Below are 57,671 nucleotides of genomic sequence, written 5' to 3'. Positions count from 1 at the left end.
TACTGCACATCACTGATATGGCTTGGAAGCGCGTTAAGCACCCAAGCGAGATCGTGAATGTCGGTGACGAAATCAATGTTAAAGTCCTGAAGTTTGACCGTGAGCGCACTCGCGTATCATTAGGTCTGAAACAACTGGGCGAAGATCCATGGGTTGCTATCGCTAAACGTTACCCAGAAAGCACCAAGCTGACAGGTCGTGTGACTAACCTGACTGATTACGGCTGCTTCGTAGAAATCGAAGAAGGCGTTGAAGGTCTGGTACACGTTTCTGAAATGGATTGGACCAACAAAAACATCCACCCATCTAAAGTTGTTAACGTAGGTGATGTGGTTGAAGTTATGGTTCTGGACATTGACGAAGAGCGTCGTCGTATTTCCCTGGGTCTGAAGCAATGTAAATCTAACCCGTGGCAGCACTTCGCAGAAACTCACAACAAAGGCGATCGCGTTGAAGGTAAAATCAAGTCAATCACTGACTTTGGTATCTTCATCGGTCTTGACGGTGGAATCGATGGTCTGGTTCACCTGTCTGACATTTCTTGGAACGCAACTGGCGAAGAAGCCGTTCGTGAATACAAGAAAGGCGACGAAATTGCTGCAGTAGTTCTGCAAGTTGATGCTGAGCGTGAGCGTATCTCTTTAGGCGTGAAACAACTGGCTGAAGATCCATTCAACAACTACGTTGCGGTAAACAAGAAAGGCGTTATCGTTAACGGTAAAGTGACTGCAGTCGACGCTAAAGGCGCAACTGTTGAGCTGGCTGATGGTGTTGAAGGTTACTTACGCGCTTCAGAAGCTTCACGTGACCGCGTTGAAGATGCAACTCTGGTTCTGAATGTTGGTGATGACGTTGAAGCGAAATTCACCGGTGTTGATCGTAAAAACCGTGTTGTAACTCTGTCTGTACGTGCTAAAGACGAAGCTGATGAGAAAGATGCTGTTGCTGCTGTGAATAACAAGCAACAAGATGAAGGCAACTTCTCTAACGCAATGGCTGAAGCATTTAAAGCAGCTAAAGGCGAGTAATTGCCGAAAGGAGGGTGGTGACATCCTCCCAACTAGCCAAGGGTGTTTTCACTCTTGGCTTTTTTTAAAACTGTCTTTCTTTACAGGATATTCCCGGAGGATTAATGACTAAATCTGAACTGATTGAACGCCTCGCAGCCCAGCAGACTCAAATCCCTGCAAAAGCTGTTGAAGATGCTGTTAAAGAGATGCTGGAATATATGGCTTCGACCTTAGCGCAGGGAGACCGTATTGAAATACGTGGTTTTGGTAGTTTCTCTTTGCACTACCGTGCCCCACGTGTTGGCCGCAATCCGAAGACCGGCGAAAAAGTGGAGTTAGAGGGCAAGTATGTGCCGCACTTCAAACCCGGTAAAGAGCTTCGCGATAGAGCTAATCTTCCAGGCTAAAAGTACAGTTTTAAAAAAACGATATCTTAAGGTATCGTTTTTTCTTTGAGGCTGGCTCACAAATCGTAGTGAGTTGAGCTATGTACGTTATTCCGCGTTAAGCAGATTATCGTAACTTCTTAATTTTTCTCTTCTCATCATTTCTTGTTCGCGTAATTTCTCCTGCTTTAAGCGGAGAAACAATGCAACTTCTTCCTTATGCCCGACTGGTAATTTTTGCCTGCTTACCGTTACTCTTTTTATCTACACTTATCGATGTCGCCATTCTGTTAATTGGAATACCAGTCGCGATCTACCTTATCCGGGTGAAACAAACGTTTTTTCACTATCTTGGTGTGGTAATACTGCTTTGTGCCGTAAACCAACTTATCGCCCATGCTGCGCTTACCACAATGACACTATGGAGTGAGCGGCCGATTGTCGCTGTCGTAACAGTGAGTGAAGTACAGCCACTAATGGGGAGAATGAAACTCGCGCTTCAACAAGTGAATGGTCAGCTACAATTTCCAGTTTATGAAGCATGGATTTATCAGGAGGAGATCCACGCCTATTGCCCAGGACAGCGTTGGTTAATGGAATTAGCCTTACGGCCTGTACACAGTTTACTCAATGAAGGTGGCTATGACCGTCAGCGTAATGCGTTAGCAAAAGATACGCTCTTTTCAGGAAAAATCTTATCTAAAACGCCCATCACAACGCAGTGTTCATTTCGTTATCAGCTCGAGCAACTTTTTCAAAAAAACAGTGCTTCTTCACCTTGGCAGGGGTTATCACGCGCACTCGTCTTTGGGCTCCGTGACGGTATTTCCCCTTCAGTTAATCAACTTTTTCGCGAAACGGGGACTGGCCACCTTATGGCTATCTCAGGAATGCATATCGGTTTGGTTTTTTTACTCGTAAGCAGAACTATTAGTCTTGTACAGCCACTACTACCTATTGCCTTAGCTCGCCCCCTTGTCGCAGAAATAGGGGGATGGATAGCAAGCGGCTTTTATTGCTACCTTTCAGGGGGGCAACCTTCCGCAATGCGTGCCATTTTTGCCCTGACCTGTTGGTTAATCGCGAAACGCCACGCAATTAATTTTTCGGGTTTCCAAGTTCTTCTACTCTGTATAGCCGGTTTATTACTGATTAACCCATTGATGATATTGTCGGACAGCTTATGGTTATCCGCACTTGCGGTACTGGCTTTACTACTGTGGTACCGATGGTTTCCACTGCCCCCTAAATATCAACAGAGAAAAAGGTACGCACTTATCCGTCTACTGCATCTACAAATCGGCATAATGCTACTTTTACTTCCTGTCCAAGTTTTCTTTTTTAACGGGACTAGTCTGACCGCTCTCGGCGCGAACCTAGTGGCTATTCCCATTATTAGCCTAGGGGCATTACCGCTCTCCTTACTCCTGATGTTGCCGTGGCCTATATTGTTAAGTCGTGGACTACTGGGCATCCATGATGCGATGTACCAACTATTATTTGATGCATTAACCCTACAACGAGGCGGATGGTATGCACTAACAACGGCTCCTCTCTTTGTGTGTGGGGTATGGGGGGGATTACTCTTTATTCGTTTTTACTGGTGGCGGCAATTTCCGCTCAGCTTGGGAACAATACTGCTAACGGTAATAAGTTGGCGTACTCAGCCGTCAGATATCGTATGGCGTGTCGATATGCTGGATGTGGGGCATGGATTAGCCGTTATCATTAGTCAAGGTAAAGAGGGGGTAATTTACGACACAGGTAACCGCTGGCAAGAAGGGGATGCAGGTGAGCGTATTATCACCCCTTGGTTACAATCCCAGCAGATCGTTCCTATAACCGCCATTATTAGCCATCGTCATAGTGACCACATAGGCGGGTTAGAAAGTTTACAAAAGGTATGGCCAAATTTATCCGTGAAGACGGCATTCCCTTATCCTGGCGCACTCCCTTGTCAACGCGGGGAACAGTGGCAGTGGAAGGCGTTAACCTTTCGCGTGTTATTACCTGAAAAAATGGAGACCGCTGGGAAAAATAATGACTCTTGTGTGCTGTATATTAGCGACGGAAAACATCATTTGTTATTAACCGGTGATATAGAAAAAAAAGCCGAACAACGGTTAGTCGAATTAGAAAAATCAGGCCTACCTGTGAGTTGGCTACAAGTGCCTCATCATGGCAGCCGCACGTCTTCTACCTCATTATTTTTACGCAAATTTAACGCCGATGTGGCGTTAGCCTCGGTAGCACGATATAACGCGTGGCGTTTACCGGCCACACCGATTGTAAAACGTTATTACGATCACGGTATTTTTTGGATGGATACGGCACAAGCTGGGCAAATATCGATACGTGTCAGGACTCATCAAGTCGAGCTATTACAATTGCGTGATCAAATTTCACCTCGATGGTACCATCAATGGTTTGGTGTAAAACCGGATTACGGGTAAACTACCCGCCGATGTTAAAAAACGTGAAGAAATAATGCACTTAGATAAAGATCTCTCAACGTGGCAGACGTTTCGTCGCCTTTGGCCAATGATAGCCCCACATAAAGCAGGCCTCTGTATTGCTGCTGTCGCCCTTATTATCAATGCAGCGGGGGATACTTTAATGTTATCACTGCTTAAACCGTTACTAGATGACGGGTTTGGTAAGGCAGATAAATCGGTTCTACTGTGGATGCCATTAGCGGTAATAGGGCTTATGCTTATCCGTGGAGTCACCAGCTATGTTTCCAGTTACTGTATCTCATGGGTATCAGGGAATGTCGTCATGGGTATGCGCCGTAATCTCTTTTCTCATATGATGAGTATGCCGGTCTCTTTTTTCGATCAGCAATCAACCGGTACTCTACTATCAAGAATCACTTATGATTCCGAGCAAGTTGCTTCCTCATCGTCCAGTGCGTTGGTGACGGTAGTGAGAGAGGGGGCATCGATAATCGGCCTGTTTATCATGATGTTCTATTACAGTTGGCAATTATCGTTGATTTTGATCCTACTGGCCCCGATAGTCTCTTTCACTATCCGTCTCGTTTCTAAGCGTTTTCGTAATATTAGTAAAACGATGCAGAATACAATGGGTGAAGTGACGACTAGTGCGGAACAGATGTTAAAAGGCCACAAAGAAGTGTTGATTTTTGGTGGCCAAGAGATCGAATCCCAACGATTTGCTACGGTGAGTAATCGCATGCGTCAGCAGGGCATGAAATTAGTCAGTGCTTCGTCAATTTCTGATCCGATTATTCAATTAATTGCTTCATTAGCCTTAGCTTTTATTCTCTATGCCGCAAGTTTTCCTGCGGTAATGGATACGTTAACCGCTGGAACTATCACCGTCGTATTCTCATCGATGATAGCGCTAATGCGACCGTTAAAGTCGCTGACCAATGTTAATGCCCAATTCCAAAGAGGAATGGCGGCCTGCCAAACTCTATTTAGTATTCTTGATGCAGAGCAGGAAGTGGACGATGGTCAATACACGACCGAGCGGGCGCAAGGTGATATTGAATTTCGTGACGTGACCTTTACCTATCCTGGGCGCGAAACGCCGGCGCTAAAAAATATTAACTTGACCCTGCCTGCGGGTAAGACTGTTGCACTGGTCGGGCGCTCCGGTTCGGGTAAATCCACCCTTGCCAGCTTATTAACGCGTTTTTATGATATTCAATCAGGACAAATTTTGTTGGATGGTCATGAAATCACGGATTATAAACTGCAATCGTTACGTAATCAGGTCGCTTTGGTATCCCAAAATGTTCACTTATTTAACGATACGATTGCTAACAACATTGCATATGCACGTTCAGACCAATATAGCCGCCAAGATATTGAACAAGTCGCTAAAATGGCACATGCCATGGACTTTATCTCGCGCATGGAGAAAGGGCTAGATACCGTTATCGGTGAAAATGGCGTGTTATTGTCCGGGGGGCAACGCCAACGGATTGCGATAGCTCGTGCTCTGTTACGTGACTGTCCTATTTTGATCCTCGATGAAGCTACTTCAGCCTTGGATACGGAGTCTGAACGCGCAATTCAGTCTGCACTGGATGAATTACAACGTAACCGGACTTCGCTAGTCATTGCACACCGCTTATCGACCATCGAAAATGCAGATCTTATTGTTGTGGTCGAAGATGGACAAATCATTGAGCGCGGTACCCACCAAGAACTGTTAGCGCAGGCTGGTGCCTATGCTCAACTTCACCGTATACAGTTTGGACAATGATCAGTCGCTTGTGGAGTGGAGAGTCAGGATGGTGGCGAGCGTTATTGCCACTTTCTTGGCTTTATGGCGCAATAACTGCCAGCATTCGGCTTGCTTATCGCCTTGGTATCAAGAAAAGTTGGAAAGCCCCGATTCCTATAGTCGTGGTGGGGAATCTCACGGCAGGTGGAAATGGTAAAACGCCTGTTGTTATTTGGCTCGTGGAGCAGCTTCGACAACATGGAAGGGTGCCTGCGGTCGTTTCCCGCGGTTATGGAGGGCACGCATCGCAATATCCACTCTTACTTAATACTCAAACCTCTCCCCAACAGGCGGGTGACGAACCTGTTCTGATCTATCAGCGAACGGGCGTACCCGTTGCAGTTGCACCGAAGCGCAGCGAAGCGATTCAGTCTCTGCTCCGCACACACAAAGATATCGATATCGTGATTACCGATGATGGTTTGCAACACTATGCGTTACAGCGTGATGTTGAAATTGTCGTTATTGATGGTGAACGACGCTTTGGTAATGGCTGGTGGCTACCGGCAGGGCCAATGAGAGAGCGTGCATCACGGCTGCGTAAGGTTGATGCGGTGATCACTAATGGTGGGGTCGCACAAGCGGGTGAACTGGCGATGCAACTCATGCCGGGTAAGTTAGTCAATCTTGTTACTGGGCAATCTGTTCCCCTTGCACAGTTCACCGATAAACCTTCAGTCGCACTCGCAGGTATTGGACATCCCCCTCGTTTTTTTTCAACGCTTCGTGCTAACGGTATTCAACCTGTGGCCGAGTATGCATTTCAAGATCATCATGCTTATACTTCAGAAGAGTTAGCGGTACTCGCCAGCGGCGAACAACAGTTACTGATGACAGAAAAAGACGCGGTGAAATGCCAGCCTTTTGCCCAACATAATTGGTGGTATTTACCGGTCGAAGCACAATTGTCGCAGTCCGATACGCAAGCTTTACTGACTAAAATATTAGCTTTACTTCCGACTACTCAATAGGACAACGTCCTGGTAGTCGACGTCGTTTATTCATCTGGAGGTGTTATGGATCATCGTTTAGCAGCAATCGTCGCTTGCCCAGTTTGTCATGGTAAGCTTGACTACCAGCCGCAGACACAAGAATTAATTTGTAAGCTCGATGGGTTAGCCTTCCCTATTCAGGATGGCATCCCTGTGCTATTGGAAAATGAAGCGCGTAATTTAACTGTGGACGAGAATTAACCATGGGTTTTGTTGTTATTATCCCGGCTCGCTATGCTTCCTCTCGGTTACCGGGGAAACCGCTTGCTGATATTCATGGCAAGCCGATGATTATCCATGTGCTTAACCAAGCTCGGGCGGCAGGTGCCGACCGAGTTATTGTCGCGACTGACCATATGGACGTTGCTGCTGCGGTAACTGCCGCTGGCGGTGAAGTTTGTATGACCCGCATTGATCATCAATCGGGCACTGAGCGCCTAGCAGAAGTTATTGAAAAATACCGCTTTGATGACTCGACGATTATCGTGAACGTGCAGGGGGACGAACCACTAATACCCCCATTAATTATTAAGCAAGTTGCTGATAATCTTGCCAGTGCAGAATGTGGAATGGCGACTTTATCCGCTCCAATCACTGATGCGCACGAAGCCTTTAACCCGAATGCGGTAAAAGTGGTGACTGATAAACAGGGTTTTGCACTCTATTTTTCAAGAGCCACCATTCCGTGGGACCGTGATCGCTTTGCCCAATCTCAAGACGCGATTGGTGATCAGTTTCAGCGTCATCTTGGCATTTATGCCTATCGTGCCAGTTTTATCCGTCGCTATATCCGCTGGGAACCTTGTCCCTTAGAACAATGTGAATTGCTTGAGCAACTCCGTGTGCTATGGAACGGTGAAAAGATTCATGTTGCCCAAGCTACGGCAATACCTGCCGTTGGCGTGGATACGCCTGAAGATCTTGAAAGAGTCCGTGACGTATTACGATAACACCCGAACACAACGTTAGCCTTCTTAGTCTAGCGTTGTGTTACCCATTGCCATGCCCTTCCAAGACTCTCATACCATGCTCGTTCACTGTGTCCCAACCAAAAAGAGGAAGGCAATATTCGTTCCCAAAAGTTCAGAGGGGAATGAATAGCGAGTTGGTTAGCCGGAGCGGGGATTGGCGATAGTTGCTCTGCGGTAAAAAAGCGTATAGCCCGAGGTAAATGGTTAGCAGAGGTCACTAAAATAAAGGGCTTATTCCCAATAAGCTGCCTAACTGCTAGCGCTTCTTGATGAGTATCACGAGGTGACGTTAACGTAATGAGCTTATCTTTTGGAACACCGAGTGTTTGTGCCACTTCTGCGGCAACACTGGCACTACTGCGGGAATTATCACTCGCTGCTGCACCGGTAAAAATAAGTTCTGCCGTTGGGTTCATCCGCCATTGCCGTACACCTTCAGCGACTCTCGGTAAACTATTGCCTAACAGGTTAGAACTCGGTGCCCATTCTGGATTGTAGGTATAACCGCCGCCGAGCACGACAATCGCCGCAACCCTCGGGGGATGATTCAGTGTCGGATACTGATTCTCAAAGGGAGTAAGTAGGCCATCTGCCACCGGTTGTAAACTCAGTAGTAGCAGGAGTCCCCATCCGCCAGTGAGGAGGATTTTTGCTAGACGTTGTCGATGACTACACCATAACAATAAAAGCCCAATACCGAGAATAATCAGTGATAGAGGGAGCGGCAGTAGTAGGCCACCTATTATTTTTTTTAATGTAAATAGCATAATACCTACCGAATTGAACGAAAAAACAGCACCCAACACAGGATTATGTCAACGACAGCTCCATTAAGGGGAGAGCTGTGACAAAATAGCATATTTCTTCTGTCGTTTATGCGGAGTATCAGTATGATGGATCGGAATTTTGATGACTTGGCAGAACGTTTTGCACAGAACATCTATGGCACACTTAAAGGACGTATACGTCAAGTTATTCTTTGGGAAGAGTTGGAGGCCATTTTAGCGACTCTACCCAAGACCCCGCTATCAATTCTTGATGCTGGCGGCGGCATAGGTCAAATCTCGGCGGGATTAGCCCAGCGTGGTCATCGTATAACGTTATGTGATGTTTCTGAGCAGATGTTGATACGGGCTAAACAGCATGCACAGGAGCGCGGTGTTGAATCGCAGATGACGTTTATCCAAACGCCGGCACAAGACGTCGGGCGTCAGTTAGACAGCCCGGTTGATGTTGTCTTATTTCATGCCGTGCTGGAGTGGATCGCAGAACCAGAGAAAACACTCGCGGCTTTATTCGACACGCTATCACCAGGCGGCGTGTTATCATTGATGTTTTACAATGTTCATGGTTTAACGCTGCAAAATCTAACGTTAGGGAATTTTGGTTATTTAAAGGCGCACATGAAGAAGCGAAAGAAAAAAACGCTTTCGCCCGATTACCCTCGAGATCCTGCTGAGGTCGAACTATGGTTACGCAACCTCGGTTTTGAAATAGAAAGTAAAGCGGGAATTCGAGTATTCAGTGACCTTATCCGCGATCTTCCGCCTTCTGCAAATGGTGAAGAAGGCATTATAGAAATGGAGCGGCGTTACAGTCGTCAGGAACCTTTTATGAGTTTAGGGCGTTATATACACGTTACGGCGCGTAAGCCTGTAAGAAAGGATGAGCTATGAGCGATTTTACCCAGACCATCCCTGAATTAGTGTCGTGGGCTCGAAAAAGTGATTTTGCAATCTCGCTTCCCGTCGAGCGATTGGCTTTTTTGCTCGCCATTGCGACACTCAACGGTGAACGTACGGAAGGTGAATTGACGGAAAGTGAATTATTGGATGCGTTCAAACATGTGAGTCGCGTTTTTGAACAAAGCCATGAAACGGTCGAGTTACGTGGGAATAATGCCATTAATGATATGGTTAAACAGCGTATTTTGAATCGTTTTACCTCCGAACACGCTGAGGGATATGCTATTTATCGCTTAACGCCTTTAGCGATTGGCATTACCGATTACTATGTTCGACAAAAAGAGTTCTCCACATTACGGTTATCGATGCAATTATCGATTGTTGGTCATGAACTTAAACGTGCTGCTGATGATGCGCATCAAGACGGTGACCAAATTCACTGGCACCGAAATGTTTTTGCGCCTCTTAAATATTCGGTAGCAGAAATCTTCGACAGTATTGACTTGACCCAACGTCAAATGGACGAACAGCAGCAGCAAATTAAACAAGAAATTGCTGACCTACTGAACAAAGATTGGCGTGCGGCGATTTCAAGTTGTGAGCTGCTGCTCTCCGAGACGTCTGGCACTTTACGTGAATTACAAGATACCTTGGAAGCTGCGGGAGATAAGCTGCAAACCCATTTACTTGTGATCCAAGAATCTATCTACAATGTGCCCGATTTAGCCTATCTCGATAAACTCATTTTTGAGCTACAAAATAAATTGGACAGGATTATCAGCTGGGGTCAGCAAGCGATAGATTTGTGGATCGGTTACGATCGTCATGTCCATAAATTTATCCGTACTGCCATCGACTTAGACAAAAATCGAGTCTTCGCCCAGCGATTAAGGCAGTCGGTACAGGGCTACTTTGATGCGCCTTGGGCGCTCACTTATAGCAGTGCTGATCGTTTGTATGATATGCGTGATGACGAAATGACATTACGTAACGATGCAGTGATGGGTGAACTTCCTCCCGAACTGGAATTTGAAGAATTCAGCGAAATTCGTGAGCAGCTTGTTGCAATGATTGAAAAGGCATTGCACGTCTACCGCAATGAAGGGAAAGCGCTCAATCTCGCCGAAGTCATGAAAGAATATCTCGCCGAGTATCCTCGTGCCCGACATTTTGACCTCGCTCGTATTGTGGTCGACCAAGCGGTGATACTGGGAGTTTCTCAAGCTGATTTAGCAGGATTACCTGCTGAGTGGCAAACTATTAATGAATATGGAGCTAAGGTGCAGGCACATGTCATCGACAAATATTGAACAAGTGATGCCAGTTAAATTGGCACAAGCTCTCGCTAACCCGTTATTTCCAGCGTTAGACAGTCAATTGCGCGCCGGTCGCCATATTAGTCTTGAAGATCTTGATCAACATGCCTTATTGATGGATTTTGAGCACGAACTTGCTGAATTTTATGCTCGCTATCATGTGGAACTCGTTCGTGCGCCAGAAGGATTTTTCTACCTTCGTCCACGTTCAACAACGCTTATCGCGCGTTCAGTGCTCTCCGAGCTAGATATGATGGTGGGTAAAATCTTATGCTATCTCTACCTCAGCCCAGAACGATTGGCTAACGAAGGGATTTTTACCTTCCAAGAACTGTATGACGAATTACTCAGCTTGGCTGATGAAAGTAAACTGCTACGTTTTGTGAATCAACGCTCAACGGGTTCAGATATCGATAGAGCAAAGCTCCTCGATAAGGTCCGTGGTTCTTTAAACCGACTACGTCGTTTAGGCATGGTTTGGTTTATGGCGAACGATAGTAGCAAATTTAGAATTAAAGAATCGGTGTTCCGCTTTGGTGCTGAAGTTCGCAGTAGTGATGACCCTCGCGAAGCGCAATTACGCCTGATACGTGAAGGTGAAGCGGTAGATTTAGAAAAAAGCTCAGCCCTGACTGATGATGAAAATGAGAGTGCTCGCGACGAGAGTGTTGAGGAGCAACAAGAAGGTGATGACGCATGATTGAACGTGGAAAGTTTCGTTCGCTTACTTTAGTAAACTGGAATGGATTTTTTGCCCGAACCTTTGACCTTGATGAGTTGGTCACTACGCTATCGGGTGGGAATGGCGCGGGTAAATCGACGACGATGGCGGCCTTTATTACCGCCTTAATTCCAGACTTAACGTTACTTCATTTCCGTAACACCACCGAAGCTGGCGCAACCTCTGGGTCACGTGATAAGGGGTTACATGGCAAGCTGCGTCCGGGCGTCTGCTACGCGGTCTTGGATGTGGTCAATTCACGTGGGCAACGCTCTCTGGTGGGTGTCAGGCTGCAACAAATTGCGGGTCGTGATAAGAAAGTCGATATTAAGCCGTTCAGTATCCACGATCTATCAGAAGATACTTTACCTACTGACTTACTCACTGAAATTGTTAACAGTCGTCAAGCTAAAGTACGTCCTTTGACTGAAGTCAAAGAGCTGCTGGACGCACAACAGCAAATGACGTTTAAAGCCTACAGCTCGGTGACTGATTATCACAGTATGATGTTTGATCATGGTATTGTGCCACGTCGTTTACGAAGTCAAAGCGACCGAAGTAAATTTTATCGATTAATCGAAGCTTCTCTTTATGGTGGGATTTCCAGCACCATCACTCGATCGCTGCGTGATTACTTATTGCCAGAAAACGGTGGTGTGCGTAAGGCCTTCCAAGATATGGAAGGGGCCTTACGTGAAAATAGGATGACTCTTGAGGCAATTCGGGTCACACAGGCTGATCGGAATCTCTTCAAGCATTTGATCACTGAAGCCACAGACTATGTTGCCGCGGATTATATGCGTCATGCGAATGATCGCCGTATTAATTTGGATAGCGCAATTGTACTGCGCCAAGAGCTACTGACAGGTCGTCATCAGCTCAAAACAGATCAATTCCGTCATGTTGAAATGGCGCGTGAATTATCCGAGCATGTCGGCGCAGAAGGGGATTTGGAAAGCGAATATCAGGCTGCTAGCGATCATCTCACGGTGGTACAGAATGCTGTTCGCCAGCAGGAAAAAATTGAGCGTTACGAAAATGAAATCGAAGAGCTCTCTTATCGTTTGGAAGAGCAGCAAGAAGTGGTGGCTGAAGCCCAAGAGATCAACGAAGAGAACCATGCCAATGTTGAAGCCTCTGAGGTAGAAGTTGATGAACTTAAAAGCCAGCTCGCCAACTTCCAACAAGCCCTCGATGTGCAACAAACCCGGGCGATACAATACCAACAAGCCATCAAAGCGTTGCAACGTGCGAAGGACGTATGTAGCCTCGATGAGCTAACTGCTGATAATGCAGGAGAATGGCAGGCATGTTTCCAAGCACGTGAAGAGGAAGCGACCCAATTACTGCTGAATCTGGAGCAAAAGCTTAGTGTTGCGCAAGCCGCGCATGGCCAATTTAATCAAGCTTATGAATTAGTACAGCAGATCAATGGTACGGTAAATCGTGCGGATGCGTGGCAAGTTGGTCGAGAATCCTTACGCCAAGCACAGCAACAACGCCATCTTGCCGAGCAATTACCGGGACTACGCGCACGCCTTTCTGAACTTGAACAACGTTTGCGTGAACAACATGATGCCGAACGTTTACTGGCGGAGTTCTGCAAACGCCAAGGACAGCAGTTCGACGCAGAAATGCTTGAAGAGTTACATCGCGAATACGAAGCGCGTATCGAACAACTGGCGGCGGGGGTAGACGAAGCAAGTGAACAGCGTTTATTGCATCGTCAATCGTTGGATCACATTCGTGAGAAAATAAGTACGCTGACCAATAAAGCACCTCATTGGTTAGCGGCACAAGAGATCTTGATACAACTAAGCGAACAGACAGGGCAAGTCTTTACGCAAAGTAGTCAGGTCACCGAATATATGCAGTATCTGCTAGAGCGTGAGCGTGAAACTACCGTTGAGCGTGATGAGATAGCCAGTCGCAGACGCCAGGTCGAGCAGCAAATTGAACGTTTGAGTCAACCGGGTGGTGCGGAAGATAGTCGTCTTAATCACTTGGCTGAGAAATTCGGGGGAGTATTACTCTCAGAGATTTACGATGATGTCACCCTAGAAGATGCGCCTTACTTCTCGGCGTTATATGGCCCATCGCGTCATGCTATTGTGGTACCTGAACTTGCTCCAATCCAAGCATTATTAGCGGATTTGGAAGAGTGCCCGGAAGATCTTTATTTAATCGAAGGGGATCCACAATCTTTTGACGATAGTGTCTTTACGGTTGAAGAACTGAACAAAGCCGTCGTGGTCAAAATTGCCGAGCGACAATGGCGTTATTCTCGCTTTCCAAAAGTGCCGTTATTTGGCCGTGCTGCAAGGGAAAGTGAGCTTGAGCGACTTTCTCAAGAGCGAGATGCCCTTAGCGAAAAATATGCAACGCTCTCCTTTGACGTTCAGAAAACGCAACGTTTACATCAGTCATTCAGTCGTTTTATTGGTAACCACCTAGCGATTGTATTTGAACAAGATCCTGAGGCGCAGATCCGTCAACTGACCACACGTCGTACCGATATTGAACGTGCGATGGCTAATCATGAGGCGAATACACAGCAGCAACGTCAACAGTTTGAAAGTGCGCGTGAAGGTGTTGCACAGTTGAATCGCTTATTACCGCGAGTCAGTCTATTATTGGACGATACTTTAGCTGACCGTTGCGAAGCGTTACGCGAACAAGTTGAAGAAGCGCAAGATGCGGCACGTTTCCTGCAACAATATGGGCAAAAATTAGCGAAACTTGAACCCATGATCGCTGTGTTACAAAGCGATCCGGAGCAGCATCAGCAACTCGAAGCGGATTATCAAGCGGCTCAGCAACAACAGCGTACCTACCGCCAACAGGCATTTTCTCTGACGGAAGTGGTTCAACGTCGGGCGCATTTTAACTACGCTGAAGCCGAGGGAATGCTCGACGGCAATAGCGATCTGACACAAAAATTACGTCAGCAGTTAGTCCACGCCGAGAATGAACGCGCAGAACTTCGCGAACGTTTACGTCAGCACCAACAACAATTAACACAAAGTAGTCAATTACTTGCATCGTTAAAGAGCTCTTATGATGCAAAACGCGATATGTTAGCTGAACTGCAGCAAGAGATGCAGGCACTCGGTACAAAAGCTGATCCACACGCCGAGTTACAAGCGAAAGAGCTACGAGATTCCTTATATAACCAGTTAAGTCACAACCGTGCTCGTCGTCATCAATTAGAAAAACAGCTCACTTTCTGTGAAGCGGAGATGGATAGTTTACAAAAACGCTTACGCAAGGTAGAGCGTGATTACAGTCAAAGTCGTAGCCAAGTCGTGTCAGCGAAGGCTGGCTGGTGTACAGTTCTGCGTCTAGTTAAAGAAAATGGACTTGAAAGACGTTTACATCGTCGTGAGCTTGCTTACCTAGGCGGCGATGAGCTGCGCTCAATGTCCGATAAGGCTTTAGGCGCATTACGTTTAGCGGTGGCCGATAATGAACATCTGCGTGATGTTTTACGGCTCTCCGAAGATCCCCGTTATCCAGAGCGAAAAATTCGTTTCTTTATCGCGGTTTACCAGCACTTACGTGAACGTATCCGCCAAGATATTATTCGTACGGATGACCCGATCGAAGCTATCGAACAAATGGAAATTGAGCTTAATCGTTTAACCGAAGAGCTGACATCTCGTGAACAAACCCTGGCGATAAGCTCGCGCAGTGCTGCGAATATTATTCGTAAAACGATCCAACGCGAACAAACGCGGATTCGCCAATTGAACCAAGGGTTACAAGCGGTGAAGTTCGGACAAGTGAATAGTGTGCGTCTTAACGTCAATGTCCGTGAAGCACACTCGATCCTCTTGGAGACCTTGGCTCAAGATCATGAACAACATCAAGACCTGTTCAATAGCCAACGATTAACCTTTTCCGAGGCATTAGCAAAATTATATCAACGCCTCAATCCTCATATCGATTTAGGCAGTCGTACGCCGCAAGTGATTGGCGAGGAACTTCTTGATTACCGTAATTATCTGGAAATGGAAGTTGAAGTGAATCGCGGTTCTGATGGTTGGTTACGCGCTGAGAGTGGGGCGCTTTCAACCGGTGAAGCAATCGGTACAGGGATGTCTATTCTCGTTATGGTCGTACAAAGCTGGGAAGATGAGTCGCGTCGACTACGGGGTAAAGATATTTCACCTTGTCGTTTACTCTTCCTAGATGAGGCGGCACGTCTGGATGCACGCTCAATTGCAACGCTTTTTGAGTTATGTGAACGTCTTGAAATGCAATTAGTGATCGCAGCACCAGAAAATATTAGTCCGGAAAAGGGGACTACTTACAAACTGATGCGTAAAGTGGTTAATGACGTTGAACATGTTCATGTTGTTGGATTAAAAGGGTTTTCACCAGAACCATCAATAACACCTCCTCCAGTTCAGCCGACGGCTGACATTAGTTAGATAAAGATAAATTATCAATACTTAAGAATCGAACGACATTTGTTTATAACAAATGTCGTTTTTTCGTTTACACTCAAAGGAAGAAAATAATAAAAAACATTGAACTTTTTGATGCGTGTCTCAACAAGGTAAGGAGTCAGGGATGTTTCTAAAGAGTTTTCAGCTCAAACCGGTAATGCTATTTGGCACAATGTCTTTAGCTATCGGTTTTTCATCGGTAACGGAAGCGGCCGCTGAGCAGTCGAGCTCACCGATCACTCATATTAAAACAGCTAATCAGCGTATCGTCTCGATTTACCAAGCGTTACCTGCAGGCGTCACTCCTTACTATGGCAGTTTGTTAACTTCTGTTTATCGTCAACATCACTCTCTCCCTATGTGGGGCGATGACCAAGCAATTCGTGGCTTTGAACAGCAACTTTCTGAAGTAGCGCTCTCTGGCGTCCAACCGCAATTTGCACGATGGCTTTCACTACTGAGTCGTAACGATTTATCCAGTGATGCCCGCGATGTTATTTTATCCGATGCACTATTAGGTTACCTACAATTTGTAAGTGCAGCGCCAGCACAGGGTGAGTCATGGTTCTATGGCCCGAATGGATTTCACTTAAGCGCGCCAAGCACTGCGTTAATCGATCGCTGGCTTCAAGCTGTCAATCATGGCACAACTCAAAGTTTCATTGATGGGCTAGTCCCGCAACATCCGCAATATCGGTCCATGCAAAAAGCCTTGGTAGTGTTACTGGCTGATAATAAACCTTGGCCAAAACTAGACTTGAGTCGGACGTTACGCCCTGGCGACAGTGATCCTTCTGTACCACAATTAAGGCAGCTATTGGTCCGTGGCGGCTGGCTTAGCGAGGCACAAGCGGCGGTTGCAACAGTACCGACGACAAGTCAACCAGTGGCTCAGCAACCAGCGCCGAGTGAACAACGTATGTTAGCCCCTGCACAGCCGTCAATGCTAACGCCTGCAAGCAGCGGCCCTGCCGAAGATATCTACTCGGATGCATTAGTTTCAGCAGTAAAACGTTTTCAGCATTGGCAGGGACTAACGGATGACGGCGTAATTGGCTTAAAAACCCGTGAATGGCTGAATATCACACCACATCAGCGAGCGACATTATTGGCGCTTAATATGCAACGTCTACGATTGTTACCTGATGATATGCATAACGGTATTATGGTCAACATTGCCAACTATACACTTAACTATTATGTCGATGGTAAGACCATTTTATCGTCGCGTGTGATTGTTGGACGTCCAGACAGGAAAACGCCACTGATGCGTAGCGCGTTAAATAGCGTCGTGCTCAACCCAACGTGGACAGTTCCCAATACGCTAATACGTGAAGATCTTGTACCAAAACTGCGTAGAGATCCAAGTTACTTAGAAAAACATAACTTCACGCTCTATTCTGGATGGGGGGCTAATGCAACAGCTGTTAATCCTTCAAGTGTCAATTGGCAAACCGTCTCAGCGACAGCGTTCCCTTATCGTGTACAACAGTCGCCTGGCCCACAAAATGCGTTAGGGCGTTATAAGTTTAATATGCCGAGCTCCGATGCAATCTATTTGCATGACACACCCAATCACGGGCTTTTCGAGCAGGATATTCGTGCCATTAGTTCTGGTTGCGTACGGATCAACAAAGCGGCACAACTTGCGGGAATTCTCTTGAAAGATGTCGGCTGGGATCAGAGTCGCATAGCATCGACGATAGACAGTCGCGTTACACGTCCAATTGCTATCCGTCATCGTATTCCGGTGAATTTGTATTATCTCACGGCTTGGATTAGTGATGATGGCCAAGCACAATTTAGAACTGATATTTACAGTTATGACCAGCTAGCGAGAGGAGGCTGGAGTTCATTGGCTAATGCAGAAAAATTCTTGTTATAGGATGATCCTTCAGCTGGCGATTCTGCCAGCTGATTTTCTTTCAAACTGTAATTAAGTTGACTGTTATCATGTCTGCGTCTTGACGAAGCACAACAGTGTGGGTATGGTTCCCCTGTTGTTTTTTTGCCCTTCTGTCTCGCGGATGCTATGCCCATGGAAAAAATTGATTCTCATCGACGTAAACTACTTTTATTAGGTTCAGTTGCAGCGGGATTATCGTGCTTACCGCAGTTTGCTCAAGCCTCGTTATCGACCTCTCGTCCCAAGATCTTGACACTGAATAACATCCATACCGGGGAAAGTTTAAAAGCAGAGTTTTTCAACGGTAAAACGTATAATCCAAGTGAACTCGTACGACTTAACCATTTCTTCCGCGATTATCGCGCCGATAAAATTCATGCGATTGATCCTCATCTTTTTGAACATATCTACCGTTTGCAAGTTATGCTTGAAACGAAAAAACCTATCCAGCTAGTGTCTGGTTTTCGCAGTATTGCGACAAATGATGAATTGCGTAGTCGCAGCGCGCGTAGTGGGGTCGCTAAACATAGCTATCATACGTTAGGGCAGGCGATGGATTTTCATATCGAAGGTATTGCATTGAATAACGTGCGTAAAGCTGCTCTAAAAATGAATGCGGGTGGCGTAGGTTATTATCCGAAAAGCAATTTTGTTCATATTGATACTGGACCGGTTCGGCATTGGTCATAAGGTTACACATGGATTCCCTCACTTACCAACTGATTCCGGTAACTGCGTTTACGCAGAATTGTAGCTTAGTGATCTGTAATAAGACGATGAAAGCCGTTCTCATTGATCCCGGTGGCGACGCGCAAAAAATTATTCAAATTGTTGCTCAGCAACCGATTCAAATTGAGAAGATTTTGCTGACTCATGGTCATCTCGATCATGTCGGGGCAGCGAATGTGTTAGCCGAGCATTATCGAGTACCGATGATTGGTCCCCACCAAGACGATCGCTTTTTGTTCGATAGCTTGCCTGAGCAAAGTGCGATGTTCGGTTTCCCACCTTGCCCAGTATTTTATCCCGATAAGTGGTTAGCGGAAGGTGATTACGTTAGCGTGGGTGCTTGCGAGTTTGAAGTATTACATTGTCCAGGTCATACCCCCGGGCATATTGTTTTTTATTATGCTGAGCAACGTCTACTTTTTTCTGGTGATGTGATCTTTAAAGGCGGTGTGGGACGCACAGATTTCCCTCGCGGGAATGCACAACACTTAATAACGTCTATCGAACAAAAATTATTACCGTTGGGGGATGACGTTACTTTTATTCCTGGCCATGGTCCCCGTTCGACATTAGGCCACGAACGAGTCACTAATCCATTTCTACGTTAATATTTTGCCCGGCGATTGCCGGGCAAAAAGGTCAACGCGTAACCGTAATGATCGACTCACACAGGCGGGACATATTTTCTGGCGTCATCCCAGCAATATTGATTCGTCCTGAAGCCACTGCGTAAATCGCAAATTCTTCACGTAACCGTGTCACTTGCTCTTTAGTTAAGCCACTAAACGAAAACATGCCGTTTTGCCTGTTGATAAAGGAAAAGTCCTGAGTAGCACCTTTTTCTTGCAGGGTTTGTACAAAGAGTTGACGCATACGTTGGATCCGCTGGCGAACCTCTAAGAGTTCTTGTTCCCAAATAGTTCTTAAAGTCTGGTCATTGAGAATGGTTGCTACTACCGCTGCCCCGTGTGACGGCGGGTTCGAGTAGTTGGCCCGGATCACCGCTTTCACTTGGCTAAATGCATCGCTAGCTGCTTGCGGTGTGGCTGCCCGTAAAGTAAATGCTCCTGTACGTTCATTATATAATCCAAAGTTTTTAGAGTATGAACTGCAGACGATAAATTCTTGATGGGATTCAGCAAATAGGCGTAAACCTTGTGCATCTTCGTCCAGGCCTTGGCCAAGACCTTGATAAGCGAAATCAAAGAGAGGTAAAAGAGATTTACGTTGAATAAACGCCGAAAGTTGCTGCCACTGTTCAGGGGTAGGGTCAATGCCAGTTGGGTTATGGCAGCAGCCATGTAAAACCACAACATCACCTGCTTTTGCCGACTCCAGAGCTGCTAACATCGCTGCGATATCAAAGGTGTGTGTCTCTGGCTGATAATAAGTATAAGTCGCGACTTCTAATCCACTGGCTGCGAAAATATTGTGATGATTCGGCCACGTTGGGTTACTGACCCACACACGTCTAGTCGTAGTGTGTTGGGCAAGAAAGTCAGCCGCAACACGTAATGCACCCGTACCGCCAGGCGTTTGTGCGGTATAGAGACATTGGCTGTCAAGTAGCGGATTTTCTGTACCCAAAAGCAAACGTTGACTTGCTTGCGCGTAGGATGCATAGCCTTCAATACTGAGATAATTTTTACTTGTTTCAGTTTCTAATAACTGCTGTTCAGCTTTTTTAACGCTGATCATGACAGGGGTGAGCCCCGTTTCATCTTTGTAAACACCTATACCTAAGTTAATTTTATTTGGGCGAAGGTCACTTTTATACAGATCAGCGAGTCCTAAAATAGGATCAGCCGGTGCAGCAGGAATTGATTCAAACATAATAAAATCCGAATTGAAGTATCGTAGGCTTAGGGTAGCGATATGCTAAAGTCGGTACAACCGTTAAAGAATAAAATTATGATTATTTAGACTTAAGAATGAGGTGCTACTGAGCGGTATTCACGCATCAGTAGCTGCCTCGTAATGCCTTAGAATTGGTAAACAAGACCTGTCGCAATAACATTACTATTACTGTTACCCAGTTTGTTATCACTTCCTAACTGGTTAATACGGTAATCAATATACGTCGACATATTTTTATTGAAGTAGTAGCTAGTACCGACTTCAATATATTTAACTAGGTTAACATCGCCAATACCTTCAACATCTTTAGCTTTGGATTGTATAAAGGCCAGTGAAGGACGCAGACCGAAATCAAATTGATACTGCGCGATAGCTTCAAAGTTTTGTGTTTTGTTAGCAAAACCGACTTTAGAAACACCATTAATATCGCTACTAATACGTGTTGCATTTTGGCCTTCAGCATAGGTTACCGCAACATAGTAGGGGCTTTTATCAAACTTAATTCCCGCACCCCAGACACTAGCCGTATCACCACGTCCGTAACTGAGGTTGTTTTGGCTAGCTAATCGGTTTTGCTGTTGGTATGCCCCAGTAATACCAAAGCCATAGGGTAGGGAATAGCTTGTGGAAACGCCCCAACCATCACCGTTTGAAAGCTGCGTGTCAGTACGTTCATTTTTGCCTTGATACTGAACCGCTACATTCAATCCTTCCACTAATCCAAAGAAACCGGCATTACGGTAAGTGGCAACCCCAGTGGTCCGTCCTGTCATGGAGTCCGTGTAGCTAAAATTCCCTCCAAATTCTGGCAACATATCGGTATAGCTCAATACATCGTAAGCCACCGCATAGTTACGGCCATAATCAATTGAACCATATTGATTGAAACGTAACCCAGCAAAGCCTAGGCGGGTAGTATTACCATTTTGTGCATCACTCCCTTCGCTGTTGTTCGCCTGAACGTTGTATTCCCATTGACCATACCCCGTAAGGCTATCATTGATTTGCGTTTCGCCTTTAAAGCCGAAACGCACATAGGAAAAATCGCCATTATTACTGCTATCATCTGAAAAATAATGCAGCCCAACAGCTTTACCGTATAAATCTAAGGTATTACCATCTTTGTTATAAATTTCAGCAGCTTGTGCTGATGATATCGCTAAGAGACCTGGCATGAGTAGAGAAAGAATTTTACGCTTCATCATTAATACCCTCGTTGGCATTATTAATATATTTATTATGTTTTTAGATTTAAAAGACCCTTACGGGGTTGTATTGAACAGCAATAAGTACACGCCGTACAAATGTGTCGTAACGAAATGAAGATAGATATCACATTTGTAATGGTATCAAAAAGTAACATAGAGTTACTTTTCATTTTGCACAATGATCTCAATCAATGAGCAAAAAAAAATCCGCCGAAGCGGATTTTTTTGTGTTGAGATATTTAGAAGTTTGCACTGCGAGGCGTTCGGGGAAAGGCAATCACATCACGGACGTTTTGCACGCCGGTCACATAGGAGACAAGGCGCTCAAAGCCTAGTCCAAAGCCTGAGTGGGGCACGGTACCGTAGCGACGTAAGTCGCGATACCACCAATAATCTTCTTTGTTAAGCCCCATCTCTGCTAAACGTTGGTCAAGGACATCTAAACGCTCTTCACGCTGTGAACCACCGATAATTTCACCAATACCTGGTGCGAGGACATCCATAGCGGCAACAGTTTTACCATCATCGTTTAAACGCATATAGAAAGCTTTAATATCTTTCGGATAGTTTTTAACAACTACGGGGGCAGCAAAATGTTTCTCTGCTAAGTAACGTTCATGCTCAGAAGAGAGATCAATTCCCCATTCAACAGGGTTTTCAAAGGCTTGACCTGATTTGAGTAGAATATCAATCGCATCGGTATAGTCTATTTGCGCGAAATCACTGCTGACGAATTTTTCTAAACGGGTAATAGCATCTTTATCGACACGTTCTGCAAAGAACGCAAGATCGTCTCCCCGTTCTTTTAATACGGCATTAAAGCAGTATTTTAACATTGCTTCGGCTAAGGCTGCTGCATCATCTAAATGTGCGAAAGCAACTTCAGGTTCAACCATCCAGAATTCAGCTAAGTGACGACTGGTGTTTGAGTTCTCGGCACGAAACGTCGGACCAAAAGTATATATTTTAGAGAGTGCGCTTGCGTAGGTTTCGCCGTTTAACTGACCTGAAACGGTTAAAAATGCCTCTTTACCAAAGAAGTCTTGGCTATAGTCAACTTTGCCTTGATCGTTACGTGGCAAGTTTTCCAGATCTAATGTAGAAACACGAAATAGTTCACCAGCACCTTCAGTATCCGATGCAGTGATCAGTGGGGTCGATACCCAAAAGTACCCTTGTTCGTTAAAGAAACGATGAATAGCTTGGGCAAGGGTATTACGCACACGAGCAACCGCACCGATAAGGTTTGTGCGTGGGCGTAGATGCGCGACTTCACGAAGATATTCAATACTATGGCGTTTGGCTGCCATCGGGTAACTATCGGGATCTTCTACCCAACCCACAACGTTAACGTGGGTAGCTTGTAATTCAAAGGATTGGCCCTGTCCAGGCGATGCCACAACCGTTCCAGTAATTTCAACTGAACAGCCAGTGGTCAAATGTAAAACTTCGTTTTGATAATTAGGAAGCGAATTATTAACGACCGCCTGAACGGGATTAAAGCAGGAGCCATCGTAAATGGCGATAAAGGAAATACCGGCTTTGGAATCTCTACGGGTACGTACCCAGCCGCGTACTGTAACTTCTGACTCTACAGCTACACGGCCGTCTAGCACGTCCACGACAGGCACTATGCTCATAATTATCTCTCTGTTTGATGGAATCACTATTGAATTATATAGGATATGTTACACAGACAGACTAAGTAAAGAAGCAAATTGATAGAAAAAAACAGATGGGGCCAGATTAACTCTGGCCATAGGCTAGCCGGTACAATTAATCTTCGGTAAGTCGAAGGCTTTTTCAAGAGCTTTGACAAACGAGACGTCTTGGCAAATGGTCTTTCCTGGGCTGTCGGATAATTTTGCTACAGGTTTACCGTCACAGCTGGTTAATTTAATGACGATATTCAGTGGATTGACGCCAGGAAGATCACAGGTTAAGCGGGTGCCTACACCAAAAATGATATTAATACGGGGATCAAAATGACGGTAAAGTTCCAAAGCTTTCTCTAAAGTCAAACTGTCTGAGAAGACTAACGTTTTATCCCGTGGGTCGATACCTAATGAATGATAATGCTTGATGATTTTCTCACCCCATATTATCGGATCCCCCGAGTCGTGACGAACACCTTGGTAACGGTTAGCAAAATTAAAACCAAAATCACGTAAAAATGCATCGGTAGCGATACAGTCGGTGAGCGCGATACCTAACATATCGTTATATTCTTCAAGCCAAGCCTGAAGCGCTGCTCGTTGGCTATGGGCTAACTCGGAGCTAATTTGCTGATGCGCTTGGAACCATTCATGGGCTTGGGTACCTACCGGTGCAAGTTGGTGACGACGGGCAATATCATAATTACTCGTCCCTACTAGCCAAGGTACTTGCCCGATTAAATCTGCGACCACTGCATCTTGGACTGAGCGTGAAAAGCGTCTGCGCGTGCCAAAATCCATTAACTTAAAACGTGACATATCTAAGTCAGCGGAATCGGCTTTAAATTGAGCGAGTTTGGTATTAAGCAGTGCAAGAGCGTCAGCCGCAGTCACTTTAGGAGAACGGTGACGATGAACGATTTCAGATATCAGGGCTAGCAGAGGGACTTCCCAAAGAATAACTTCTACCCACGGGCCTGAAATAGTTAATACCAATTTTCCTCGTTGATCACTTACCGTGACTTGATGAGGATTAAAACGAAAGTTTTTTAGCCAGTTAAGATAATCAATAGTAAAAAAGGGTAGTGAGGCTAAATAACGATATTCTTCGTCAGTTAACACCAGTTGTTCCATTAGCGCGATCTGCGTGTTGATTTCCTCAGCATAAATACCGAGTAACTCATCGCCCCGGCAACGAAATTCGGCGGTAACGGATAAATGTCGATAGCGATGAAACACAGCTTGCTGCATATGCAGTTTATACGCATCAGTATCAAGCAGTGTGGTCAATATCGGAGAAGCAAGTGGTTTCATAGTGCTTATCAGCATCCTTTAAACAGTATCACTCTGCAGCCCGGCAGAAAAAGGTGTTGTTCAGGCAATAGTATAACGTGTCGCACTGAAAAGTGAATTGAATCACACCATAGATCATTCTCTAAATCGAGATTAATTCGTGCTAATTGTTAAAATTATGTTTGTCCTGATAATCACTTGCTGCTAGGGACTGGAATCTGTTATAGAGAGCGCCTAGACTTTGTCTTATCACTCTATTCATTCATACGGACATTGCATGACACAGCAACCACAAGTTAAGTATCGTAAAGATTATACGGCACCCGAATTTACCATTACCGATATTGATTTAACGTTTCATTTGGATGAAAAAGCCACCAAGGTATTGGCAATAAGTCAAGTGAAGCGTTGTGAAGCGTCTGCGAAAGACTTGCTTCTTCAAGGTGAAGATCTCACGCTGATCAGTGTGAAAATTAATGGATCCGTATGGCAGGACTATTCTATAGAAGAGGGCAACTTACTGCTGCGTGGTGTCCCTGATCTGTTTGAACTTGAGATTGAAAATACCATTCACCCTGATCAAAATACTGCTTTGGAAGGCCTTTATAAATCAGGTGAGGCGCTTTGTACACAATGTGAAGCAGAGGGTTTTCATCACATTACTTGGTATTTAGACCGCCCGGATGTCTTGGCTCGTTTTACAACGACCATTTATGCCGATAAACATCAGTACCCCTACCTACTTTCAAACGGTAACCGGATTGACGGAGGAGATCTTGACAATGGCCAACATTGGATAAAATGGCAAGATCCGTTCCCTAAACCGTGCTATCTGTTTGCATTGGTTGCCGGGGAATTCGACGTACTCCGTGACGTCTTTACAACAAAATCTGGACGTCAGGTGGCGCTCGAAATCTTTGTTGATCAAGGTAATCTCGACCGTGCAGAATGGGCAATGACTTCACTTAAGCAAAGTATGAAGTGGGACGAGCAACGTTTTAATCTTGAGTATGACCTCGATATATTCATGATTGTGGCTGTCGATTTCTTTAATATGGGGGCGATGGAGAATAAAGGGTTAAATATTTTTAACTCCAAATATGTGTTAGCCAAACCCGAAACCGCCACCGATAAAGATTATTTGAACATTGAAGCCGTGATCGGTCATGAATATTTCCATAACTGGAGTGGTAACCGCGTTACCTGCCGAGATTGGTTTCAGCTTAGTCTAAAAGAGGGATTAACAGTCTTTCGTGACCAAGAGTTTAGCTCTGATTTAGGGTCACGCGCCGTTAACCGTATCGATAATGTCCGTGTGATGCGCGGCGCGCAATTTGCAGAAGATGCAAGCCCAATGGCTCACCCAATCCGTCCAGAGCAAGTGATGGAAATGAACAATTTTTACACGTTGACCGTGTATGAAAAAGGGTCAGAAGTCATCCGGATGATGCATACTTTGTTGGGCGAAGAAAAATTTCAAGCCGGTATTGCTCTCTATTTCCAACGTCATGACGGCAGCGCATCGACCTGTGAAGATTTTGTTAAAGCCATGGAAGATGCTTCTGGTATTGACTTAACACAATTCCGTCAGTGGTATCGTCAATCCGGTACCCCCATTCTGACGGTTGAGGACGATTACGATCCCAATACAGAAACCTATACACTCACGGTAACGCAAGAGACTCCGGCAACAGCCGATCAAGCGGAGAAAAAACCGCTCCACATTCCATTATCTATTGAATTGTATGATAACGAAGGGCAGGTTATCCCTCTACAATATAAAGGAGAAGCGATCGATCCCGTTCTCAATGTGACGGAGTCTACACAGATTTTTGTTTTTGATAAGGTCTGGTTTCAACCAACTCCTGCGTTATTGTGTGAATTTTCTGCGCCAGTAAAACTGCATTATCAATGGAGCGACTCACAGCTCACTTTCCTTATGCAACATGCCCGCAATGCCTTTTCACGCTGGGATGCGGCACAAAGTTTATTAGCCATCTATCTTAAATTGAATATTTCACGTTTTGCTCAGCAGCAGGCACTTTCTGTACCTCGTCATGTGGTTGATGCGTTCAGCGCCGTATTGACGGATGAGATGATCGACCCTGCACTCAAGGCTCAAATTTTCACACTGCCTTCTGAAAATGAAATTGCTGAGTGGTTTGAAGTGATTAATCCTACTGCAATTGCGGCAGTGAGAGCCTCTCTGCAACAACTGCTTGCGACGGCACTCGCAGATGAATTAAAGGCGGCTTATCAACAGAATCAATGTGAACATTATCAAGTAACAGAAGAGGACATTGGCAAGCGCGCATTGAAAAATGTCGCACTGTCATACTTAGTTTTTTCCGATCCCCAACTTGGTGAGCAACTGACCGTCACACAATATCATAACGCTAACAATATGACTGACGCGCTGGCAGCAATTAGCAGCGCAGTTGCTGCACAGCTTCCTGCCGCAGAGCAGCTATTGACGGAATGGGATGAGCGTTGGCATCAAGATGGATTGGTTATGGATAAGTGGTTTATTTTACAAGCGACACGCCCTGATCCACAGGTATTAGATCTTGTACGTCAGCTTTTGAACCATCGCTCGTTCACCATGAAGAATCCAAATCGTGTGCGTTCGTTGATTGGCGCTTTCTGTTCAGCGAATCCCGCAGCTTTCCATGCAGAAGATGGCTCCGGTTATCAGTTCCTTGTCGAAATGCTGACGGATCTCAATCATCGTAACCCCCAAATTGCCGCAAGGATGATTGAGCCTTTAATTAGACTGAAACGTTATGATGAACATCGTCAAAAATTAATGCGTAATGCGTTAGAACAGTTACTAAAACTTGAACATCTATCACGTGATTTATATGAGAAAATTACCAAAGCTCTAGCGGCTTAATAGGCCTCTGAACACGCGCTGGGCATCATGCCTGGCGCGTATCTTACCTACCCATGCAAGTAAAATTTACTTTCTGTGTAAAACTGCTACCATCCCCCCCTGACTGAAGTCTGTTGCTATCACTATTGTCAGCCATTTTGGAGGGGAAATGTTGTATCCATTAATTCGTTCTGCACTGTTCCAGTTTGATGCCGAGAAAGTGCACGAACAAACCATACATGCGTTAAAAAAAATAAGTGGAACACCTCTCGAAACGCTGATCACTCAACGTTTAATCAGCAAACCTGTGCAATCGATGGGAATCACCTTCCCCAATCCTGTGGGATTAGCGGCAGGATTAGATAAAAATGGTGAATGTATCGATGCTTTTGCCGCAATGGGCTTTGGTTTTATTGAAATTGGAACGGTGACGCCACGTGCACAGGCCGGAAATGACAAGCCAAGATTGTTCCGCCTTGAGCAAGCTGAAGGAATTATTAATCGTATGGGATTTAATAATCACGGCGTCGACCAGCTTGTTGAGAATGTAAAAAAAGCGCGTTACCGTGGAATCTTGGGCATTAATATTGGTAAAAATAAAGATACACCGGTGGAGCAAGGCAGTGATGATTATTTGCTCTGTATGGAAAAAGTCTATGCACACGCCAGCTATATTACGGTCAATATTTCTTCACCAAATACGCCGGGATTACGTTCACTACAATATGGGGCGGCCCTTGATGAATTACTGGCAGCCATTAAAAATAAGCAGCGTGACCTTCAACAACGCCATTTAAAATATGTCCCCATAGCGGTAAAAATTGCGCCAGATCTTACTATTGAAGAATTGATTCAAGTGGCTGACAGTTTAGTCCGACATAATATAGACGGTGTGATTGCCACTAATACCACTCTCGACCGTTCCTTGGTTACCGGCTTGCCGCATGCCAATGAAGCGGGGGGGTTAAGTGGGCGTCCGGTACAACAGAAATCGACAGAAATTATTACTCGTCTACATAGCGAATTGAACGGAGCCTTACCGATTATCGGCGTTGGTGGCATTGACTCGCTGATTGCGGCAAAAGAAAAACAAGCTGCTGGGGCAACTTTATTACAAGTTTATTCCGGATTTATTTATCACGGCCCAAAACTTATTAAAACTATCGTGTCGGGAATTTAATCAATATTGAGCCCGCACAGAAATAATGGTTTATTTTTTGTGCGGTGTCGTTTATATTTCATTCATGTTTTTAATAGATAAATAAATTAGGTCGAATATATCTATTTAATCTCAATAATATTTAGGGGTAATCAATGCATTTTATACCCGATGACTGCTGGCAATGGCAATACGATAAAGAACAAGATGCAGTGATCTTGGATTTTAATAATGGAAGTACTTTTACCTCTCGTTTTTCATCTAAGATGTTGATTCCAGATGCTTTTTCATCTCATCCTTTTTGCGTGGATGACGCGGCGCTCTTCTATCAATTCAAAGAAACTTGCCGAAGTATTGAGCTTGACGATGAACAAGCGCAACAACTGATTATCAATAGCTTAATTGCTTATCGTTTCCTCAAACCGCAAATGCCTAAGAGTTGGCACTTCACTCCGCGCCAACGCTCATTTCAGCCAACAACCGGTGAGCTAGTCTTAACGGAACTCACCAGTAATAATAAGCAAGCGTTACTACTGGTGGTAGAGAGCAACCCACAGGCTTCTTTATGTATCGTCGCACAACCTGAGCTACTGTTAAACAGTGGGAAATCCTTATACTTAGGCGATGCGATCAAAATTATGAATGACCGTTTAATGGCTTGGCAGCCCGAGCAATCTCTTTTGTTGGAAAAGGTGGGATAATTTAGTCGAGTTCGAGTCGTAACGGGCCACTGGCCGGAATACAGCTGCAACTTAGGATCTGTGATGCAGAACTTGCCTGAGCGTTTAGGGCTTTCACTTCACCAGTGATTTTTGTCAAACGGCAGCTTCCACAGCTTCCTACTCGACAGGAGTAGGGAATAGAAAACCCCTGAAGTTCGAGTTGCTCTAATAAAATTTGTTGGTTGTTACCCATAAACCGTTGCCCAGAAAATTCAATTTCTACGTTTTTTTCCGGGGGAAGCGTGGCGACTTCACTATCAGCTAACGGCGTCTTTTCGGCATAGAGCCGTGGAGATTTTGTTTGCAATACGCTCATTTCATCGCCGACACGAATAATCCCGCTGTTTCGCGCAATCAAATTCAATCCAAAATCGATGGCTCCCGTTCCATCAGCCGCTTCCCTAAATTGTGCTAATGTTCGCATTGGTTCGCCATTTGGGTGTTTACGAGCGGTTTTGCTATTGACCGTCGTGAGAATACAGCGACTACAAGGCTTTGCAACCTCGAAAACAATATCCCCAATACGGATTATCGACCAATGATCCTCTTGCCAAGGAAGGGCTCCGGTGACGATGATATTCGCTCTAAACTGGTCGATATGAACGCCCGCTGAACAGCGATTTTGTAAATCGGCTAACGAACTTTCATTGACTAATAAAAAAGGGTAGCCATCGGCAAATGAGAGTGGATATTCAGGGCGTTTAGAGATCTTGCGCTGGGGTTTTTCGCCTATCCAACGGAGTTGTACAGGATGAGGAAAATAGCCACTCAACCATGTATTGATTGCTTGGGGCGCAATTTTTGCGTCGAAACGATTCCCCCATACTTCGGTAGGGAAGTCAGCCGATAAGAAATCGTTCACCGTTATCCAAGCATGTTGTTGGTCTGGGGCAACGAGGTAGAGACCATCTCGCGTTATAGTCGGTGTAAAACGGAGCATTTCAGGATATTTACGGGCGGTAATAAAGGTGCCATCTTCTAATGTCAGCATAAAATTACGATCCCACGTCAACCCAGTGGCCTCCACCAGTGCGTGCGAAAGCTGTGTTCCTTGCATTGACTTGACAGGGTAAGTGAACAATTTAGAGAGGGTAATCATTAAAAGGTGTCTCTTTCAGTCGTATCCATTGCAGTAACTTTATGACATAGCGCCGCGATTCGCTATACTAAGCACAAATTTTCCGAATTAAAGATATTATTATGAATTCTCTTTTTGCCAGCACCGGTCGTGGACTGGAAGAACTTTTAAAAACAGAACTTGAGGGCTTCGGTGCTCAAGAATTACGACTGGTACCAGGAGGTGTTCACTACACTGGCAACGATGAAGTGATGTACCGTAGTCTCCTATGGAGCCGTATTGCTTCTCGTATCATGTTACCGCTGGGAGAATTCAACGTTTTTAGTGACCTTGACCTCTACGTCGGCGCCCAATCTATTGCGTGGGATGAAATCTTCGACGCAGAATCCTCATTTGTTATCCACTTCCAAGGTACGAATGATGAAATCCGTAACAGCCAGTTTGGTGCCCTACGGATTAAAGACGCCATTGTTGATAGTTTTACGCGTAAAAATCTACCTCGCCCTAACGTAGATCGGGACTATCCTCATATCCGGATCAATGCATGGTTACATCGTGATAAGGTCAGTATCTCTCTCGATTTAAGCGGTGATGCCTTGCATCAACGTAACTATCGTCACGCGACCGGACAAGCCCCGTTAAAAGAAACCTTAGCTGCGGCAATCATTATGCGTTCGGGCTGGAAAGCCGGTACACCGATGGTTGATCCGATGTGTGGTTCAGGCACCTTACTAATTGAAGCAGCGATGATGGCGGCTGATAGAGCTCCTGGTTTATTACGTGACCACTGGGGCTTCTACGCATGGAAAAAATTCAATCAGGCGGAATGGGATAAGTTAATTGCTGAAGCGCAGCAACGCGCAAACCTAGGGATGCAAGGGAAGCAAATCCGTTTCTTCGGTTATGATAATGATGGACAAGTCATCGAACGCGCACAGGCCAATGCCCGACGTGCAGGCGTTGCACCTTTCATTAGCTTTAAACGTCAAGATGCCTTGCAACTGAAAAACCCTCAAGCCGAGGGGGAAGCCGGCACGGTCATCAGTAACCCACCTTACGGTGAACGTTTAGAAAATGAGCCTGCGTTAATCGCGTTACATAGTCAATTAGGTCGGATTCTTAAGGCCCAATTTGGAGGGTGGAATCTCTCAATATTTAGCGGTTCGCCGGAACTCCTTGATTGTTTACAATTGCGTGCTGACCGTCAATTTAAGGCGAAAAATGGCCCACTTGATTGTATACAAAAGAATTACAAATTACGGGCGATGGTTGAAGGACAGACTGTCGGAGAGTTGGCACCGGACTTTGCTAACCGTCTACGGAAAAATATTAAAAAATTAGACAAATGGGCTAAGCAAGAGGGTATCGAATGTTATCGTATCTATGATGCAGACTTGCCCGACTATAATATCGCCATTGACCGCTATGCAGATTGTGTTGTCGTACAAGAGTATGCTCCTCCGAAAACTATCGATATGCAAAAGGCCCGTCAACGTCTATTTGACGTGATTAGCGTGACCCTACAAGTGCTGTCGTTACCGGCGAATAAGCTAGTGCTCAAGACGCGTGAGCGCCAAAAAGGCACTCAGCAATACCAAAAACTGGCGACGAAAAATGATTTTTTTGAAGTCAGTGAATTTAATGCGCGTTTTTGGGTGAACTTGACCGATTATCTCGACACGGGATTATTTATTGACCACCGCTTGGCTCGTAAAATGTTAGGTGCGATGAGCCATAATAAAGATTTTCTTAATCTTTTCGCCTATACCGGTACCGCAAGTGTTCATGCAGCCTTAGGCGGCGCGCGCTCGACAACGACAGTCGATATGTCACGGACTTACTTAGAATGGGCTGAGCGTAACTTTCAACTGAATAATATTTCTGGGCAATCACATCGTTTAATCCAGGCGGATTGTTTGAGCTGGATTAAAGAGTCGCGTGAAACCTTTGATGTTATCTTTATCGATCCGCCAACGTTCTCGAATTCAAAGCGGATGGAAGAGAGTTTTGATGTTCAACGTGACCATTTGTCGTTGCTGACCGATCTACAATATTTGCTGCGTACAAACGGTACCATCATGTTCTCTAATAATAAACGTGGTTTTCGCATGGATCACGACGGCTTACAGGCGGTCGGTTTACAAGCACGCGATATTACTGCGAAAACACAATCTGAAGATTTTTCTCGTAACAAACACATTCACAATTGCTGGTTAGTCACGCGTGTGGGTGAGGAATCATAACTATGTCATTAATTAGTATTCATGGTGCTTGGCTATCTTACAGCGATGCACCTTTGCTTGATAACGCTGAATTACATATTGAAGAAAATGAGCGTGTTTGTCTCGTTGGCCGTAATGGGGCGGGAAAATCGACGTTAATGAAAATCATCAATCAGGAAGTTCCGCTTGATGATGGACGTATCGTTTACGAACAAGATTTAGTCATTGCCCGTTTACAACAAGATCCGCCTCGTAATATTGCCGGATCAGTTTATGATTTTGTTGCAGAGGGTGTAGCGGAACAGGCGCAACATTTAAAAGCTTACCACGCAATTTCTCATGTTGTGATGCAAGATCCGAGTGAAAAAAATCTGAATGAGATGGCCCGCCTACAAGCGGTACTCGATCACCAAAATCTCTGGCAGCTCGAAAATCGCATCAACGATGTGCTATTAAAAATTGGTTTAGATGCAGATACTGAACTCTCTTCACTATCGGGAGGATGGTTACGTAAAGCAGCGCTAGGACGTGCGCTTGTGTCAAACCCTAAAGTGCTGATGCTCGATGAACCGACCAACCACCTGGATATTGAAACCATACATTGGTTAGAAAACTTCCTTAAAACCTTCAACGGTAGCATTATCTTTATTTCGCATGATCGGTCATTCATTCGCAATATGGCCACGCGAATTGTAGACCTCGATCGCGGAAAATTAGTGTCATGGCCGGGAGACTATGATCAATATCTAGTGGGTAAAGAGGAAGCTCTGCGCGTTGAAGACCTACAAAATGCCGAATTTGACCGGAAATTGGCACAAGAAGAGGTGTGGATTCGTCAGGGTATTAAAGCACGAAGAACACGTAATGAAGGACGCGTAAGGGCGCTTAAAGTTCTACGTCGCGAGCGTTCTGAACGTCGCGAAGTGATGGGCAAAGCCAATATGCAAGTGGGTGAAGCCAGCCGTTCAGGCAAAATTGTCTTTGAATTGGAAGATGTGGTTTATCATGCGGGCGGTAAAACGCTGGTGGATCAATTCTCTGTACAAGTACAGCGGGGGGATAAGATTGCCCTGATTGGATCGAACGGCTGTGGTAAAACAACACTGCTTCGTTTGATGCTCGGACAACTTAACCCTGAGCAAGGTCGCGTCCATATTGGTACAAAATTAGAAGTGGCTTATTTTGATCAACACCGCGCCGAATTAGATCCTGACCGCACAGTGATGGATAACCTCGCTGAAGGTAAGCAAGAGGTTATGGTGAATGGTAAACCACGTCATGTATTAGGTTACCTTCAAGACTTTTTATTCCACCCTAAACGAGCAATGACACCCGTACGCGCATTATCTGGCGGGGAACGTAACCGTTTATTACTGGCTAAATTATTTCTCAAACCCAGCAACTTATTAATTCTGGATGAACCAACCAATGACTTGGACGTTGAAACACTTGAGTTACTGGAAGAATTAATTGACGGCTACCAAGGTTCTGTACTGCTGGTCAGCCACGATCGTCAATTCGTTGACAACACCGTCACTGAGTGTTGGATTTTTGAAGGTCACGGTGAAATTGGACGTTATGTCGGTGGCTACCACGACGCGCAGCATCAGCGTAGCACTTCACGCGGGACGCAGCGTAAGTCAGCATCTACCGTGACGGTCACAGAAACCGCGGTTAAACCCGCTGTAAATAAAAAAGCACCGACTAAACTAAGCTATAATTTGATTCGTGAGTTGGAACAGCTTCCGCAAAAAATGGAAAGTTTAGAAACTGAGATCGCTCAGCTACAAAATACTATGGCTGATACCGCATTCTTTAGCCGCCCTCATGCAGAGACTCAACCGATAATTGACAAGTTAGCCGCGGTTGAAGAAGCGTTTAACACTGCTTTTGAACGGTGGGAATACTTGGAAAATCTCAAAAACGGTGAATAACTAATCGGTGCCCTATGAGTGATCACTCTCATCACAACACGACGCATAGGTGGGTGCTTTGCCCTCACTGTGATATGACCACTCAGCTACCCAGCCTTGTGCTGGGTACGCGAGCAACTTGTATGCGTTGTGAAACAACACTCGCGACCGCCTGGCACGAGCCGTTACGACGGCCTATGGCTTATGCATTCTCTGCATTGGTCATGCTGATAATGGCAAACCTATTCCCCTTTATCAGCATTAGTGTAATGGGTTTGACTAACCAAATTTCTCTTTTAAAAATCCCACAGGCAATGGTGGACGACCAATATCAATTTTTGGCGACCATTTTCCTGCTTTTTGTACAAATCATTCCCGCAGTCTGTTTGGTGAGTATTTTATTGCTCACCATGAAATACCGTATACCGAATGGACTGGCTATCCCATTAGCTAAAGGACTATTTTACTTAAAGAATTGGGGGATGGCAGAGATCTTTCTCGCCGGTGTATTGGTCAGTTTTGTCAAACTGATGGCCTATGGAAAAATTGGGCTTGAGATTGGTTTTTGGCCATGGTGTTTATTCTGCCTTTGCCAATTACGGGCATTTCAATGTTTAGAACGCCATAACATTTGGCAGCGAATTAGCCCAGCCCCTGCTTTAGCGAGCAGTCCACAAGCCGGGATAACAGGATTAGCTCAGAACCTACGAAGCTGTCCTTGTTGTTCTGCGATCGTCCCCGCAGAGGATGTGTATTGCCCACGATGCCATCAGCGCGGTTATGCCCGTAAACCACGTAGCTTACAGTGGACGCTATCGCTATTGATAACGTCAATTCTATTATATGTTCCCGCGAATATTATGCCGATTATGGTTACTGATGCATTAGGCAGTCAGTCAGGCTCGAACATCATTGCGGGGGTTATTTTCTTATGGAACGAAGGGTCTTGGCCGATAGCAATGATTATCTTCATTGCCAGTATTTTAGTACCAAGCATGAAGATTTTAGCGATTGGATGGTTAAGTTGGAATGCCGGTGGATACGGTTCGAGAGATAATCACCGTATGCAGATCATCTATGAAGTTGTAGAGTTTGTTGGCCGTTGGTCAATGGTCGATGTCTTTGTGATTGCGGTCTTATCTGCATTAGTCAGGATGGGAACGTTGATGAACGTCTATCCTGCTAGTGGAGCGTTACTTTTTTGTTTAGTGGTCATATTAACGATGTTCTCAGCACAATCTTTTGATCCACGTTTGTTGTGGGATCGAGAAATTATAAAAAATAATGAGGGAGAATCCATTGAGTAATAATCATTTTGGTGAAGCGAATATAAAGCAAATTAAACGCTGGTCGCCAGTGTGGATCGTACCCATTATTACTATCCTGATAGGTTCGTGGATCATCTATTATCATTTTGCACATCAAGGCCCAGAGGTATTATTAACGACAGCGAATGCTGATGGCATTGTTCCCGGAAAAACAACGATAAAAAGTCGTAGCGTCGATATTGGTATGGTAGAGAGCGCTAAATTAAGTGACGATTTACAACATGTGGAAATCCGCGCGCGTTTGAATACCGGAACCGAAAAAATGCTGCATCAAGATAGCGTTTTTTGGACGGTTAAACCGCAAATAGGTCGTGAAGGGGTTACAGGATTAGGCACACTGTTATCAGGTTCTTATATTGAATTACAGGCGGGTACGAAAGGCAGCGTAGCCACCGAGTATAAACTTTTGGATTCGCCGCCCTTGGCATCACCGGACGCTAAGGGAATCCGTATTCGCCTTAATAGCGATCAAGCTGGGCAGCTCAATGCAGGCGATCCGGTGTTGTTTAGAGGCTTTCGCGTTGGATCTGTAGAGATGAGCCGTTTTGATGCCGACCAGCGTCAAATGGAATACCAATTATTTATTCAAGCACCTTATGATCGCCTGGTGACCAGTAATGTCCGTTTCTGGAAAGATAGTGGTATTGCTGTAGATATGTCAGCCTCGGGTATGCGTGTCGAAATGGGATCCTTAGCAACCCTCTTTAGTGGAGGGGTGAGCTTTGATGTGCCAGACGGATGGGACTTAGGCGTTCCTGCGGAAAATAAGGCTCATTATCACCTTTATAATGATCAGCGTAGCATTACAGATTCACTTTATACGCAGCATACCGACTATCTACTCTTTTTTAATGAGTCGATTCGCGGGTTGCAAGCGGGAGCACCTGTAGAATTCCGTGGAATCCGTCTAGGGACTGTCGCGCAAGTACCGTTTATTATCCCTAACATGCTGAATAAACTGGACGGTGATTATCGTATTCCAGTCTTGATTAAAATTGAGCCTGAGCGCTTCTCGAAAAAATTAGGGGCAGATTTTAACTTGCAACAGCGCCTTGCGGATGGGTTACAACACGGCCTAAGAGCGAGCTTAAAAACCGCTAATTTACTCACTGGGGCACTGTATGTTGATCTCGATTTTGTTAACAACGCCAGCACCTATAAAGGACCGGATAAAATTGGGTCTTACAATATTATTCCCACAGTAAATGGCGGCTTAACCCAGTTACAGCAAAAAGTGATGGCGATTTTAGATAAAGTTGAAAAACTACCTCTTAATCCACTGTTAACTGAAGCGACAGGCTCATTAAAAGAGAGTCAAAAAACGATGCAACAGTTACAGATCACGCTTAATCACGTCAATGAAATTACTAACAGTCCGGCAATGAAAACACTTCCGCAAGATATGCAGCAAACCCTGCGGCAGTTAAATCAAAGTATGAAAGGATTGCAGCCGGGATCGCCTGTCTATAATAAGTTAGTTGGCAATCTTCAACATTTAGATCAAGTGCTTACCGAGTTACAACCGGTGTTACGCACGCTGAATACGAAGAGTAACGCGCTTGTCTTTGAAGCGACTCCGGGTAAAGATCCACAACCTAAAAAGGCTAAATAGTGAAAAAATGTCTACTTCTACTTTTTGCTGTCTGTTTGACAGCATGTAGTAGCACCCATTCGACAAAATATTACCAACTTACTGCATCTAATGATCGGGCTGTGACGACAGCCTCAACATCAGTGTTAGGTCAGCAGCCAAAAGTATTATGGGTTGAGACCATTAACTTGCCTGATGCATTAGCCGGTAGCGGTATTGCTTTTCAAACGTCAGAAGTACAATACCGACTGGCGGAACAGAACCTATGGGCAAGTCCGCTTGACCAACAGTTACAGCAATCATTAGTGACTAACCTCAGTAACTTAATGCCCAATTGGCTGGTCACAAACACATTACCGGACGGTGACCCTGATTCGCTAACCGTTACGGTTACGGCATTTCAAGGACGTTGGGATGGCCATGCTTTAGTGCAAGGGTATTGGTTATATCACCATCACACTGATATTTTACGCCAGCCGTTTACCATCGTTGTGCCGCTACAGGGAAATGGTTATGGCGAATTAGTGAAGGCGCTTTCCAAAGCGTGGTATCAAGCGTCCCAACAGATAGCGACGCAGATCAATCTCTAATTGCGGGTTGAGAATAAGATGTGATAAAGATCAAAACTGGAAAGTTGTACAATAATTAGCCATTGATCTTACTTAATGAGAGGCGTAAAAAGGGAGGGGTGATAGTTTTATCACCGCTTCTTTTAACCAACTATCTTTAAGAGGGTAAACGGATATGAAGAGACAAAAACGCGATCGCTTAGAAAGAGCTTATTCACTAGGGTATAAAACGGGAAAAAGCGGCCGCTCGAAAGAACTCTGTCCCTATCAAACGTTGGACTCACGGTCACATTGGTTAGGAGGCTGGCGTAAGGCCATAGAAGAACGCTCGGTCTTTGCGTAACTGCCTTAAGTAAATAAAAAGCAGAATATTCATTCTGCTTTTTATTGTTGAGAAGACTAGAAAGATTCGGTGTCTTTAAATAAACCAACCTTTAAGTCTGTAGCGGTATAGATCAGTTTGCCATCAACAAAAACTTCACCATCGGCAACACCCATCACTAATTTGCGATTAATGACACGCTTAAAGTGAATTTTATAAGTCACTTTCTTAGCCGTTGGTAATACTTGACCCGTGAATTTAACTTCACCGACGCCCAGCGCGCGACCTTTACCTTCGGCACCTAACCAACCTAAGTAAAAACCAACTAATTGCCACATGGCATCTAAGCCTAGGCACCCTGGCATAACTGGATCGTTGACGAAATGACACTTGAAAAACCAAAGTTCTGGGTTGATATCAAGCTCAGCTTCGACGAAGCCTTTATCAAAGTGACCCCCTTTCTCAGACATGAGAACGACTCTGTCCATCATAAGCATGTTGTCAGCGGGTAATGGAGGGCCATTTTCGCCAAACAATTTTCCCTGTCCTGAAGCGATAAGGTCATCTTTGCTGTAGGATTCGCGTTTATCTACCATAGTTACATTTAGCCCTTTTAAATTGAAGCCCGAAGAATAGCGTACAGTTGTACGCTGAGCAAGAGTTGTTAGTCACGCTTAAGCCAGTTTAGCCACCGTAGCGATGAAAATAGACCTCCCGGAGCTTTGTCCGGTTGTTGAGCATCATCAATACGTTCTTGGATAATACTGAGTAGTGATTCTTGTTCATCATCACCTTCTTCAGCTATCCACGGAATAGACATCAGTAGTTGTAGCCCTTGCTCAACCGTGCTGACTGGCCATAAATGGAATTGCTGGTGTTTAACAGCCTCAATGACGTCATCAGACAACGATAAATGGCAACAATTCCTCTCCGGTAAAATAACACCTTGTTTTCCCGTTAGACCCTGTTGTAGGCAGAGTTGGTAAAAGCCTTCAATTTTCTCATTAAGTCCACCCACCGGTTGAACATTACCAAATTGATCGACTGAACCCGTTACGGCAAACGACTGGTCTATGGGTTTAAGGGCTAATGCGCTAATGAGTACGGCAAGTTCTGCAAGTGAGGCGCTATCGCCATCGACTTCGGCATAAGATTGTTCAAAAACCATCGAAGCAGAAAAAGGGAGCTGTTGTTCAAGTTCAAGTTCAGATCTTAGCCACGCTTCGATAATCATCATCCCTTTAGCGTGTATATTCCCCGACAGTTCCGCTTTACGCTCTACATCATTGATTTCACCATCGCCATAGTGAATCAAGCAACTGAGACGAGCAGGCTCCCCCCAAGGGCGCGGATGTCCTGGTAGATCCAGTACGGATAAACCGTTAATTTGGCCAATTCGTTCACCTTGTGTTTCGAGAAGGCTATGCGATGCTGCCAAATCACGTTGTAATGTTTCGGGCAGATAGCTTTCACGCCATGTCTGCTGTGTAAGCGCAGCGCTCAAGCTGGCAGCCGTTAATCGCTTACCTTGTGCATAGGCTGCACCGAGCTGTTTGTGAAGCCATAGAGCGCTGATAGGGAAACGATTTTGTTCATGAGTATAACGGGTAGCTTCTCGTGTCAGTCTCAGTAAAAATCCCACATCTGGTGGTGGGAATGCGAGAGATTTCGCTTCGCTAGCAATCCATGCAGCCCAGTTGACAAACTGTTCATCGCTGACCATTTCGACAGTGTCTTCGACTTCCGTATAAATTGCATTAGCGTGTAATTCAGGTTCTACTTCACTAAATTCCGCTAAACTCTCTCGGCTACCGACAAGGATGAGTTTGACACTGAGTGGGTAATCAGGAACACGAATAGGAAGAGGGCGTCGACTATCGGGAGAAAACCAGACAAACCGTTTGTCGCTAATAAATTTCTTCAGTCGACACCACATAAGTGGTTGGGCCAATAAGCAATCGATAGAGAGAATTAGCGTACCGCCATTAGCCTTCTGTAATAGACCTAATTCAGGCGTCCAACACCCTTGTTGCTCAGAGAAATAACCAAATAATTGATCTGATTCAATCCAATCAGCATAATAAACGGCAGATTGAGTATGATTGGCAACGACTTTCTGTAACTCATATTGATTAGCTTTCTCAGCGTGATAGATCCACTGCTCAGCATCTCTCGGAATTAACCGTTGCTCGACAACTTGAGCAAGAGTTTTCACATTAGTTGGATGCTGTTCAATCTTAATCAGCGCTAATGAGCATGCTGGATTATGATTGAGCTGATCAATAGCATTGAGTAACCGTGGTTGTAAGGACTCTAAGCCATAAGCACTTGATGATAATCCCTGAGAGAACAGACGTTTTAAACGCTTCTCATCGGGCACGAGTTCTTGCCATGAAAGTGTTGAGCTAGTCAAAGTAATCTTAGTATGCCTTGAACGTAAAAGAGTAATTATATCGTAGTTCTTATCCAGAAACCACGTAGCCAATACCGTGCGATCACGGCTTAAATTTGTCTACAGGAAAATACAAAGCTGGTATTCTACTAATAAGTGGTTAATTTTAAGGAACCTGATGAAATATTTACAGTTAGAGAATCTCGAGTCAGGCTGGAAATGGAAATATTTAATTAAAAAACATCGAGAAGGTGAATTGATCACACGCCATATCGAGAAGTCAGCGGCTCAAGAGGCGGTCAAACAGCTTATCGCGAGCGAGCATAATCCTGAGTCTATTCAGCGATGGATTTCTGAGCAAATGAATCCTGATCTTTCAATTCGGATGAGTCAAACAATCCGTGCGAGACGCAAACGCCATTTTAATGCTGAGCAGCAACATACGCGGAAAAAATCTATCGATTTAGAATATTTGGTTTGGCAACGATTGGCAGGTTTAGCACAACGGCGTGGTGGGACCTTATCTGAAACAATTGTTCAATTGATTGAAGATGCGGAACGTAAGGAAAAATATGCCTCGCAAATGAGCTCTTTAAAAGAGGGATTAGCCTCGATTTTAGAGTCAAAAAAAGAATAAAAAAAACCCCGCGTTAGCGGGGTTTTGCATAGTTAACTTAGCCTTGTGGCTGAGTTACTACGTCTTTTACGCCTTTAACTTCGATTTCAACGCGACGGTCTGGACCTAAGCAGTCGATCAGCGCAGCACGTTTCTTAACGTTGTCACAGGTGTTGCCTGTTACTGGGTTAGATTCGCCCATGCCACGTGCAGAGATCTTGTTAGAAGGGATACCTTTAGATACTAAGTAATCCACAACTGATTGAGCACGTTTCTCAGACAGGTTTTGGTTGTAGCTTTCAGAACCGATACGGTCTGTGAAGCCCAGAACAACAACAGAACCATCTTTAGGATCTAAGTTGCTTAATTGAGAGTACAGTTGGTCTAGCGCAGCTTGACCAGATGTTTTCAGCGTAGCTTTGTTGAAGGTGAACAGCACGTCTGATTTCAGAGTGAAGTGCTTGGTCTCAACAACTGGTGCTGGAGCTGGAGCTGGAGCTGGTGCTGGAGCTGCAACATCATCTTGGCCGAAACGGTAAGATAAGCCTAAGCTTAACATGCCGTTGTCTGGACGAGTTCCAACAGTGTCACGGTCGCCAATGTTGTTAACCCATTGGTAGTCTAAACGAGTTGCCCAGTTTTTGGTCAATGCGTATTCAACACCTACTGCTGCTAATGGAGAAACACCAGTGTCGATGTTGTGGTGACCTTGGTAATCTTTAGCATCTGCACGCCATAACATACCACCTAAGCGGGTGTATACGTCTAAGTCGTCAGTGATTGGATAGTCAAGTTTAGCGGCAAGTTGAACACCTTGACCGATGAACGCACCGTGGTTTTGACCAGTATATTTCATACGGCCTAACCAGTCGTAGCCCATTTCAAAGCCAACGTACGGGTTTACTTGGTAACCAGCAAATGCGCCAGCACCGAGTTGGTTGTCACGCGCTTCGTTAGTGACTTGGTAGTGGTTACCAGAGAAACCGGTGTCGTGGTATTGAGACCAACCTAATTTACCACCCACGTACCAAGTGTCGTCTTTTGGTGCAGCTTGAGCAACAGTCGTTGCTAAACCTGCTAGTGCCACTGCAATTGCGATAGCTGTTTTTTTCATTTTGCGCCTCGTTATCATCCAAAATTGGCAATGAGCATAAAATTTGCTCTGGGTTGCAATTCTTCGCTGGGTCTTGTTCGCTCGTTTTATACTCAGCTAAAACTGGAGGTTTTTGAGCACCCTAGCGAGCTAAAGTCTACAACGTGTTTAAAAACTTACAAGTAAGATATAACGATGTACAGTAAAAAACAGCATTTTATACACATCTAGTTACATTTAAAACTGAACTTCAGCGGTTAAAAAAAACTGAATACCGCTTAGAAACGTTGTCCTGCCTGAAAGAGCCTAGGAATTAGGCTCAAATATATTTTGATAAAAAAGAAGCTAAGATAAATCTCAATAAACTTAAAGAAATGCAAAAGTGGGAATTTTATGACGACTAACTTGTCTGGCCGAGGGAAACTCCGTTGAGTTTTTACGCAAAATGAAGACCACCGTCTCTGATTCTTTGGCCATATTATCGAGGTTGAATTTCTGTTCAGCCGTTAAAGCGCTGTCTAACCATACAGTAATGACACTGTAGTTACCGGAAGTAATGGCTTGTGCTAGCGAGTGAATCTTTTGTTCATCATTTAAAAACGGCAGTTGTACCGATTTATTCAATGAAATCCCTGAATTCTCTAGCCAAGAGCGGTCAATTTTATTTTCAGGAGTTAACCATAGTACCCATTTTGCTTGCTCACCCAATTGCTTAATTGCAGGCAGGAGTAATAAATTTAGCAGGGTAGGGCTTGCGCTGTCATAGCAAATTTGGTTAATGCCGCCTAAAGAAGGCGTTAGGCTATTTAAGGTGATGGCCTGTTTTGCTGCGTCATTAACAGAATGGGGTATGATCATGGTTAGCTCCTTTGTACTGTATATCCATACAGTAAATCGACTTTAACCAAAGATCAATCATTTCTTGCAACATGCAAGAGATTTGGAATGTATCCCGAGCATTTTATAATTATTAATTGAACAACTACTTTGAATTAATTAAGGTGGGTTTACTTTATAAAAATATTTATATCAATGGGTTAGGATGTTAATGATTAGGAGGATCGACATGAATTGTTCACAACAGTGTATTGCTCGCTATAAGGAAAAAGTAGGTTACTTAGGCAATATTGTACCGAAGACGCAGTTTGGTGGGTATTCACTATCCATTGATCACGTGGTGTTTGCACTCGTCAAACAAGATGCAGTCTATTTACGGGGAAGTGAGGCGATGTCTCTCTACCTGGCTAATCATCAACTAGCCCCCTTTATTTTTACTAAAAGAGGAACACCTGTTTCACTCAACTATTTTAGAGTGAACGATCCGCTATGGCAGGACGAGATTAATTTATTAAAATTATCGCGTGCTGCGTTACAAGATGCGAGGAACTGTTTAAATTACAAACAGTCACACCGAAGATTGAAAGATTTACCTAATCTTGGTATCCGCTTTGAAACGTTATTAAAAGAAGTTGGGATCCACACCGAAGATCAATTACGGCAAACTGGGGTAGTACAATGTTGGGCATTAATGCATCAACGTAATAAACATCTCGGCCTATCAACATTGTTTTATTTACAGGGCGCAGTCATGGGCATCCATCATGCTGTTTTACCTGTTGCGATAAAACAAGAGTTAATCGCTTGGCATACTGAATTCATCAGTGCTTGCCGGAACGCGGCGATAAAACAATTTACGCAGTTAAGAGTGGCTCTTTAAATTTTTGCATTTCACCCAAAGTATGAACAATTAATAACACTTGCTGAATGATGAGCGCTTTTTGAGGTTCATCATCCATTTCATTGCTGTCAGTGAGTGTATGTAGAGTCTCTAACGCTTGATAGAGTTTTTGGTTATTTGTTGGATCATCGTTTTCGACGTATTCAACGAGAGCATAAAGCACATTCAATAATTGAGGATGAGATATTCGTTGGCGGTGCGCCCCCAACGCTGCAATATAACTTAACAAGCTATGGTTAGTACAAAGGAGAGAGAAGGAGGCTTCTTTTGCATTAAAAGAAGGCCATGATTTATTTTCAGCTAATGTAATAACGGAGGCCAACTCAGCATCTGCATTATGGGCATCCCTGCGAGCAATACGGTAAGCAACACGATTATCTTTACCTTCTTGGTATTGTTGTACAACGGCTTTAAGATAGCGCAAATTGGCTGTAGAGGCCTTATCAAGCACTGTGGAAAACTGCCGATAATGCCAATCTGGAAAGATGAAGGAGACGGCGAGCCAAGCAAGTCCGCAACCCAGTAACGTATCTATAATACGCGGCAATGCGACATTAAATCCTTCTCCCAGTAAGTTGAAGCAAAATAGTGCGACTAACGTGATGAAAAGGGTAGCTTGGGCATATTGAACTTGCCTAAATAAGAAAAACAGCACACTGAAGATGACAATTGCCACTAATTTTCCGGGCAAAGAGGGAAGCAGCCATAATAATGGCAGTCCTATAAGAATTCCTGCCAGAGTGCCGATCACCCTCAACGCTAAACGGCGCTTGGTCGCGGAATAGTTGGGTTGGCAAACAAAAAGTGATGTCAGTAAAATCCAATATCCGCGTTGTAAATCGATTGACTGGATAATAAAGTAGCCGAAGCAAAGTACAATACTGACTCGAGTAGCATGCCTAAATAGCGACGATTTTGGAGAAAGGTGGCTCTTAAAGCGTGACTTAATATCTTGCCAACCTTGTAAACCTTCAAATGAAAGCTCGGTATCAATGTTTTGCCAATCGGTCGTTGAAAGTTGTTCAGAGGCGACTGAAGCCAGTTGTTGATCAATAGCTTTTAGGTTTTTTAGTAGCCATCGTAAGCGTTCGCACGTCTCTTTCTCTGCGAAGGGTGAGACTCTCTCCAACGCTGCTTCAGCGTTTGTGAATGCTCGTTCAAAACGGCAACTGTGTTGATAGTCCTGTTTGGTCTGTAAGCTGTTAGCGATATCACGACAGGCGGTTGCCTGCTGACGAATCAGACGCTCAAAGCGGAACATCAGTTCGTTAAAGTGCCAGTGATCTTGTAAACGCAGATGATCTATATGTGATGAGTTAGCACGTTCGTGTATCTCTTGAGCGACAAAATAATAGAGTAACGCTCGTCGGCTAGCACTGCTGGCTCTATCGCCTCTTAACCGACTCTGGATGGCTGTTTTAACGATATTCAGCTGTTGCACGAGCTGGCTGTTGACAAGAGATATCTTATAAAGCGGCCGTTCTGCATGAGATATTCCGTCGGGGTCAAAAAGTATGGCCTTTGTTTCTAAATACGAGGCAAGAGATGTGTAGGTATTAATTAACTGAGCTTCAACTGGGCGAACAGGAAAAATAAGATGGTTAAGTAGCGTAAAAACATAATAGACAGCGGCTCCTGTTAATAAGAACAACGGTTGTATATACCATTGCGGGAATAAGCCAATACCTAGCATTGTGTATATAGCCATTAATATGGCACCAAAGGCGATGGTAGCATAGCGCTGACCCAGTGCGCCCAGCATAATAAAGGCCCAGCTCGACAGTCCAAGACCAACAATAAACAAGACGGGATGAGGAAAAAGTAACTCTACGCTAGTGGTTGCAATAGCAAAGCACACTAAAGTGATAACAATATTTTTCAATCGACCCGTCAGGCGATCGTCAAGATCAGTGAGGGCTGCTGCGACAATACCCAAAATAAGCGGGATCGTCCAAACAACAGTGTTGTTACGCCAAGCAAATAATGCCACGCAGCTCATTGCGACAAAAATTCTAACCGGCTCTTGCCATAACCGGTTAAGAATATAGTGTTGCCAACGTTTAGTTTTTTCGCTGCGTGTATTCATGATTATCTACCGTAGCTAATGCGTGCTGCATTTTCCCGAGCGACTTGTGCTTCCTCGACGCTCACGACTCGACGACCTACTGGCCAGAGTGCAATTACCGCAATTTTAAAATGTGCGATTCCAGTTGGAATACCAATAATAGTTAAACATTGTGCAATACCAAGAGTGATATGGGAGAGGCAAAGCCACCAGCCAAATAGCACCAGCCAGACAACATTTAATACTGTTCCACCCGTATTCATTAATCTATTTTTACTCTCAGGCCGAAGAAGATCGATATGAACGGCCTCGTTCCCAAAGGGGACAAAAGAGAGTTTCGTTATTTCCCAACACGATCGAGTAAGCGGCAACGTAAATATCAAGACTATAGTCAGTAACGTTACCACTAGCCAAGAAAGGCTAGTGATGAATCCGCCGAGGAAAAAATTTAAAATATTAAGCACACTTCGCATGCGATGATTATCCCTGTTGAAGATGATATCGGTTTAGATTTATCTGGAGACTCAGCCCGTAGGCAGTTAAAATCGTGAATAGAGATAGTGTAAATCAACGGCTAGGTGCATGGAACTAAAAGCAACGTCAATCGGAAAGAAGCTAGCACAACATCCCTATCATCGCGTGCGTATGTTAACCGCAGGTGTTGAAGTCACTGGTGATCATCACGAATATATCATTCCTTTTAATCAGTTACTCGGTGTCCGCTGTAAGCGTGGGGTGGTATGGGGAGAGCTAGAATTTCAATTGGCTGAGGACAAGGTTGTCCGACTACACGGTACCGAATGGTCCGAAACCCAGCGTTTCTGGCAACACTTAATGAAAAGCTGGCAATCTTGGACTGAGCAAATGGTCGTTATCAGTGATCAGGTATTGAGTGATTTACAACACTTTATTCTTGACTTTGTCCAAAAAGATGGCTGGCTAACGCAAGACGCATTGAGTGATTTACAAATACATATCGAAGAGGCCTTTTCTGCGCTACCTCTACCTAAAGAACGGTTAAGAGAGTTTCCTGAAAGTTATCAACGGTGGCAATTTTGTCATCTTTGGTTAACAGCCCCAGAGGCCCAACGTCAGCAACGTAATCATCAATGGATGGCTCAGCTCGAAAAAGGCTATGCAGACTTTTTTGCTACGGTGGAGCGTTCCCCGCTTAATCTTTCTCAACGCCAAGCCGTCATGAACGATGAAAAGTCAGTATTAGTGCTTGCCGGCGCTGGGTGCGGAAAAACAGCCGTCTTAGTGGCAAAAACCGCTTGGTTATTAACGCGTAAACAGGCGCAAGCTAATCAAATTGTAGTCCTCGCTTTTGGGCATAAGGCTGCGGAAGAACTCAGCCAACGGATAGCCTTAAGAGTGGGAACGACTGACGTTACAGCGAAAACCTTTCATAGCCTCGCGCTGATGATTATTCAGCAAGCAACCCATAAGTCTCCCAAAATCACTGAGCTTGAGAGTGATAAAGTTAAGCGGTACAAATTATTACTCGAGCAGTGGATAGCCCAATGTAGCCAGAAAAAAGCGGCCGCAAACCAATGGCGGCAATGCTTAGAGGACGATGTGGGTTGGTCGCTAACTCAGCCCCAATTCTGGGAATCACCCGACATTCAGGAAAAAATTCCACTATTGTTAGATAAGTGGCTAGGGTTGATCAGAATGCACGGCGGTACTCAGGCTCAGATGATAGAACAGGCTGACGAAGCTGAACGACCGTTATTTACAAAGCGCATCAAATTGATGACACCGATCGTTAAGGCGTGGAAGCTAGCATTAAAAGAGGAAGGTGCGATCGACTTTGCCGGTTTGCTTGAACAAGCCTGCGGCCTTGTTGAAAAAGGGCGTTTTATTAGTCCTTGGAAATACTTACTTATCGACGAATTTCAAGATATTTCCCCACAGCGTGCTAAGTTGGTGGCGTTACTGCGCCAACAAAATAAACATAGCCGACTTTATGCTGTCGGTGATGATTGGCAAGCTATCTACCGATTTACGGGTGCTCAACTCGATCTCACGACAAAATTTGCACACTATTTCGGGCAAGTTTCCCTCTGTCAACTGGATACGACATATCGTCTTGATCAGCGTTTAAATGACGTTGCTTCAGGCTTTGTGCAACAAAATGCAGAGCAGATTCAAAAAACGCTCGTCAGTCACCGTCAAGGTAATAAAAAGTCAATAACACTTTTACATGAAAATCAATTAGATGCTTTGCTTGATAAGCTCAGCGGTTTTGTCACGCGCGATGAGACGATTTTAGTCTTAGGGCGTTATCACTATCTGAAACCTAAAATATTCGCTAAAGCCACGACTCGATGGCCGAATCTATCTTTAGCCTTTATGACGATGCATGCAAGTAAAGGACAAGAAGCGGATTACGTGATTATCTGCGGCCTTAATGCCGGACAAGAGGGTTTCCCAGCCGAAGATCGAGAAACGGTCATAGAGCGTGGGTTGCTGATCGAGCAGGAGTCTTATCCCTATGCAGAAGAACGTCGATTAGCTTATGTCGCAATGACCCGAGCAAAACAGCGAACGTGGTTACTGTTCAATCCGCAAAATCCTTCACTGTTTGTGGCGGAATTAAAACAGCTTGGCGTGCCTATCGCCAAGAAAGCCTAAGCCCCAAAGGGGCTTAGTGCCGAAGCAGGGGAGAGGTAATTTTAGAGCGTACCCGCTCTGCAATATCATCAAGTTCTGGGCTATCGAGATGTTCGCTAAGAACCTCTCCTGTAAGTTGGGACTCAGCCACGTAAGTCTGTACTGTCTCACCGCCTTCGTCTTCCATAACCACATAGTACCAAGGCAGTACTAATAAGCCTTCATGGATAATTAGACTTTGTGGTGTAGGCATTTGTAACGCATAGGCGGGATCAATATCAACAATGACCCCTAAAGCGCCCGTCAACTGATGACGGACTTGTTGACCAATTCCAAATTTGCAGCTGATCATATTTTCTGTCTCCAACAGTGTCTTGGTTTCAGATATGGGGCCATCGATGATTTTTTTCAAGTCAATAAACTTGGCAGACAAAGCCTTTTAAATATAAGCCTTCAGGATAAGCACTGCTCACGGGGTGATCGGCGGCTTGGCGGAACTGTTCAATAAACTGCGCCGTTTTACCTGCATCGACAGCGGCATCCGCGACAATTTTTTGGAAAAGATCGGTAGTCATCAGGCCTGAACACGAAAACGTCAGTAAGAAGCCACCTGGACGCAACAGCTGCATAGCAAGCATGTTGATATCTTTGTAACCGCGACAGGCTCCCATTAATTGATTTTTATTTTCAACAAATTTAGGCGGGTCCATCACAATAACATCGAATTGCGTACCTTCGTCACGGTAGCGGCGTAACAATTTGAAGACATCGTCACGAAGAAATTCAGCTTTGGACAAATCCAACTGGTTCAATGTGATATTTTGGCGGGCAATATCTAACGCTTCTTGGGAGGTATCGACGCTGGTAACTTTTTTACATCCACCGATCAAAGCAGAGACAGCAAATCCGCCTGTATACGAAAAGCAGTTCAAAACCTCTGCATTGGCAGTATAGCGACGTAATCCAAAACGACTGTCCCGTTGGTCAAGATAATATCCGGTTTTATGTCCATGTTGAATATCGACCAGTAGTTTCATTCCATGTTCGGTGATGGGCAGTAGCGCGGGAGGAGTCTCGCCGGAGATAACACCTTGTACTGGCTCTAAGCCCTCTTTTTTTCTCACCGCGACATCAGACCGTTCATAAAGATGGCACGACGGGAAACATTGCTGTAATGCGGTAGTCACTGCTGGGCGCTGATATTCGGCACCGGCTGAAAGGAGTTGTAAAACCAGAAAATCACCAAACTTATCGATAGTAATTCCCGGTAAACCATCAGATTCACCTGCAATGAGCCGATAGCTGTCCAGGTTATCTTTTTTGGCTAACCAAGTACGTAGTTTCAGTGCCTGTTTAATCTTACTGACAAAAAAGGCAATATCGATATTTTCATTTTGATCGAAACTCCACACTCGCGCACGAATTTGTGAGGAGGGCGAAAACGCCGCTTTAGCCAACCATCGGCCAGCGAAGTCACAGACATCAACCGTTTCACCGGATGTTGCCTTGCCTTCCATTTTTGCTATTGCCCCAGAGAAAATCCAAGGGTGTTTACGGAGAAGTGATTTTTCGCGTCCTTTTGCAAGGATTAATCGTGCAGTCATAATATTCTACAAGTTAGAGGTGAGGTATTTGCGCCGTTATTACGCGCAGTATTACAGTGCTTTTAACAGATCGATTTAGAGGCATTTAGCCGGTTTGGGTAATCCAGCAATTTTGGTCGCTTGTTTAGCCGGGCCTTCAGGAAAAAGGCGAAACAAATAGCGGCTATTTCCTTTTTCTTCTCCGAATTTTTTCGCCATTGCTTTCACTAACATTCTGATTGCCGGTGAAGTATTAAATTCTGCATAGAAATCTCTGACAAAATGGACAACCTCCCAATGCTCGGGAGTCAGCGTTATTTGCTCCTGTTGGGCGATACACTTAGCTAAGGCTTCGTTCCAATCCCCACTTTGCATCAAATAACCGTCGCTATCGGTCTCTATTTCTTTGTTGTCGAAAATCATCGCTATAATCCTAAAAATCAATCTTTGGAATGGTATCAAGGTTTCCACCCAAAAAAATAGCCTTTATTGCTAAAGGCTATATTCTTCGTCGTAATAGTGAGGTTAATCGTTACGTGAGGCCAACCCTAATAGGCTCAATAAGCTGACAAAGATGTTATAAAGCGAGACGTAAAGGCTTACTGTTGCACGAATGTAGTTAGTTTCCCCACCCTGCACAATATTACTTGTCTCCCATAAAATAGCGGCGGAAGAGAAAAGAATAAATAGCACGCTAATTGTCATCTGTAAGGCAGGAAGTTTAAGAAAAATATTTGCAATCACTGCGACTAACAAGACGACAAAGCCAGTGATAAGAATACCATTGAGGAAAGACATATCCCGGCGCGTGGTCAACACATAAGCTGAACAGCAGAAAAAAACGACAGCTGTACCGGCTAACGCAAACGCGATAGTTTCGCCCATCCCGACACTGAGATAACGACTTAAAATCGGACCCAGACAATAGCCAAGAAAGCCGGTAAAGGCAAAAGCGGCAAGAATGCCAACAGGACGGTCAGCTAAACGATGCGTTAAATACATTAAGCCATAAAAACCGACGAGGGTAAGAATAAAGCCCGGCGCTGGCAGGTGAAGAAGCGTACTGGCGCAGGCTGTTAGGGCCGAAAAAGTTAGCGTTAACGCTAATAAAAAATAGGTGTTACGTAGCACATTGTGTTGCGCTAAAGAATGACTGTGTCGCTCCGAACTAATAATTTTTTCCATGATTGATCCTTTTTTTATTGTGGTTGTAACAAATTAATCGTAACTGATTGAGGAGAGAAGGGGGTTTACCCATCTTTACCTCGTTCAGGGGAGGGTAATTGGGCTTTTCTGACTGTTTTCTGATCATAAACTCTCTTTTTGCTTGTTTTTCAAGCGAACAGTGCATTTCGCTATTTACAATGTTTTTAGGAGTGTTTATAGTGCGCCTCATTGCGGAGGGGTGGCCGAGCGGCTGAAGGCAGCGGTCTTGAAAACCGCCGATGGGCAACCATCCGAGAGTTCGAATCTCTCCTCCTCCGCCACTATTTAGAGAAACCAGCCTTAGGGCTGGTTTTTTGCTTTTCTTCTTTTAACTTCCTCGCCTATCTGTTTTTCCTCAGTGACTTCTGGGACGTGCTCAATGTCATAGCATCCTATCTATTAAACAGACTAGAATGCTCGTTTTCTCATTATGATAAAGGAGAGCCAGTGAAATCCCCGGTTGCATTGAAGATATCTCGGCAAGAAGCCACACTCATTTTTATTACTATGCTGTGGGGCGCCACATTCTTAATTGTTCATCATGCAATGCAAAGTGCCAGTCCATTCTTTTTTGTCGGTATTCGTTTTGCGGTCGGTGCATTAATTTTGTCGCTGGTGTTTTGGCGAAGCCTATCAGGCATGACGAGCAAAGATCTGTTGGCAGGGACTTGTATTGGTTTTTGTATTGCCATTGGTTATAGCTTTCAAACCTGGGGAATGCAGACTATCTCAAGTAGTCAATCAGCATTTATGACGGCGATGTACGTGCCTTTAGTCCCTTTATTGCAATGGCTATTTCTAAAACGTCCCCCACGTCTTATGTCTTGGTGTGGAATTATTCTGGCGTTTATCGGGTTGTTATTACTATCAGGCAATACGCAAAACACGCATCAAGGATTAGGTATCGGTGAAATAGTAACGTTGATCAGTACATTAGCCATTGCAGGAGAAATTATTCTTATCAGTGGCTATGCCGAGAAGGTTGATATCAGACGCGTCACTATTATCCAACTAGCTGCGGCATCGCTATTTTCTTTTTTATTTATGGTGCCTGCGGGAGAAACCGTAAGTTATCTTTCTCCTATGGTTATTGTGAGTGCGGCGGGATTAGGATTAATGAGTGCAATGATCCAGCTGACCATGAATTGGGCGCAACAGAGCGTATCACCAACTCGCGCAACGGTTATCTATGCAGGTGAACCGGTCTGGGCTGGAATTGCCGGGCGTTTAGCAGGAGAAGTATTACCGAGCTTAGCGCTACTGGGTGGTGCACTGATTGTTGCGGGGGTATTAGTCAGTGAATTGAAAATTAAACGCCGTAGCCGTCAATAATCAGCGGTATATAAAAACGGGCCAGAAGGCCCGTACAATAACTGATGTTACACTTACGATTTCACTGATTTACGCTTAAAAAACCAGCCGATGGCCAAAATGATGAACCATATCGGTGTTACGCTTAATGCTTGGCGTGTGTCCGGTTGTAAGGTCAATAGCACAATGATGAAAGCAAAAAAGGCTAATACAACCCAGCACATCATTTTGCCACCGGGCATTTTGAACGTGGAGGCTTGGTGTTTTTCTGGGAACTTGCGACGATAAGCAAGATAAGCGCAGAGAATAATTGACCAAACAAACATAAATAGTATGGCTGATACCGTTGTAACTAGGGTGAATACCGTCATCACATTTGGGATCAGATAGATTAATGCTACGCCCAAAAACAGACATAAGCATGAGAAGAGCAGCCCATTGACGGGTACTGACCGTTTAGAAAGCTGACTAAATAATGGTGACGCCACCCCTTGCTCAGACAGCCCAAACAGCATACGGCTGGTGGAGAAAATACCACTGTTTGCGGAGGATGCGGCAGAAGTTAATACGACAAAATTAACGATACCCGCGGCAGCCGGTAAACCAATTAATACAAACATCGCAACAAATGGGCTACGTGCCGGGTCAATTTGATTCCAAGGTGTTACCGCCATAATGACGCACAGGGCTAACACATAAAAGATGATAATACGTAGAGGAATTGAATTGATGGCTTTAGGTAAGACTTTTTGTGGATTATGCGTCTCAGCCGCTGCTGTTCCAACTAGCTCTATACCGACAAAAGCGAACACTGCAATCTGGAATCCCGCAAAGAAACCTGAAATACCTTTCGGGAACATGCCGCCATGAGACCAGATGTTGCTCAGTGAAGCATAACTTCCATTCGGTAGCGCATAATGTGAAGCGACTAATACCACACCCACCACAATAAGACTGACAATGGCGATGATTTTAATGATCGCGAACCAAAATTCCATCTCGCCAAATAATTTCACTGTAGCGATATTGAGAAGTAAAAAAGTGGCGACACAAACAATTGCACTGAGCCAAACGGAAAAATCGGGGAACCAAAACTGGAAATAGGCACTAATGGCGACAATATCAGCCACGCCCGTGACTACCCAACAAAACCAGTATGTCCAGCCGGTAAAATACCCAGCCCAAGGACCAAGTAAGTCGGCGGCAAAATCGCTAAACGATTTGTACGCCAAATTAGAGAGTAATAGTTCGCCCATTGCTCGCATAACGAAAAACAGCATAAAGCCGATGAGCATATAGACGAAGATGATAGAGGGACCAGCCAAGCTAATGGTTTTTCCTGAGCCCATAAATAATCCAGTCCCGATTGCACCGCCAATGGCAATCAGCTGAATATGTCTGTTATGTAAGCTACGCTTCAGTGAACCCGTATCCGTTTCAACGTGTTGGGGATCGGTATGATTCGTCATGAAAAATTCCTGTGATAATAAAAGCCAATAGTTATTGTTATTTTGAAATCGAACAAATAGTTTGTAACACACTCTGCCTAGTGTTGAGAATAGGCAGAGATAGGTTGATGTCGTCAAGTGCGACAACGACAGAGGTGTTGAGAAAATACCTCCTATTTCAGGAGGTATTACATCAACTAGGCAAGATAGGCGGTTTTAATTTGTTGCAGGGTGGCAGAAAAAAGGGCTTTATCGTCACCTTCTTCCAATGAGCTCAATTGTCGCTCCATGCGTAGAATTGCTTTGCCGGCATCGACCTGTCCCATCGACTTTAGCATGCAGGCTAACAACATTTTCATACAGGTGACTTCTTTGGTTAAACTTTCAACATCGTGAGCAGAGGTGATAACTGGGCTCATTATGTTTTCTCCGATAGATTAATAAATTGCGCAGAGTGTAGCACAATAACTTTATTGCAATATAGCGCCTAACCTAGCTGATAGCGCTTAGGTAAGCCATAATAGTCTTTACTGTGCCGCTGCCAAGATACGGGTAGACACTTAAGATAACTTGTAGACCTAGGACAAAGGTGTGACTGAACGATTTGATGCGAAAGAATTTCTAAAACATGTGACTCATCAACCTGGTGTATATCGGATGTATGATTCTGCCCAGCAGGTGATTTATGTTGGTAAAGCAAAAGACCTGAAAAAACGTCTGAGTAGCTACTTTAGATTGCAGGTTGGCAGCCGTAAAACGGAAGCCTTAGTCGCTCATATCGCTCATATTGATGTCACAGTCACGCATACTGAAACGGAAGCCTTACTGCTTGAGCATAATTATATAAAGCTCTATCAGCCGCGCTACAACGTGCTGTTGCGTGACGATAAATCCTATCCTTTCATTTTCTTAAGTGATGATAAACATCCTCGGTTAACCCTGCACCGAGGAGCCAAGAAAGCTAAAGGCGACTATTACGGCCCTTTTCCTAATGGCTACGCGGTTAAAGAAACCTTAATTTTATTACAGAAAATCTTCCCGATTCGACAATGTGAGAATAGCGTCTATCGCAATCGCACACGTCCTTGCTTGCAATATCAAATTGGCAGATGTCTAGGGCCCTGTGTAAAAGGGCTGGTGAGTGAGGAAGAATATCAGCTGCAAACGGATTACGTGCGGCTATTTTTATCGGGTAAAGACGACCAAGTATTACGCCAGCTCGTCTCAAGAATGGAGCTGGCTAGTCAAAACCTTAGGTTTGAAGAAGCTGGCAGACTTAGAGACCAAATTCAAGCCGTTAGACGAGTGACAGAAAAACAGTTTGTTTCTAATCAGGGTGAAGATCTCGATGCAATAAGTGTGGCTTACGACTCAGGGCTTGCTTGCGTACATGTTTTATTCATTCGTCAGGGGAAAGTCTTAGGCAGTCGCAGCTATTTTCCTAAAGTGCCTGCAAATACGGAACTGGCGGAAGTGGTACAGACTTTTGTGGGGCAATTCTACTTACAAGGTAGCGAATCTCGTACCTTACCTGGGCAAATTTTACTTGATTTTCCTTTAGAAGAAAAAGAAGTGCTAAGTCAGTCACTCTCTGAATTAGCTGGGCGAAAAATCCAACTCCAAACTCAGCCTCGGGGCGATAGGGCGCGCTATTTAAAATTAGCGAGAACCAATGCAACCTCAGCCTTGGTGGCCAAACGTTCTCAATATTCTACTTTAACGCAGCGGTTCAAAGCGTTAACGGAATATCTACAGTTACCGACGCTACAACGAATGGAGTGCTTTGATATTAGCCATACAATGGGTGAGCAAACTATCGCATCTTGTGTCGTTTTCGATTCACAAGGCCCGGTCCGTGCAGAATATCGGCGATTCAATATAGAAGGCATCACCCCAGGGGATGATTATGCGGCCATGCGCCAAGTTCTGCGTCGGCGTTATGGTAAAGCACTTGAACCAGAAAAAATTCCTGACCTCATCATTATTGATGGGGGCAAGGGGCAATTGGCGCAAGCGATTGAAGTTTTTGCGGAACTTGATGTACCGTGGGATAAAACTAAACCTCTATTGCTCGGTGTGGCAAAAGGCAGTGATCGTAAAGCCGGGCTTGAAACCTTATTTAAACTGCCAGTAGGGGAGGGGATGTCGCTTCCTGCTGATGATCCAGCATTACACCTCATTCAACATATTCGTGATGAATCGCACAATCATGCGATCGCAGGGCATCGTAAAAAACGTGCAAAAGTAAAATCTACCAGCGCATTAGAAGATATAGAAGGGATTGGCCCAAAACGGCGTCAGCAATTACTCAAATATATGGGGGGGTTGCAACCGCTTAAAAATGCCTCAATAGAGGAAATTGCGAGTGTTCCTGGAATTTCTCCGACTCTGGCGGAAAAAATATTTTATTCACTCAAACACTAGCATTGAAACGGGGTGAACAATATAGGAACATAGAGATACGCTCTCACTGCTAGGCCTTTGTTGCATATGCAATTTACTATACCCACATATTTAACTTTTTTTAGAGTTATTTTAATCCCGTTTTTTGTGCTCGCCTTTTATCTGCCTTTCAGCTGGAGCCCAACCGTTGCTGCGCTATTGTTTGTCATTGCAGCGGTTACGGATTGGTTTGATGGTTTCTTGGCGCGTCGTTTAAAACAGACGACCGCCTTTGGGGCATTTTTAGACCCAGTCGCCGATAAGGTCTTGGTTGCTATTGCTTTAGTCTTGGTAACCGAACATTTCCATAGCTGGTGGATAACCCTTCCTGCCGCCACCATGATTGCCCGCGAAATTATTATTTCTGCATTACGTGAATGGATGGCGGAGATCGGTAAGCGCAGTAGTGTAGCGGTTTCTTGGATTGGAAAGTTTAAGACTAGCGCACAAATGTTTGCACTGTTAGCGCTACTTTGGCGGCCAAGTGAAGCCTTTACCCTCGTCGGTATTGTGGCGTTATATGTGGCGGCTATCTTGACGTTTTGGTCAATGTTCCAATATTTAAGAGCATCTCGTAACGATCTTATGAATTCTTAAGCATATTTTGTTTAGCAATGCGTCATTGTGATGTTTTTTCAGTCGGTCGGTACTGAAAAGCCAAAAAAAATGGTGATGGCTATTGCCAACCCTAAGAAGACAGTCCATAATAGCCACCATTCCGAACAGGGATATGAATTAACACTTTGAAAAATAAGGAGTTAGTTCAAGTTTTTAAGTAAGTTAAAGAATAATGGCGCGTTGGCAGAGTGGCTATGCAGCGGATTGCAAATCCGTGTACCTCGGTTCGACTCCGGGACGCGCCTCCAAATTCTGCCCAGGTGGTGAAATCGGTAGACACAAGGGATTTAAAATCCCTCGGCTGTAAGGCTGTGCGGGTTCAAGTCCCGC

Annotated in this window: 47 protein-coding genes and 2 tRNA genes (1 of these 49 running past the window's edge); 31 read left to right on the top strand and 18 right to left on the bottom strand. The window is 44.7% G+C overall.

Annotated elements, in window-relative coordinates; genetic code table 11:
• The 7 genes from rpsA to kdsB all read left to right on the top strand — a co-directional run.
• Window positions 1-1,028, top strand: the 3' portion of a protein-coding gene (gene rpsA, locus HGT73_RS06075; protein WP_214212926.1) for a 30S ribosomal protein S1. Its footprint begins 649 nt before the window's first position; the window shows 1,028 of its 1,677 coding nt (coding positions 650-1,677); its start codon lies beyond the left edge, outside the window; it ends in the stop codon at window positions 1,026-1,028.
• Window positions 1,029-1,132: 104 nt separating this feature from the next.
• Window positions 1,133-1,417, top strand: a complete 285-nt coding sequence (gene ihfB, locus HGT73_RS06070; protein WP_214212779.1) for an integration host factor subunit beta — start codon at window positions 1,133-1,135, stop codon at window positions 1,415-1,417.
• Window positions 1,418-1,599: 182 nt separating this feature from the next.
• On the top strand, window positions 1,600-3,849 hold the full coding sequence (locus tag HGT73_RS06065; RefSeq protein ID WP_214212778.1) for a DNA internalization-related competence protein ComEC/Rec2: 2,250 nt from the start codon (window positions 1,600-1,602) through the stop codon (window positions 3,847-3,849).
• A gap of 34 nt (window positions 3,850-3,883) precedes the next feature.
• A complete protein-coding gene (gene msbA / locus HGT73_RS06060; protein WP_214212777.1) occupies window positions 3,884-5,632 on the top strand; it encodes a lipid A ABC transporter ATP-binding protein/permease MsbA in 1,749 nt (582 codons plus the stop codon).
• Complete coding sequence (lpxK, locus tag HGT73_RS06055; RefSeq protein ID WP_214212776.1) at window positions 5,629-6,624, top strand: tetraacyldisaccharide 4'-kinase; 996 nt, start codon at window positions 5,629-5,631, stop codon at window positions 6,622-6,624. The genes msbA and lpxK overlap by 4 nt, the downstream gene beginning before the upstream one ends.
• Before the next feature lie 45 nt (window positions 6,625-6,669).
• The gene (locus tag HGT73_RS06050; RefSeq protein WP_214212775.1) at window positions 6,670-6,846 is read left to right on the top strand and encodes a Trm112 family protein; all 177 of its coding nucleotides are present in this window, start codon (window positions 6,670-6,672) and stop codon (window positions 6,844-6,846) included.
• A 2-nt stretch (window positions 6,847-6,848) separates the two neighbouring features.
• On the top strand, window positions 6,849-7,595 hold the full coding sequence (gene kdsB, locus HGT73_RS06045; RefSeq protein ID WP_214212774.1) for a 3-deoxy-manno-octulosonate cytidylyltransferase: 747 nt from the start codon (window positions 6,849-6,851) through the stop codon (window positions 7,593-7,595).
• A 29-nt stretch (window positions 7,596-7,624) separates the two neighbouring features.
• Here the strand turns inward: kdsB and elyC are convergent, their stop codons facing one another.
• Window positions 7,625-8,383 (bottom strand): envelope biogenesis factor ElyC, encoded by a 759-nt coding sequence (elyC, locus tag HGT73_RS06040; protein WP_214212773.1) that lies wholly within the window; start codon window positions 8,381-8,383, stop codon window positions 7,625-7,627.
• Between the two features lie 123 nt (window positions 8,384-8,506).
• Here elyC and cmoM point away from each other — a divergent pair, with 123 nt between their 5' ends.
• The 7 genes from cmoM (at window position 8,507) to HGT73_RS06005 (ending at window position 19,032) form a co-directional block, all read left to right on the top strand.
• Window positions 8,507-9,292 (top strand): tRNA uridine 5-oxyacetic acid(34) methyltransferase CmoM, encoded by a 786-nt coding sequence (gene cmoM / locus HGT73_RS06035; RefSeq protein ID WP_214212772.1) that lies wholly within the window; start codon window positions 8,507-8,509, stop codon window positions 9,290-9,292.
• Window positions 9,289-10,611 (top strand): chromosome partition protein MukF, encoded by a 1,323-nt coding sequence (gene mukF / locus HGT73_RS06030; RefSeq protein ID WP_214212771.1) that lies wholly within the window; start codon window positions 9,289-9,291, stop codon window positions 10,609-10,611. The genes cmoM and mukF overlap by 4 nt, the downstream gene beginning before the upstream one ends.
• Window positions 10,592-11,317, top strand: coding sequence for a chromosome partition protein MukE (gene mukE, locus HGT73_RS06025; protein WP_214212770.1), 726 nt, complete (start codon window positions 10,592-10,594; stop codon window positions 11,315-11,317). The genes mukF and mukE overlap by 20 nt, the downstream gene beginning before the upstream one ends.
• Entirely contained in the window at window positions 11,314-15,771 is a 4,458-nt protein-coding gene (mukB, locus tag HGT73_RS06020) for a chromosome partition protein MukB (RefSeq protein ID WP_214212769.1), read from the top strand. Before mukE ends, mukB begins: the two co-directional genes overlap by 4 nt.
• A 142-nt stretch (window positions 15,772-15,913) precedes the next feature.
• Window positions 15,914-17,674 carry a L,D-transpeptidase gene (gene ldtD, locus HGT73_RS06015; RefSeq protein WP_214212768.1) on the top strand — a complete coding sequence of 587 codons (1,761 nt, stop codon included), beginning with the start codon at window positions 15,914-15,916 and terminating at the stop codon, window positions 17,672-17,674.
• Window positions 17,675-17,827: 153 nt separating this feature from the next.
• Complete coding sequence (locus tag HGT73_RS06010) at window positions 17,828-18,385, top strand: YcbK family protein (protein WP_214212767.1); 558 nt, start codon at window positions 17,828-17,830, stop codon at window positions 18,383-18,385.
• Between the two features lie 8 nt (window positions 18,386-18,393).
• On the top strand, window positions 18,394-19,032 hold the full coding sequence (locus tag HGT73_RS06005) for an MBL fold metallo-hydrolase (protein WP_214212766.1): 639 nt from the start codon (window positions 18,394-18,396) through the stop codon (window positions 19,030-19,032).
• Between the two features lie 31 nt (window positions 19,033-19,063).
• Here the strand turns inward: HGT73_RS06005 and HGT73_RS06000 are convergent, their stop codons facing one another.
• The 4 genes from HGT73_RS06000 to pncB all read right to left on the bottom strand — a co-directional run bounded on the left by HGT73_RS06000 (window position 19,064) and on the right by pncB (window position 24,458).
• Entirely contained in the window at window positions 19,064-20,257 is a 1,194-nt protein-coding gene (locus tag HGT73_RS06000) for an amino acid aminotransferase (protein WP_214212765.1), read from the bottom strand.
• 149 nt (window positions 20,258-20,406) lie between these two features.
• The gene (locus tag HGT73_RS05995) at window positions 20,407-21,486 is read right to left on the bottom strand and encodes a porin (RefSeq protein ID WP_276516117.1); all 1,080 of its coding nucleotides are present in this window, start codon (window positions 21,484-21,486) and stop codon (window positions 20,407-20,409) included.
• 242 nt (window positions 21,487-21,728) lie between these two features.
• Window positions 21,729-23,129, bottom strand: a complete 1,401-nt coding sequence (asnS, locus tag HGT73_RS05990) for an asparagine--tRNA ligase (RefSeq protein ID WP_214212764.1) — start codon at window positions 23,127-23,129, stop codon at window positions 21,729-21,731.
• Window positions 23,130-23,252: 123 nt separating this feature from the next.
• The gene (gene pncB, locus HGT73_RS05985; RefSeq protein ID WP_214212763.1) at window positions 23,253-24,458 is read right to left on the bottom strand and encodes a nicotinate phosphoribosyltransferase; all 1,206 of its coding nucleotides are present in this window, start codon (window positions 24,456-24,458) and stop codon (window positions 23,253-23,255) included.
• A 256-nt stretch (window positions 24,459-24,714) separates the two neighbouring features.
• Between pncB and pepN the strand changes: the two genes are divergently transcribed.
• From pepN to HGT73_RS05970, 3 genes are all read left to right on the top strand, one after another.
• Window positions 24,715-27,330, top strand: coding sequence for an aminopeptidase N (pepN, locus tag HGT73_RS05980; protein WP_214212762.1), 2,616 nt, complete (start codon window positions 24,715-24,717; stop codon window positions 27,328-27,330).
• A 148-nt stretch (window positions 27,331-27,478) separates the two neighbouring features.
• The gene (gene pyrD / locus HGT73_RS05975) at window positions 27,479-28,489 is read left to right on the top strand and encodes a quinone-dependent dihydroorotate dehydrogenase (protein WP_214212761.1); all 1,011 of its coding nucleotides are present in this window, start codon (window positions 27,479-27,481) and stop codon (window positions 28,487-28,489) included.
• Between the two features lie 134 nt (window positions 28,490-28,623).
• Entirely contained in the window at window positions 28,624-29,169 is a 546-nt protein-coding gene (locus tag HGT73_RS05970) for a cell division protein ZapC (protein WP_214212760.1), read from the top strand.
• Window position 29,170: 1 nt separating this feature from the next.
• Here HGT73_RS05970 and HGT73_RS05965 read toward each other — a convergent pair whose 3' ends face one another.
• Window positions 29,171-30,289: a YcbX family protein gene (locus HGT73_RS05965; protein WP_214212759.1), complete on the bottom strand. Its 1,119-nt coding sequence runs from the start codon at window positions 30,287-30,289 to the stop codon at window positions 29,171-29,173.
• A 101-nt stretch (window positions 30,290-30,390) separates the two neighbouring features.
• Between HGT73_RS05965 and rlmKL the strand changes: the two genes are divergently transcribed.
• From rlmKL to rmf, 6 genes are all read left to right on the top strand, one after another.
• Window positions 30,391-32,511: a bifunctional 23S rRNA (guanine(2069)-N(7))-methyltransferase RlmK/23S rRNA (guanine(2445)-N(2))-methyltransferase RlmL gene (gene rlmKL / locus HGT73_RS05960; protein WP_214212758.1), complete on the top strand. Its 2,121-nt coding sequence runs from the start codon at window positions 30,391-30,393 to the stop codon at window positions 32,509-32,511.
• Between the two features lie 2 nt (window positions 32,512-32,513).
• Window positions 32,514-34,424, top strand: coding sequence for an ABC transporter ATP-binding protein (locus HGT73_RS05955; protein ID WP_214212757.1), 1,911 nt, complete (start codon window positions 32,514-32,516; stop codon window positions 34,422-34,424).
• 14 nt (window positions 34,425-34,438) lie between these two features.
• The gene (gene pqiA / locus HGT73_RS05950; protein ID WP_214212756.1) at window positions 34,439-35,710 is read left to right on the top strand and encodes a membrane integrity-associated transporter subunit PqiA; all 1,272 of its coding nucleotides are present in this window, start codon (window positions 34,439-34,441) and stop codon (window positions 35,708-35,710) included.
• Entirely contained in the window at window positions 35,703-37,343 is a 1,641-nt protein-coding gene (gene pqiB, locus HGT73_RS05945; protein WP_214212755.1) for an intermembrane transport protein PqiB, read from the top strand. The genes pqiA and pqiB overlap by 8 nt, the downstream gene beginning before the upstream one ends.
• Window positions 37,343-37,912, top strand: coding sequence for a membrane integrity-associated transporter subunit PqiC (pqiC, locus tag HGT73_RS05940; protein WP_214212754.1), 570 nt, complete (start codon window positions 37,343-37,345; stop codon window positions 37,910-37,912). Before pqiB ends, pqiC begins: the two co-directional genes overlap by 1 nt.
• 154 nt (window positions 37,913-38,066) lie before the next feature.
• Window positions 38,067-38,234, top strand: coding sequence for a ribosome modulation factor (gene rmf / locus HGT73_RS05935; protein ID WP_214212753.1), 168 nt, complete (start codon window positions 38,067-38,069; stop codon window positions 38,232-38,234).
• A 56-nt stretch (window positions 38,235-38,290) separates the two neighbouring features.
• On the opposite strand, the gene fabA is transcribed toward rmf, so the two are convergent.
• Together fabA and HGT73_RS05925 are read right to left on the bottom strand one after the other, a co-directional pair.
• Window positions 38,291-38,809 (bottom strand): bifunctional 3-hydroxydecanoyl-ACP dehydratase/trans-2-decenoyl-ACP isomerase, encoded by a 519-nt coding sequence (gene fabA / locus HGT73_RS05930; protein WP_214212752.1) that lies wholly within the window; start codon window positions 38,807-38,809, stop codon window positions 38,291-38,293.
• Between the two features lie 68 nt (window positions 38,810-38,877).
• Window positions 38,878-40,626, bottom strand: coding sequence for an AAA family ATPase (locus HGT73_RS05925; RefSeq protein WP_214212751.1), 1,749 nt, complete (start codon window positions 40,624-40,626; stop codon window positions 38,878-38,880).
• Between the two features lie 157 nt (window positions 40,627-40,783).
• Between HGT73_RS05925 and matP the strand changes: the two genes are divergently transcribed.
• Window positions 40,784-41,242: a macrodomain Ter protein MatP gene (gene matP, locus HGT73_RS05920; RefSeq protein WP_214212750.1), complete on the top strand. Its 459-nt coding sequence runs from the start codon at window positions 40,784-40,786 to the stop codon at window positions 41,240-41,242.
• 37 nt (window positions 41,243-41,279) lie between these two features.
• Here the strand turns inward: matP and ompA are convergent, their stop codons facing one another.
• Window positions 41,280-42,335: a porin OmpA gene (gene ompA, locus HGT73_RS05915; RefSeq protein ID WP_214212922.1), complete on the bottom strand. Its 1,056-nt coding sequence runs from the start codon at window positions 42,333-42,335 to the stop codon at window positions 41,280-41,282.
• Window positions 42,336-42,680: 345 nt separating this feature from the next.
• Window positions 42,681-43,172: a SulA-like leucine-rich domain-containing protein gene (locus HGT73_RS05910; protein WP_214212749.1), complete on the bottom strand. Its 492-nt coding sequence runs from the start codon at window positions 43,170-43,172 to the stop codon at window positions 42,681-42,683.
• Window positions 43,173-43,380: 208 nt separating this feature from the next.
• On the opposite strand from HGT73_RS05910, the gene HGT73_RS05905 reads away from it, so the two are divergent.
• Window positions 43,381-44,031 (top strand): TfoX/Sxy family DNA transformation protein, encoded by a 651-nt coding sequence (locus tag HGT73_RS05905; RefSeq protein ID WP_214212748.1) that lies wholly within the window; start codon window positions 43,381-43,383, stop codon window positions 44,029-44,031.
• On the opposite strand, the gene yccS is transcribed toward HGT73_RS05905, so the two are convergent.
• Complete coding sequence (gene yccS / locus HGT73_RS05900) at window positions 44,006-46,138, bottom strand: YccS family putative transporter (protein ID WP_214212747.1); 2,133 nt, start codon at window positions 46,136-46,138, stop codon at window positions 44,006-44,008. The genes HGT73_RS05905 and yccS overlap by 26 nt on opposite strands.
• Window positions 46,139-46,140: 2 nt before the next feature.
• Complete coding sequence (locus tag HGT73_RS05895) at window positions 46,141-46,590, bottom strand: YccF domain-containing protein (protein ID WP_214212746.1); 450 nt, start codon at window positions 46,588-46,590, stop codon at window positions 46,141-46,143.
• Window positions 46,591-46,699: 109 nt separating this feature from the next.
• Between HGT73_RS05895 and helD the strand changes: the two genes are divergently transcribed.
• Complete coding sequence (helD, locus tag HGT73_RS05890; protein ID WP_214212745.1) at window positions 46,700-48,754, top strand: DNA helicase IV; 2,055 nt, start codon at window positions 46,700-46,702, stop codon at window positions 48,752-48,754.
• A 13-nt stretch (window positions 48,755-48,767) separates the two neighbouring features.
• Here the strand turns inward: helD and hspQ are convergent, their stop codons facing one another.
• The 4 genes from hspQ to yccA form a co-directional block, all read right to left on the bottom strand.
• The gene (gene hspQ / locus HGT73_RS05885; protein WP_214212744.1) at window positions 48,768-49,085 is read right to left on the bottom strand and encodes a heat shock protein HspQ; all 318 of its coding nucleotides are present in this window, start codon (window positions 49,083-49,085) and stop codon (window positions 48,768-48,770) included.
• Window positions 49,086-49,146: 61 nt separating this feature from the next.
• Window positions 49,147-50,337, bottom strand: coding sequence for a 23S rRNA (cytosine(1962)-C(5))-methyltransferase RlmI (gene rlmI, locus HGT73_RS05880; protein WP_214212743.1), 1,191 nt, complete (start codon window positions 50,335-50,337; stop codon window positions 49,147-49,149).
• A gap of 75 nt (window positions 50,338-50,412) precedes the next feature.
• Complete coding sequence (tusE, locus tag HGT73_RS05875) at window positions 50,413-50,739, bottom strand: sulfurtransferase TusE (RefSeq protein ID WP_214212742.1); 327 nt, start codon at window positions 50,737-50,739, stop codon at window positions 50,413-50,415.
• 102 nt (window positions 50,740-50,841) lie between these two features.
• Entirely contained in the window at window positions 50,842-51,501 is a 660-nt protein-coding gene (gene yccA / locus HGT73_RS05870; RefSeq protein WP_214212741.1) for an FtsH protease modulator YccA, read from the bottom strand.
• A gap of 214 nt (window positions 51,502-51,715) precedes the next feature.
• On the opposite strand from yccA, the gene HGT73_RS05865 reads away from it, so the two are divergent.
• Window positions 51,716-51,803 (top strand) — tRNA-Ser (locus tag HGT73_RS05865).
• Window positions 51,804-51,969: 166 nt separating this feature from the next.
• The gene (locus HGT73_RS05860; protein WP_338111581.1) at window positions 51,970-52,854 is read left to right on the top strand and encodes a DMT family transporter; all 885 of its coding nucleotides are present in this window, start codon (window positions 51,970-51,972) and stop codon (window positions 52,852-52,854) included.
• Between the two features lie 53 nt (window positions 52,855-52,907).
• On the opposite strand, the gene cycA is transcribed toward HGT73_RS05860, so the two are convergent.
• On the bottom strand, window positions 52,908-54,302 hold the full coding sequence (cycA, locus tag HGT73_RS05855; RefSeq protein ID WP_214212740.1) for a D-serine/D-alanine/glycine transporter: 1,395 nt from the start codon (window positions 54,300-54,302) through the stop codon (window positions 52,908-52,910).
• Window positions 54,303-54,478: 176 nt separating this feature from the next.
• The gene (locus HGT73_RS05850) at window positions 54,479-54,700 is read right to left on the bottom strand and encodes a DUF2594 family protein (protein ID WP_214212739.1); all 222 of its coding nucleotides are present in this window, start codon (window positions 54,698-54,700) and stop codon (window positions 54,479-54,481) included.
• Window positions 54,701-54,872: 172 nt separating this feature from the next.
• Here HGT73_RS05850 and uvrC point away from each other — a divergent pair, with 172 nt between their 5' ends.
• The 3 genes from uvrC (at window position 54,873) to HGT73_RS05835 (ending at window position 57,589) form a co-directional block, all read left to right on the top strand.
• Window positions 54,873-56,705: an excinuclease ABC subunit UvrC gene (gene uvrC / locus HGT73_RS05845; RefSeq protein WP_214212738.1), complete on the top strand. Its 1,833-nt coding sequence runs from the start codon at window positions 54,873-54,875 to the stop codon at window positions 56,703-56,705.
• Between the two features lie 66 nt (window positions 56,706-56,771).
• Window positions 56,772-57,320, top strand: a complete 549-nt coding sequence (gene pgsA / locus HGT73_RS05840) for a CDP-diacylglycerol--glycerol-3-phosphate 3-phosphatidyltransferase (protein ID WP_214212737.1) — start codon at window positions 56,772-56,774, stop codon at window positions 57,318-57,320.
• Between the two features lie 195 nt (window positions 57,321-57,515).
• Window positions 57,516-57,589: transfer RNA gene (locus HGT73_RS05835), tRNA-Cys, on the top strand.
• The last annotated feature ends 82 nt before the right edge of the window (window positions 57,590-57,671 follow it).

The sequence above is a fragment of the Rosenbergiella australiborealis genome, assembly GCF_018494035.1.
GTDB lineage: Bacteria > Pseudomonadota > Gammaproteobacteria > Enterobacterales > Enterobacteriaceae > Rosenbergiella > Rosenbergiella australiborealis.
The sequence above is the reverse complement of the archived record's forward strand: the minus strand, read 5'-3'. Positions and strand labels throughout refer to the sequence as shown.

Excerpts from the sequence above, each read along its gene's own strand:
- cycA (WP_214212740.1), bottom strand. The coding sequence starts at position 54,302 with ATGACGAATCATACCGATCCCCAACACGTTGAAACGGATACGGGTTCA.
- msbA (WP_214212777.1), top strand. The coding sequence starts at position 3,884 with ATGCACTTAGATAAAGATCTCTCAACGTGGCAGACGTTTCGTCGCCTT.
- HGT73_RS06050 (WP_214212775.1), top strand. The coding sequence starts at position 6,670 with ATGGATCATCGTTTAGCAGCAATCGTCGCTTGCCCAGTTTGTCATGGT.
- HGT73_RS05910 (WP_214212749.1), bottom strand. The coding sequence starts at position 43,172 with ATGATCATACCCCATTCTGTTAATGACGCAGCAAAACAGGCCATCACC.
- HGT73_RS06000 (WP_214212765.1), bottom strand. The coding sequence starts at position 20,257 with ATGTTTGAATCAATTCCTGCTGCACCGGCTGATCCTATTTTAGGACTC.
- helD (WP_214212745.1), top strand. The coding sequence starts at position 46,700 with ATGGAACTAAAAGCAACGTCAATCGGAAAGAAGCTAGCACAACATCCC.
- HGT73_RS05965 (WP_214212759.1), bottom strand. The coding sequence starts at position 30,289 with ATGATTACCCTCTCTAAATTGTTCACTTACCCTGTCAAGTCAATGCAA.
- HGT73_RS06010 (WP_214212767.1), top strand. The coding sequence starts at position 17,828 with ATGGAAAAAATTGATTCTCATCGACGTAAACTACTTTTATTAGGTTCA.
- HGT73_RS05955 (WP_214212757.1), top strand. The coding sequence starts at position 32,514 with ATGTCATTAATTAGTATTCATGGTGCTTGGCTATCTTACAGCGATGCA.
- hspQ (WP_214212744.1), bottom strand. The coding sequence starts at position 49,085 with ATGATCAGCTGCAAATTTGGAATTGGTCAACAAGTCCGTCATCAGTTG.
- pncB (WP_214212763.1), bottom strand. The coding sequence starts at position 24,458 with ATGAAACCACTTGCTTCTCCGATATTGACCACACTGCTTGATACTGAT.
- pyrD (WP_214212761.1), top strand. The coding sequence starts at position 27,479 with ATGTTGTATCCATTAATTCGTTCTGCACTGTTCCAGTTTGATGCCGAG.
- matP (WP_214212750.1), top strand. The coding sequence starts at position 40,784 with ATGAAATATTTACAGTTAGAGAATCTCGAGTCAGGCTGGAAATGGAAA.
- fabA (WP_214212752.1), bottom strand. The coding sequence starts at position 38,809 with ATGGTAGATAAACGCGAATCCTACAGCAAAGATGACCTTATCGCTTCA.
- elyC (WP_214212773.1), bottom strand. The coding sequence starts at position 8,383 with ATGCTATTTACATTAAAAAAAATAATAGGTGGCCTACTACTGCCGCTC.
- HGT73_RS05905 (WP_214212748.1), top strand. The coding sequence starts at position 43,381 with ATGAATTGTTCACAACAGTGTATTGCTCGCTATAAGGAAAAAGTAGGT.
- HGT73_RS06005 (WP_214212766.1), top strand. The coding sequence starts at position 18,394 with ATGGATTCCCTCACTTACCAACTGATTCCGGTAACTGCGTTTACGCAG.
- ldtD (WP_214212768.1), top strand. The coding sequence starts at position 15,914 with ATGTTTCTAAAGAGTTTTCAGCTCAAACCGGTAATGCTATTTGGCACA.
- HGT73_RS06065 (WP_214212778.1), top strand. The coding sequence starts at position 1,600 with ATGCAACTTCTTCCTTATGCCCGACTGGTAATTTTTGCCTGCTTACCG.
- yccA (WP_214212741.1), bottom strand. The coding sequence starts at position 51,501 with ATGGAAAAAATTATTAGTTCGGAGCGACACAGTCATTCTTTAGCGCAA.
- pqiA (WP_214212756.1), top strand. The coding sequence starts at position 34,439 with ATGAGTGATCACTCTCATCACAACACGACGCATAGGTGGGTGCTTTGC.
- rlmI (WP_214212743.1), bottom strand. The coding sequence starts at position 50,337 with ATGACTGCACGATTAATCCTTGCAAAAGGACGCGAAAAATCACTTCTC.
- yccS (WP_214212747.1), bottom strand. The coding sequence starts at position 46,138 with ATGAATACACGCAGCGAAAAAACTAAACGTTGGCAACACTATATTCTT.
- lpxK (WP_214212776.1), top strand. The coding sequence starts at position 5,629 with ATGATCAGTCGCTTGTGGAGTGGAGAGTCAGGATGGTGGCGAGCGTTA.
- pgsA (WP_214212737.1), top strand. The coding sequence starts at position 56,772 with ATGCAATTTACTATACCCACATATTTAACTTTTTTTAGAGTTATTTTA.
- ihfB (WP_214212779.1), top strand. The coding sequence starts at position 1,133 with ATGACTAAATCTGAACTGATTGAACGCCTCGCAGCCCAGCAGACTCAA.
- cmoM (WP_214212772.1), top strand. The coding sequence starts at position 8,507 with ATGATGGATCGGAATTTTGATGACTTGGCAGAACGTTTTGCACAGAAC.
- HGT73_RS05895 (WP_214212746.1), bottom strand. The coding sequence starts at position 46,590 with ATGCGAAGTGTGCTTAATATTTTAAATTTTTTCCTCGGCGGATTCATC.
- mukE (WP_214212770.1), top strand. The coding sequence starts at position 10,592 with ATGTCATCGACAAATATTGAACAAGTGATGCCAGTTAAATTGGCACAA.
- ompA (WP_214212922.1), bottom strand. The coding sequence starts at position 42,335 with ATGAAAAAAACAGCTATCGCAATTGCAGTGGCACTAGCAGGTTTAGCA.
- HGT73_RS05995 (WP_276516117.1), bottom strand. The coding sequence starts at position 21,486 with ATGATGAAGCGTAAAATTCTTTCTCTACTCATGCCAGGTCTCTTAGCG.
- mukF (WP_214212771.1), top strand. The coding sequence starts at position 9,289 with ATGAGCGATTTTACCCAGACCATCCCTGAATTAGTGTCGTGGGCTCGA.
- kdsB (WP_214212774.1), top strand. The coding sequence starts at position 6,849 with ATGGGTTTTGTTGTTATTATCCCGGCTCGCTATGCTTCCTCTCGGTTA.
- HGT73_RS05970 (WP_214212760.1), top strand. The coding sequence starts at position 28,624 with ATGCATTTTATACCCGATGACTGCTGGCAATGGCAATACGATAAAGAA.
- mukB (WP_214212769.1), top strand. The coding sequence starts at position 11,314 with ATGATTGAACGTGGAAAGTTTCGTTCGCTTACTTTAGTAAACTGGAAT.
- asnS (WP_214212764.1), bottom strand. The coding sequence starts at position 23,129 with ATGAGCATAGTGCCTGTCGTGGACGTGCTAGACGGCCGTGTAGCTGTA.
- HGT73_RS05850 (WP_214212739.1), bottom strand. The coding sequence starts at position 54,700 with ATGAGCCCAGTTATCACCTCTGCTCACGATGTTGAAAGTTTAACCAAA.
- tusE (WP_214212742.1), bottom strand. The coding sequence starts at position 50,739 with ATGATTTTCGACAACAAAGAAATAGAGACCGATAGCGACGGTTATTTG.
- rlmKL (WP_214212758.1), top strand. The coding sequence starts at position 30,391 with ATGAATTCTCTTTTTGCCAGCACCGGTCGTGGACTGGAAGAACTTTTA.
- pepN (WP_214212762.1), top strand. The coding sequence starts at position 24,715 with ATGACACAGCAACCACAAGTTAAGTATCGTAAAGATTATACGGCACCC.
- rmf (WP_214212753.1), top strand. The coding sequence starts at position 38,067 with ATGAAGAGACAAAAACGCGATCGCTTAGAAAGAGCTTATTCACTAGGG.